The organism is Streptomyces sp. NPDC055025 (assembly GCF_053608565.1).
The window spans coordinates 57,672-98,589 of record NZ_JBSGVS010000032.1 but is presented as its reverse complement, the minus strand read 5'-3'; the positions used below and the strand labels follow the sequence as shown (position 1 = coordinate 98,589).

The window sequence follows — 40,918 nt, the reverse complement described above, 5'->3', positions numbered from 1 at the left end:
GGCGCGCCCACCCCGCCCGCCGAACCCCCCGCCCGGCGCCCCGCCCCCGGCGGCGCGGAGCCTCCGCGCCCACGGCGTTCCGCTTCCGAGTACGCGCCCGCGTCACCGAATCGGCCGCGTCGGCCGCGACCGATCCGCGGAGACCGGGCGGACGAATGGGTTCCACTCACGCTTTGCTCCCGCTACGACACGGATTGCCACCTTTGTACTCCGACGCCATGGCTGCGCCCGGAGCCGGTCGCCCGGTAGGCTTTCCGTGTGATCTTCAAGCGCATCGGTAACGGGCGGCCGTATCCCGACCACGGCCGGGAAAGCACCCGGCAGTGGGCGGATGTCGCGCCGCGCCCGGTCCGCCTCGATCAGCTCGTGACCACCAAGGGCCAACTGGACCTGGAGACGCTGCTCGCCGAGGACTCCACCTTCTACGGAGACCTGTTCGCGCATGTCGTGAAGTGGCAGGGCGATCTCTATCTGGAGGACGGGCTGCACCGCGCCGTCCGCGCCGCGCTCCAGCAGCGCCAGGTGCTGCACGCGCGTGTGCTGGAGCTGGATCTGGGCTGACGGCAGGGCCGTACGGGTGATGACTGCGCCTTTCAGGGCCTTTCCCACCCCGGACAGCTCAACCCGTTGATCATTTAGTAGGACCTGGTCATTGGTGCGCACTACGCTGCGCACATGAGCATGCTCACTCCCCCCGGCCTGGGCGGTAAGTACCGCATCACGGGTGACAAGTACCCACGGATGAGCCGCCCCCGGCACCGCCGCAGGCTGGTACTCGCGGGCACCTCCGCAATCGTCGCCCTCGGCCTGGCCGGCTGGGGGACCATGCAGCTCATCGATGTCTTCTCCGGCGAAGCGGGCAAGAAACTCACCGCCGCCGGCCGGAAGCAGAGCTGCAACGCCGCCACGGCATCGGCCCTGGCCCTGCCCAAACCGGGCCAGATCAAGGTCAACGTCTACAACGCGACGCCGCGCGCCGGTCTGGCCAAGACCACGGCCGACGAGCTGAAGAAGCGCGGCTTCCTCATCGGCAAGGTGGGCAACGCCCCCGCCAAGTACGACAAGAAGATCCCGGGCGCCGGGATACTGCTGGGCTCGAAGTCCTCCTGGAACAAAGAGCTCACCGTGCTCGGCACCCAGCTGAAGGGCGCCACGACGAAGACCGACGCGCGCAAGAGGACGGACGTCGATCTGCTCCTCGGAGCGACCTTCACCAGCCTGAACGTACAGAAGGACGCGGACGAGGCGCTGGCCACACTGGTCAGCACGACGGCCAAGGACTCCGGCTGCGCCGCGGACCCGGCCCAACAGCCCCGCAACTCGGTACCACAACCCCAGAAACACTGAGCCCGCCCCCCCTTCTTGGGGGGCTCGGTTCGCCTCCGGGGCGCCTTCTGTCGATGCCGACGGTCGACCGTGCTCGCCCCCTCGTTCCTCGGGGCCTGCGCGCGCTCTCCCTTTCGGCACCGACGCGCCCCTTCGGCTCACTCGCCGGCGGCCGGGCGTAGCCGGTACGTCTTCGCGCCCGGGGCGGACGGGGTGACCGAAGCGGGCGGGGTGAGCGGGGCGGACGGAGTGCGCGCGCCCCGGAGGCGAACCGTGTCCTAGAAAGAGGCGGTCCCGTAGAGGCGGTCGCCCGCGTCGCCGAGGCCCGGGACGATGTAGCCGTTCTCGTTCAGCCGCTCGTCGACCGCCGCGGTCACGACCGTCACCGGCGTGCCCGTCAGTTCCCGTTCCATCACCTCGACGCCCTCGGGCGCCGCGAGCAGCACCACGGCCGTCACATCGTCCGCGCCGCGCTTGATCAGCTCCCGTATCGCCGCCACCAGCGTGCCGCCCGTCGCCAGCATCGGGTCCAGGACATAGACCTGGCGGCCCGAGAGGTCCTCGGGCATCCGGCTCGCGTAGGTGGACGCCTGGAGCGTCTCCTCGTTGCGGATCATCCCGAGGAAGCCCACCTCGGCGGACGGCAGCAGCCGCACCATCCCGTCGAGCATGCCGAGGCCCGCCCGGAGGATCGGCACCACCAGGGGGCGCGGGTAGGAGAGCTTCACACCCGTCGTGGCCGTCACCGGGGTCTCGATGCCGACCTGCTCGGTCCGTACCTCCCGCGTGGCCTCGTACGCCAGCAGGGTGACCAGTTCGTCGGCGAGCCGCCGGAAGGTCGCTGAGTCGGTGCGCCGATCGCGCAGCGTGGTGAGTTTGTGCGCCACCAGCGGGTGGTCGACGACATGAATCCGCATGGCGACACAGTAACCGGGGGCCAAGGCCGTACGCGCTGCCACCAAGGCCGGGGCATCAACCCCCGCTCACGAGGGAAGGAGCTGAGGACCAAGCCTGGGGCGGGGAGGCGTCGATGCCGGACCGGAATCAGCGGGAGCAGGGTCAAGAACAGGAAAAAGACCAGGAACGGGGGGTCCCGCGGGATGAGGACGAGGACGAGGCGGCGGAGCGCCGTCGGCGGCGCGCGCAGTTCCTGCGGGAGCTGAATGAGGCCAAGGCCCTGCGCGAGCGCGTGAAGCCCCGCAGGGCCCGCGCCGCGCGGATGCGCCAGCAGATGCGGATGCGCACCTTCCGCTGGTAGCCACGCCGGTCCGCAGGGTGATGTGCGGGCGGCGCGCGGGCGCGATGTGCGGGCCGAGTGCAGGGGGCCGAACAGGGTCCTAATAAAATGGCCTGACGACGCAACGGTGGAAGACCTCTCGCGAAGCGCTCGTTTCTGCCACGATTCCGATAGGCGGGGCAGAGCAGCGCACCGCCGGATCGTCACACCTCTGACCAGTGGGAGAGTCACGGTGTACTTCGCCGCACTGCTCGCGCGCACCGAAGACGGGTGGGAAGCGAGCGATACAGAGCTCGACGATGTGGAGACCCTGTCGGATCTCACCGACCTGGCCCGTGAGGCCTCGGTTGACGAGGACACGGTGCTCGTCTTCATCGAACAGGAGGATGCGTGGTTCGGCATCGTCCGTGTGGAGGGCGAGGAAGACCCTCGTATCTATGTCTCCGACGCGGCCGCGGCCGCACGCTCCTCGTACGGGGAGATCCTCATTGATGAACTGCTCGGCAGGGATGAAGACGACCCCGCCGACGACCTGGACGCGCTGGACCTCGACGGCACGGAGGACGGCGAGCCGGACGAGAACGACGAGGAGGACGACGACAACGACAGCCCCGTGACCGACGGGGAGACCGTGCCGGCGGGAGCCGTCGGCGACCGTGAGATTCTCAGCGACCTCGGGCTGTCCGAGGCGGATCTGCTGGCGCTCGACACCGATGCGATGGCCGAGATCGCGGAGGCTCTGGGAGCCGCCGAGGTACTGGAGACCGTCCGCTAGTGATCGGGTACGACCCGGTGCCGGAACCCGGCCCGGTACGCGATCCCGTGCGCGATCCGTGGCGGGCGTCCATGCGCCTCGCCCTGGACGAGGCGGCACGGGCGGCCCGCTCCGGCGATGTGCCGGTGGGCGCTGTCGTGCTGTCACCCAACGGCACGGTGCTCGCCACGGGCCACAACGAACGCGAGGCGACCGGCGACCCGACCGGCCATGCGGAGATCCTGGCGATCCGCAGGGCGGCCGGGAAGGTCGGTGCCTGGCGGCTGACCGGCTGCACGCTGGTGGTGACCCTGGAGCCGTGCACGATGTGCGCGGGAGCGCTCGTACTGTCCCGGGTGGACCGGGTGGTGTTCGGCGCGCTCGACGAGAAGGCCGGCGCGGTCGGCTCGCTCTGGGACGTCGTACGGGACAGACGGCTCAACCACCGGCCCGAGGTGATCCAGGGAGTGCTCGCGGACGAGTGCTCCGCACTGCTGACGGCGTTCTTCCGCGAGCGCTGACCCGACGGTCCGTCCGGACTTCTGCGGACCCGGATTCCACCGGCCGGCCCCCCGCCGGCCGTCCCCGACTCCCCTCCCCCGCCTCATCGATCGCCGTGGCGCGATACCGATTTCGGTCCACGGCCCACTGTGGGCTAAGCTCTCTCCCGGTAGCGTGTCCGAGCGGCCGAAGGAGCTCGCCTCGAAAGCGAGTGTGGGGAAACTCACCGAGGGTTCAAATCCCTCCGCTACCGCTTTCACACCCTCCCGACCTGCGGAAACGCGATCGGGAGGGTGTTTTGCGTACGGCACGACAGCCACCGGAAGCACAACTGCCCCGCGCACGAGGCGCGTTGCACCTCCCGAAGACGATCCCCAGGCCCCGCCACGTCGCCGACGATCAAGTCCGCCACCATGACGAGCCACGTCAGATACAGCCGCCAGACCGGATCCACCACCAAGAGGACGGGCGAATGTCGCCCGGACGGAGCCCCTTCTTGCCGTGCGGCAGTGCCGCGTGGGAAGCGGCAGAGGTCGGATGCGCAGGACGCAGCTGGTCGCGGCAGAGACAGAAACAGGGCGGTATGTCCCGCCCTCGGGGAAAAACGCAGGTGAAACGGGTCGCGCAGGCGGGGTGAATCCCTGCGTTGCCGCTCTTGGGAGGGGCCCGGTGCGGCGCGTCGGGGGCCTTTCGGTATAGGTACGGGTACGGCCTCCGAGCATTGGCGTTCATACGGTTAGACTCTCGCGCGATTGCACTGGGGACGGCAGGGGAGGAAGCGACCCATGGGGCAAGTGAGAAAATTCGTGCTCTACGCGCTCGCCGTGTTCGTGCTGTACACGATCATCACGTCCCCGGCTCGGGCCGCCGATCTCGTCCAGGTAGGGTTCGAGGGCATTTCGAGCGCCGCCCAGGGCGTCGGTGAGTTCATGTCCGAACTCATCAAGTAGCCGAAGAACGGCCGGAAGACGGCTGTACGAACCTGCGAACCCCCGCGCCGCACGAAAGCGGCCGTACGGGAGCACCCTGCGGCCAGGCCGTCCCCCAAGGAGTGCCCCCTTGATCCGCCACCTGGTCCTCTTCAAGCTCAACGACGGCGTCTCACGTGACGAGCCCCGGGTGATCGCCGGCGCGCAGGCCTTCGAGAAGCTCGGTGAGCAGATTCCCGAGCTGGAGTTCTGGGAGTGCGCCTGGAACATCAGCGACCGGCCGATCGCCTATGACTTCGCCATCAACTCGGCGGTCTCCGACCAGGATGCGCTCCAGCGCTATCTGGGCCACCCGGCCCATCAGGCGGGTGTCGGCCAGTGGCGGGAGTTCGCCACCTGGGTGATCGCCGACTACGAGTTCTGAGCCCTCCGCCTCCCCTGCCCCACACCTTTTCGGTGTGGGGTTTTTGGCTATTTTGCCGCAACTTCCCGCCAACACGGTTTTAACGGGTGCTTGCGCACAGCGGACATGTCTTGTGATGCTATGACCGCTTTTGACGGATGAGTTGACGTAGTCGACCGCAAAGGGGTGGCGTGACCGTGCCGGCCAGTACAGCGCCTCAAGTGCCCCCCCAGATCGAGACCGAGCCACGCCCCGCCACGCAGAGCCGGGGCGCGGACACCAGGGCGCTGACCCAGGTGCTCTTCGCCCAGCTCAAGGACCTGGAACCGGGCAGCGAGGAACACACCCGGGTGCGGGGGGCGCTCATCGAGGCCAATCTGCCGCTGGTCCGCTACGCCGCCGCCCGGTTCCGCAGCCGCAACGAGCCCATGGAGGATGTCGTCCAGGTCGGCACGATCGGTCTGATCAACGCGATCGACCGGTTCGATCCGGACCGCGGCGTGCAGTTCCCGACCTTCGCGATGCCGACGGTCGTCGGCGAGATCAAACGGTACTTCCGCGACAACGTACGGACTGTCCATGTGCCGCGCCGCCTCCATGAGCTGTGGGTCCAGGTCACCGGCGCCACGGAGGACCTGACGACGGCCCATGGCCGCTCCCCCACGACCGCCGAGATCGCCGAGCGGCTGAAGATCTCCGAGGACGAGGTACTGGCCTGTATCGAGGCGGGACGCTCGTACCACGCGACCTCGCTGGAGGCAGCCCAGGAGGGTGACGGACTGCCCGGCCTGCTGGACCGCCTCGGCTACGAGGACCCCGCGCTCGCGGGCGTCGAGCACCGCGATCTGGTCCGCCATCTCCTCGTACAACTGCCCGAGCGGGAACAGCGCATTCTGATGCTGCGTTACTACAACAATCTGACGCAGTCGCAGATCAGCCAGGAGTTGGGCGTCTCCCAGATGCATGTGTCAAGACTGCTGGCCAGAAGCTTCGCCCGGCTCCGATCCGCAAATCGGATCGAGGCGTAACCCGGGCGGCTGGACCGCCCGACGCCCCCTCCCCGGCCCAAAAGCTGTAAACCCCCCCTTTCCCGGGCAGACCCGGTCCCTACTTGTCGACAAGTCACTACAGCGTGTTGCCGACATGTGACATTCTGCTGGAACCGCGTTTGCCGCAGTCCCGCCGCCGGTATTCAGGTGGAGGCTGCGTTCCACCGACGGGAGCGGCCGACGCGACCGTCCGCGACCTCAAGGGGGTGGCATGTCCGTAGAACAGGGCAGCTCGAAGGTGCTCACGCTCACGAAGAGCGCTCCCGCGCCCGATGCTCTCGACCATGTGGCGCAGCCGCGTGTGTCCCAGCCGGAAGCCATCGACACCCGCACTCTGTCCCGCTCCCTGTTCCTGCGGCTCGCCGTGCTCGACCAGGACAGCCCGGAGCGTACCTACGTACGTGACACCCTCATCGAGCTGAATCTGCCGCTGGTGCGGTACGCGGCGGCGCGGTTCCGCAGCCGCAACGAGCCGATGGAGGACATCGTCCAGGTCGGCACGATCGGTCTGATCAAGGCGATCGACCGGTTCGACTGCGAACGCGGTGTGGAATTCCCGACGTTCGCGATGCCCACGGTCGTCGGTGAGATCAAGCGCTTCTTCCGGGACACCTCGTGGTCGGTGCGGGTGCCGCGCCGACTCCAGGAGCTGCGTCTCGCGCTGACCAAGGCCAGCGACGACCTGGCGCAGAAGCTCGACCGCTCGCCGACCGTTCCCGAACTCGCCTCCGTACTGGGCGTGTCGGAGGAGGACGTCGTCGACGGCCTCGCCGTCGGCAACGCGTACACGGCGTCCTCGCTGGACTCGCCCTCGCCCGAGGACGACGGCGGGGAGGGCTCGCTCGCGGACCGGCTCGGCTACGAGGACATGGCGCTGGAAGGCGTCGAGTACCGCGAGTCGCTCAAGCCGCTGCTCGCCAAACTCCCGCCCCGCGAGCGGCAGATCATCATGCTCCGGTTCTTCGCGAACATGACGCAGTCACAGATCGGCGAAGAGGTCGGCATCTCGCAGATGCATGTCTCGCGTCTGCTGACCCGTACGCTCTCGCAGTTGCGTGAAGGGCTCATCTCCGACTGAGGCCCGGGGACCCCGCCCTTCGTCCGGTGGGCCGGACGAAGCTCCGGAGAGATTTCCGGACAACGCTCCGGGCGGGGTTCCGAATCGACGGTCCGTCCGTCGAACCGCCGTCGAACCGCCGGCGGACCATCGGCCGACGCGAACCGCCGGCAGATCTCGGCCGACGCGAACGAACGACATGAACGGTCGGCGGGAACGAGCGGCGCCAACGGTCGGCGGGAACGACCGGCCGCCGGGCCGAACGGCCGTAACGGCTCAGCCGAGGGCCAGCCAGCCCACGACGGCCAGGACCACGACCACCGCGACGATGCCGACGATCAGTCCGACCTTCGGCCCGCCCTGCTGCTGAGGCGGCTGCCTGCGCTGCGGCTCGCCGTCGTCGACGAACGCACGGAACATCTGGGTGCTGCCCGCGGGGTCGGGAGTGCCCTCGGGGCCCTGTGGGGCATGGGGGTTGTGTGCCATACGGCAGGACCCTAGCGAACACCGGGACCCGGCCCAACCCCGGGCCCGCCGCCAACTGCCCCGTATTCCGCGCCGGACGCGTCACTCGGACACCGTACGTCCGTTAAGTCCTCGAACGCCCGTTCATGGATTTCCGGACGCCGCCGCCTTGACCTCGGACGCCCCGGCCTCAACCCCGGACGCCCGGACGCCGCCGCTCCGACCCCTGGCGCCTCTCCTCCCCCGTCGAGGGTCGCTTTTCCCAGGCCGGGAGCCGCCGCGCCGGGTATTGACCCGCGCCATGCGAAGCCTTTTGGGTTCCTTTACTCCACTCGGCCCGATTTCATTTGCCTGTAGCAACCAATGGCTTCTATGGTTTCATGGTTGCCCCAAGCAACAAGATGTCGGGAGGGTCCCATGGCCGCACAGAGTCAGTACGCGGAGCTGGCCCGTCAGCTCAGTGCCGTCAGCGCTGTCAAACGGAGTCTGGCGCGCATCCTGCCCGCCGACTGCCCGGGAGGCTCGGCCGCCGTACTGACCCTGCTGGAGCGGCACGGCGAGATGCGGATGAGCCGCCTCTCCGAGCTGCTGGCCGTCGACATGTCGGTGACCAGCAGGCATGTCGCCCATGCCGCGCAGCGCGGCTGGCTCGAACGGTCCCCCGACCCCGCCGACAAGCGCTCGCGCATCCTGCGGCTGACACCCGCGGGACAGGACCTGCTCGACGAGCTGGCCCGGCGGACGACCGAGATGTTCGCGCGCACGCTCGACGACTGGACCGACGACGAGGTGGGGCAGCTCAGCGCGCTGCTGGACCGGCTGTGCCGCGACTTCGGCGACGGCCGGGACCGGCGCCTCGACGTTCCGTACGCCCGTACACCCACCCGGCGGGAAACCCCCGTACAGCACCACACCTGAGACCCCGTACAGCACCACACCCAAGACGACGTAAGACGACGCAGGACTAAGGAAACCAATGGCTACGACCACACCAGCGGGTGTGCGGGGCGGCCACGCCAAGCATGGAGGCGGCCCCGCCGTCACCCCCGGCACGCCGATGACACACCGCCAGATCATGGAGGCCCTCTCGGGGCTGCTCCTGGGCATGTTCGTCGCGATCCTCTCGTCGACGATCGTCTCCAACGCGCTGCCCGAGATCATCTCCGACCTCGGCGGCGGGCAGAGCGCCTACACCTGGGTGGTGACCGCGTCGCTGCTGGCGATGACGGCGACCACTCCCCTGTGGGGCAAGCTCTCCGACCTCTTCAGCAAGAAGCTGCTGGTCCAGATAGCTCTGGTCATCTATGTCGGGGGATCGGTCGTGGCCGGCCTCTCCCACAACACCGGGATGCTGATCGCCTGCCGGGTGGTCCAGGGCGTCGGTGTCGGCGGTCTCTCCGCCCTCGCCCAGATCGTCATGGCCGCGATGATCGCCCCGCGCGAACGGGGTCGCTACAGCGGCTACCTCGGCGCGACCTTCGCCGTCGCCACCGTCGGCGGCCCGCTGCTCGGCGGTGTCATCACCGACACCTCGTGGCTGGGCTGGCGCTGGTGCTTCTACGTCGGCGTCCCGTTCGCCATGATCGCGCTGGTCGTGCTCCAGAAGACGCTGAAGCTCCCCGTCGTCAAGCGCCAGGTCAAGGTCGACTGGTCGGGTGCCTTCCTCATCAGCGCGGCCGTCTCGCTGCTGCTGGTCTGGGTCACCTTCGCGGGCAACAAGTACGACTGGATCTCGTGGCAGACCTACGCCATGCTCGGCGGTTCGGTCGCGCTCGTCGGGCTCTTCGTCCTCGTCGAGTCCAAGGCCCGCGAGCCGATCATCCCGCTGCGCCTCTTCCGCAACCGTACGATCACGCTGGCCTCGCTGGCCTCGCTCTTCGTCGGTATCGCGATGTTCGCCGGCACGGTCTTCTTCAGCCAGTACTTCCAGCTCGCGCGCGACAAGTCGCCGACGATGTCCGGTGTGATGACCATCCCGATGATCGGTGGTCTGTTCCTCTCGTCCACCGTCTCCGGCCAGGTCATCACCAAGACGGGCCGCTGGAAGATCTGGCTGGTCAGCGGTGGTGTGCTGGTGACGGCGGGGCTCGGGATGCTCGGTACGCTCCGGGTGGACACCCCGTACTGGCACATGGCCGTCTATATGGCTCTGATGGGCCTCGGCGTCGGCATGATGATGCAGAACCTGGTCCTGTGCACCCAGAACCAGGTCTCCCCGAAGGACCTCGGCGCCGCCAGCTCCACCGTCACCTTCTTCCGCTCCCTGGGCGGTGCGATCGGTGTCTCGGCGCTGGGCGCGGTGCTCGGCAACCGGGTCACCCACTACGTCAAGGACGGACTGGCCGACCTCGGCCCGCAGGGTGCGGCGCTGGGCCACGCCGGCACGGGCGGCGGCGCCATCCCCGACCTGGACACGCTGCCCGTCCCGCTGCGTGGGGTCATGGAGGCGGCGTACGGCCACGGTGTCGGCGATGTCTTCCTCTACTCGGCTCCGGCGGCTCTGATCGCCCTGCTGCTGACCCTGTTCATCAAGGAGGTCGCGCTGCGGACGCGCTCCGGCGGTGAGGCGTCGGAGGCGGGTGCCGCGGCCCCGGTCTCCGAGGCGGCGGGCGGCGCTGTCTCCGAGGCGGCGGGCGCGGTCTCCGAGGCGGCGGGCGACGGCGCGGTCGAGGCGCCCGTGCCTGTCGGGGCCGTCGCGGCACCCGTGGCCGCCGCCGTCGAGGCGCCCGCCACGGTCGCCGGGATACCCGGGATCCACGGGATACCCGCCCAGAGCACCGGTCCGGCCGAAGCCATGACCGCGTCGCTGTACGGCACCGCCGTACGGGGTGTGGTGCGCACCGCCGAGGGCGCCTCGGTGCCCGGCGCGGCCGTCACCCTGATCTCCCTGGCCGGCCGCCAGCTCGCCCGCTCGGTCGCCCAGCCGGACGGCGGCTATGTCCTGGACGCCCCGGGATCCGGCTCGTACGTCCTGATCGCCTCCGCCGACGGCTTCCAGCCGCAGGCGTCCACGGTGGTCGTCGGTGACGAACCGGTCGGGTACGACATCCTGCTCTCCGGTACGAGCGGTCTCGCCGGGACCGTGCGCGCGGCGGACGGCGGGCTGCCGATCGAGGGCGCGATGGTGATCGTGACCGATGTGCGCGGCGATGTGCTGGCCACCGGGAAGTCCGTCGAGCAGGGCGAGTTCTCCTTCGCGGAGCTGGTCCCCGGATCGGTGACCGTCGCGGTGAACGCGACCGGCTTCCGGCCGCTGGCGCTGCCGGTGGAGATCGGCGGCCAGGGAGTGACCCGGATCGAGGCGCTCCTCCGGTCGGGCGCCATGGTCCAGGGCATCGTCAGGGCGGGCGCCGCCCGACGGCCCGCGCCGGACGCCCGTGTGACGCTGGTCGACGCGGCCGGGAACGTGGTCGCCACCGCGACGACCGGGGACGACGGGGCGTATGCCTTCGCCGACCTGGACGCGGGCGAGTACACGGTCATCGCGACCGGATACCCGCCGGTGGCCAGCTCGCTGACGGTGACCGGGCGCGGTGCCGACGGACACGACATCGAACTGGCCCACCCCGGCGAGTAGCTCCGGCTACCGGCCCCGGCGAGTAGCTCCGGCGAGATCCGACGCACGGGCCCGGTGTTCGTTACCAGTGAGCGAGTGAACGAGCCAATGAGCCAGTGAGCCAGTGAGCCAGTGAGCGAGCCAGTGAGCCTTTGAGCCAGTGAAAAAGAGCAGGGAGGGAAGCGGGATGGGGCTTCGCGGACAGGTGAGGACACGGGACGGCTGGGCCGTCCAGCACGCGGTCGTGACCATGACCGATATGACCGGCACGCAGGTGCTGCGGGCCGGGGCCCGGGAGGACGGCTCGGTACGGGCCGATGTGGCGCTGGCGCCGGGCCCGTACACCGTCGTCGTGACGGCCGTCGGATATACGCCCGTCGCCTCCACCGCACTGGTGACGGCGGGCGGCCGGGCCGAGGTCGGCACGGTGGTGCTGGCCAGGCAGGGCGGGGCCGAGCTGCCGCCGCCCGGCATCTGGAGCATCGACCCCGCGCACTCGTCGGTGAGCGCGGTGGCGCAGCATCTCGGGATCTCCAGCGTGCGCGGACGGTTCAAGGAGTTCGGCGGACGGATCAAGATCGGCGACCCGGGCGGCGGCGGCGCGGGCGGGGCAGGCGCAGCCGGAGCAGACGGGGCAGGCGGGGGCGGAGAAGGCGGGGGCGGGGCAGGCAGCGGGCATGAGCACGCGCGGGTCGACGCGGTCATCGCCGCGGCGAGCATCGACACCGGCAACGCGCTGCGCGACAAGCACCTCAAGTCGCCCGACTTCCTGGACGTCGAGCGCTTCCCCGAGATCACGTACAGCAGTACGGGACTGACCCCGGCGGGCCCCGACCGCTGGACGGTCCACGGCCAACTGTCGCTGCACGGAGTCGTACGCGAGGTGGACCTGGATCTGAGCTATCTGGGCACCGGGCCCGACCCGTGGGGAGGCGTACGGGCGGCCTTCCGCGCGACCACGGAGCTGAGCCGTGAGGACTTCGCCATGAACTACAACCAGGTGGTGCGGGCGGGTATCTCGGCGATCGGGGCGACGCTGCGCGTGGAGCTGGACATCCAGGCCGTACAGGGCGAGAGCCCGCCGGTAGCGTAGGTACAGGGCGAGAGCCCGCCGGTGGCGTAGGTACAGGGCGAGAGCCCGCCGGTGGCGTAGGTACAGGGCGAGAGCCCGCCGGTGGCGTAGGCCGGGCCCCGGCGGCCGGACATCGTAGGCTGCGGACCATGGCACCCAACATCGCAACCAACACCGCCGTGGACCGCGACGAACTGCTGGAGTTCGTACGCCCCCGGCACCGGGCGATCCTGCTGACCACCCGCTCCGACGGCCGCCCCCAGGGCTCCCCGCTCACCTGTGGCGTCGACGACTCGGGCCGTATCGTCGTCTCCACGTACCCCGAGCGCGCCAAGACGCGCAACGCCAAGCGGGACGAGCGGGTGAGCCTGATCGTCCTGTCGGACGAGTGGGACGGTCCGTGGGTACAGATCGACGGCACCGCCGAGGTGATCGACTCCCCGGAGTCCGTCGAGCCGCTGGTCGAGTACTACCGGAACATCGCGGGCGAGCACCCCGACTGGGACGAGTACCGAGGGGCGATGGTGAGGCAGGGGAAGTCCATCATCCGTGTCACGCCCGAACGCTGGGGCCCGCTCGCGACCGGCGGCTTCCCGGCCAGGCTGGCCCCGCAGTAGCGGCAAGGGTTTCCTCACGGCAAGGGATCCCTCCCGGGTCGAGGTCCCTGCCGGGGGGATTCTCCGCCGCGGGCGCGCATCGCCTCGATGCCCGCGACGAGGAGTTCGAGCGCGAACGTGAAGTCCCGTTCGCGCATCTCCGCCACCGTGTCGCCGCCCCGCGCCGTCATGATCTCGTCCGCGTCCTCGAACGACGTCCTGAACCGCGGCTGTTCGCTGATGGCCCCCATCGCCTGCCGGAAGTACTCGTCCTGGCTCAGGCCCGCGTCGGCGGAGCGCTGTACGAAGTGGCCCTCGATCGTGCCGAATCCGTACACGAACTGGAAGACCGCGGACAGGGCGCCCGTCTGACCGTGCAGGGCCAGGCCCGTACGGCGCATGACCGACTGGACGGCGGCGGAGAAGGCCGTCGAATGCGGGCCGATGTTCAGATACCTGCCGATGAGCGGGGAGACCCAGGCGTGACGGACCAGCACCGTCCGGTAGCTGACGGCCAGTTCGCGCAACTGGTCGCGCCAGTCCGCGCTCTCGTCCGTGAGATCCGGCACCTGGACCTCGCCGAAGACGGAGTCCAGGGCGAGTTCGAGCAGATCGTCCTTGGTGTCCACGTACCAGTAGAGGGACATGGCGGTCACACCCAGCTCCGCGGCCAGCCGCCGCATGGAGAACTTCGCCGGCCCCTCCGCGTCGAGCAGCCGTACGGAGACGGCGGTGATGCGGTCACGGTCGAGTCCGGCGGGCTGACCCGTCGACGGGCCGGGTGACGGGTCGGCCGACGGATCCGCGGAGGACCGGGCCGACGCGTCCGTGGAGGGCCGGGTGGATGGATCCTTGGGCCTGTCGGTCGACGGATCCGTGGAGGGCCGGGCGGTCGGCGGATCCGTGGGCCGGGCGGCCGGGCGTTCGCTCCTGCGACCGCGGCCGACGGGCTTACCCTCCAGCCACACGCTGATACGGGCCGGCCGCTTGGCTCGATCGGCTTCCGACACCATGGGTGAGCCTCCTCGGTTCCCTCCGGCCGGACATGACCGGACTCCTGCTGCTGCCCGGCCCCGGCCGACACCGGCTCCGGCGGCCCGGTGACGGGTCGGCCCGCCACCGGGAACCGGGAGCCGGAATCCGGAAGTCCGGCCGGAGTCGATGCTATGCCGCCCCTGAGGGAGAGTCTGCCCGCGCTGCCCCGTTTGTCCACCCGGCCTGCTCCGCCTTGCACGGCAGCTGCGCGTACGGCGGGTGCGGGGCCGTGCGGCGCGGCGGGCAGTCCAACTGGCCGCCGGACTCGGCGAGTCCGGTGGCCGGTGAGCGGTGGACTTGAGGTCAGGTCGTCTTCTGTGTGAGGTCGTAGAGAGTCGTGCCGTCCACGGTGACCTCCTTGAAGGTGGCCTCGACCCAGGCGGTGACGGCGGAGTTGCCGCCGCCAGGACCGCCGCCCCCGGAGAGGAAGTAGTGGATCTTCCCGTCGGTGACGTACTGCTTGAACTGGGCGAGGGTCGGGGACGGATCGCTGCCATTGAAGCCGCCGATCGCCATGACCGGCTTCTCGGTGGCGAGTTGGTAGCTCGCGGCGTTCTGGGAGCCGATGGTGGCGGCTACCCAGGTGTAGGCGGAGGCGTTCCGGGTGAGGGCGGCCTCGACCTCGGAGCTGACGTTCTGGCCGTTGAGCAGACCGGCCATACCGCCACCGCGGCCTCCCGCGCCACCGCCGAATCCTTCGGGCATGGCGCTCCGTTGGCCGTTCTGAAGCTGGCCGTTCTGGGACCGTCCGTTCTGGGACTGGCCGTTCTGAGACTGGCCGTTCTGAGACTGGCCGTTCTGCTGGGGCGGTTGGGCCTGCTGGCCACCGGCCGCCGGGGGCTGACCCTGGCCCCGGCCCTGCGCGCCGGGTGCTTGCCCCTGGCCTGGGCCCTGGCCTGTTGCCTGGCCTGGCCCCTGCTGTCCGGGAGCACGCGTACCGCCGCCGGGACCACCTCCCCAGGCGCCTCCCCCTCCGCCACCGCCACCACGACCGCTGGCACCGCCGAATCCGCCGCGCGCCGAGGCGGGACCCGCGGTGACGATCGAGCCCGCGTGCGGGGTGTTCACCGTGGTCAGCGTGTACGCCAGTGGCCCGGCCAGCGAGGCCGCGGCCCCGAGTCCGGCCGCCGCGAGCGCGAGCCGCCGTCCGAGCCGTACCGCGCGGAGCAGTCCCACCGCGGCCGCCAGACCGCCGATGAGCACCGCCCAGCGCAGCCAGGGCAGATAGTCCGGGGTCCGGCCGAGCAGGACGTACGCCCAGACCGCCGTTCCCGCCGCCGTCACCGCCAGCGTCACCGCCGCCTGCGGCCTGGCCCGTTCCTCCCACAGCACCGTCACGCCCATGCCGACGAGCGCCGCGACATACGGTGCCAGCGCCACGGTGTAGTACTCGTGGAAGATCCCGGCCATGAAGCTGAAGACCCCGACGGTCATCAGCAGCGAGCCGCCCCAGACGAGGAACGCCGAGCGTGCCGTGTCCGTACGGGCGGTCCGCCGGGTGATGACGAGTCCGGCGACGAGCAGCAGCAGCGCGGCGGGCAGCAGCCAGGAGATCTGGCCGCCGACGCTCTCGTTGAACATCCGGCCGATACCGGTCTCCCCCCAGCCCCGGCCGCCTCCTCCGCCACCCGCGCCGCCGGGCGCCCCGCCACCGCCGACGCTCCCGGTCTCATTGCCGTTGATCCGGCCGAGGCCGTTGTAGCCGAAGGTCAGCTCAAGGAACGAATTCGTCTGCGAGCCGCCGATGTACGGGCGTGCGGACGCGGGCCACAGCTCCACGATCGCGACCCACCAGCCGCCGGAGACGATCACCGCGAGCCCGGCGAGCGCGAGCTGTCCCAGCCTGCGGCGCGGGGACGCGGGCGCGCACACCGCGTACACCAGCGCGAGCGGCGGCAGGATCAGAAACGCCTGGAGCGTCTTCGTCAGAAACGCGAAGCCGACCGCGACCCCCGCCCACACCAGCCACGTGGTCCGCCCGGCCTCCAGGGCGCGCAGTACGCAGTAGAGGGTGACGGTCATCAGCAGGGCGAGCAGCGCGTCCGGGTTGTTGAAGCGGAACATCAGCGCGGCGACGGGGGTGAGCGCCAGCGCCACGGCGGCGATCAGTCCGGCGGTGGCGCTGAAGCGACGGCGTACGGCCGCGTACAGCACCGCCACCGTGCCGACGCCCATCAGCACCTCGGGTACGAGGATCTGCCAGGACCCGAGTCCGAAGAGCCGTACGGAGAGGGCCATCGGCCAGAGCGCGGCCGGGGGCTTGTCCACGGTGATCGAGTTCGCGGCGTCGGAGGAGCCGAAGAAGAAGGCTTTCCAGCTCTCGCCGCCGGCCTGGACGGCGGCGGAGTAGAAGGAGTTGGCGTAGCCGGAGGCGCTCAGATCCCAGAGCTGGAGGAGCGCGGTGGCCAGGAGGACGGCGAGGAGGACCGGGCGTACCCAGCGGGCGTCCTCGGGCCTGCCCCGCCAGAAGCGGGCCGGGTGGCCGGAGCGGCGGTGATGGCGACCGTCCGCTGCCGCTGCCGCCGTCGCCGCCGACGACGACGGGGGGCCGTCGGGCTGAAGAGTCATGGTCATCGTGCGTCCCTCGGGTCGAGAGCGGCGGGCCGGTCGGCGGAGGTGGCGGTGACTGCGGCGGAGGTGGAGGTGGAGGTGGCGGAGGCGGCGGAGGCGGAGGCGGAGGCGGACTGGTCGTAGCGGGTGGGCCGGAGGTTCGCCATGGGCCGGACATTCGCCGTGGGCCGGTCCGCTGCGGGCGGCTGGTCGGTGCGGCGGTCGGGGAAGACCCAGGCGCGCAGCAGCAGGAAGCGCAGCACCGTCGCCGCGAGGTTGGCGGCGATCAGCACGGCTAGCTCGGTGGAGTGCGAGGGGGCGCCGGAGGCGGAGGCCGCGTCGAGGGCCGCCAGCGAGCCGCTGGTCAGCGTGAGTCCGATCGCGAAGACGACCAGGCCCTGGGCCTGATGACGGACGGCGCGCTCCCGGCCCCGTACCCCGAAGGTGAGCCTCCGGTTGGCGGCGGTGTTGGCGACCGCGGAGACCAGCAGAGCGGTGGCGTTGGCGAGTTGTGGACTCGCCATGGTGCGGAAGAGGGAGTAGAGCAGAAGATAGAAGAGCGTGGAGAGGGCGCCCACGACACAGAAGCCGACCAGTTGCCTGGCGAGTCCGCCAGGAACCCCCCTGATCCGGCGATCCCTCGGGTCATCCCCGAAGGGCCTTGCCAGCCGGTCCAAAGGCAGCGCGCCCACCGCCAGTGCCCGCCCCACCCGCCAGACCCCCTTGAGATCCTCGACCGCCGTGCTGACGATGTGCACGCGGCTGTCGGGGTCGTCCACCCAATCCACGGGCACCTCGTGGATCCGCAGTCCTGCGCGCTCGGCGAGCACAAGCATCTCGGTGTCGAAGAACCATCCGGTGTCCTCGACCATCGGCAGCAGCCGTTCGGCGACCTCACGCCGTATGGCCTTGAAACCACACTGCGCGTCACTGAAGCGCGCGGAGAGGGAGGACTTGAGAACGAGGTTGTACGCCCGCGAGATGAACTCGCGCTTGGGTCCGCGCACCACGCGCGACGAGCGGGCCAGCCGGGACCCGATCGCCAGATCGGAGTGCCCGGAGATCAGCGGGGCGACGAGCGGGAGCAGCGCGTTCAGATCGGTGGACAGGTCCACGTCCATATAGGCGAGGACGGGTGCGTCGGAGTGCGACCAGACCGTACGGAGCGCCCGGCCACGGCCCTTCTCCTCCAGGCGGTACGCCCGCACTTCGGGAATCGCCGCGTCGAGCCGGGCCGCCACCTCGGGCGTGCGGTCGGTGCTCGCGTTGTCGGCGACGGTGATGCGGAAGCTGTAGGGAAAAGTGCGGGCGAGATGGGCGTGCAGACGTCGCACACAGGGTTCGAGGTCCTGCTCCTCGTTATGGACGGGAATGGTCACATCGAGCACGGGAGGAGCATCGGTCACCTCGACCGGGAGATGCTCCCGGGCCGGCAGCGTGCTCCGTGGGGGGTCGGTTCGCATGGCGTCGACACTCGACGCGGGCGCTGTCACGTCTGTGTGGTGAGGCTGTGCCCTGTCTGTGAGTCGTGAGGGGACTGCCGGAATCCATACGGAGAGGGCCCCAACCACGCCTGCGAGCAAGGCACTTGGGGGTCCTGATGCCGGGCGGGGGAGGCCGGAAGGCAGACGGCGAAGACGGTCCGGCCGGGCACGCTCCGTACGTCCACGGTCCCGCCGTGCGCGGTGACGACCGCCTGGACGATCGCGAGCCCGAGACCGGTGGAGCCGGCCGCGCGGGAGCGTGAGGCGTCGCCGCGCGCGAAGCGTTCGAAGACATGGGGGAGCAGCGCGGGCGGAATGCCGGGACCGTCGTCCTGTACTTCGAGGACGACGGAGGAGCGCCCTACCAGGCAGCGCCCCGCCGGGAAGCGCCCCGCCAGAGCCGGACGGTCCAGGGCCGGTCCGGCGTCGCTTCTGCGGACGCGCGCGGTGACAGTCGTACCGGGAGGCGTGTGCGTACGGGCGTTGGCGAGCAGATTGACCAGCACCTGATGAAGCCGGGAGGCATCGCCCTGCACGGTGGCGGCGAGCGCGTCCGGTTCCGGCAGTTCAAGGCGCCAGTGGTGGTCCTGTCCGGCGGCCCGTGCGTCGCTGACCGCGTCCACGACAAGGAGGGAGAGATCGGTGTTCTCGTACGAGAGGGGGCGTCCGGCGTCGAGCCGCGCCAGCAGCAGCAGATCCTCGACCAGTCCGGTCATCCGTTCCGCCTCGGACTCGATACGTCCGAGCGCGTGCCGGGTGTCGGGGCCCGTCCGCTCGCGTCCGCGCCGGGTCAGTTCGGCGTAGCCCCGGATCGAGGCCAGTGGTGTCCGCAGTTCATGACCGGCGTCCGCGACGAACCGCCGTACGCGCATCTCGCTCTCCTGCCGGGCGGCGAGCGCGGATCCGACATGGCCCAGCATCCGATTGAGCGCGGCGCCGACCTGCCCGACCTCGGTGCGGGGGTCGGCCTCGGCGGCCGGGACCCGTTCGAGAGGCGCCACCTCGCCGCTGTGCAGGGGGAGTTCGGAGACCCGGGTGGCGGTGGTGGCGACCCGTCGCAGCGGTCGCAGCGCGACCCCGACCAGGACGCCGCCCGCGATCCCGGCGGCGAACAGCCCGGCCACGGTGACACAGATCTCCACGACCACCAGGGTGTTGAGGGTGTTCTGCACTTCGGTGAGCGGTATGCCGACGAGGAAGTCGCCGTTCTCTCCGGTGACGTACTCGACCCGGTAGTCGCCCCGGCCGGGCAGCATGACGGTGTGCGGGTTCTCGTCGCGCGGGACGGTGGCGAGGGCGGCGGTCTCCGCCCGGGTGAGCGGTCGGTCCGCGATCGGCGGCCAGGACTCGTCGGATTCCTGGAGAAAGCTGACCACGGCCCGGCTGATGGTTCCGTCGGCCCCCACCACCGCGCCGACGGTCCCGACGGGCGCGCCGCCGCCGGTGACGATCCTCAGCGGGTCCTTGCCGCCGAGGACGGCTCCGGCCGGCACACCCCCGCTGACCTGGCCTTTACCGTTCACCGGACCATCACCAACCGGTCCGTCGCCGACCGGACCATCACCGACCGGTCCGTCGCCACCCGTGCCCGCCTTCGGCGGTCCTGAGGCCCGTCTCGCGATGGAGGTCACCTGCGAGTCCAACTGGTCGTACAGATACGAGCGGAACGCGATGGTCGTCACCGCCCCGATGACCGCCGCCACCACCGCGATCAGCGCGACGGCCGAGACCACCAGCCGGGTCCGCAGGGACCAGCGCCGTCGCGGCCCACCTCTCCTGGCCCACGCGCCCACGCCTCTCCCGGCCCACGCGCCCACGCGTTTCCGGACGCCCGCACCTCTCCCGGCCCGCGCGCCCACGCGTTTCCAGAGGCCCACGCACCTCCCGACCCGCGCGCCCACGCGTTTCCAGAGGCCCACGCACCTCCCGACCCGCGCGCCCGTGCCCTTCCCCTCCCGCGTCCTCGTACTCATCGGGCTCATCGGGCTCATCGGGCTCATCGGGGTGCGTCGGCGGGCTCACCTGGCTTGATCAGATATCCCGCCCCACGCCGGGTATGGATCATCGGCGGGCGTCCGGCGTCGATCTTCCGCCGCAGATAGGAGATATACAGCTCGACGACATTGGCCTGGCCGCCGAAGTCGTACGACCAGACGCGGTCGAGGATCTGCGCCTTGCTCAGCACCCGGCGCGGATTGCGCATCAGATAGCGCAGCAGCTCGAACTCGGTCGCCGTGAGATGGATGGACTCGCCGGCGCGGCTCACGTCATGACTGTCCTCGTCCAGCGCCAGATCGCCGACGACCAGCAGCGACTCACTGCGGACGGCCGCCGCGCCGGACCGCCGGATCAGTCCCCGCAGCCGGGCCACGACCTCCTCCAGGCTGAACGGCTTGGTGACATAGTCGTCGCCGCCCGCGGTCAGTCCGGCGATCCGGTCCTCCACGGCGTCCTTGGCGGTGAGGAAGAGGACGGGGACCTGGGGCAGTTCACGCCGCAGGCGTCCCAGTACGGCCAGCCCGTCCATGTCGGGCAGCATCACATCCAGCACCACCGCGTCGGGCCGGAAGTCCCGCGCGGAACGCACCGCGCCCGCGCCGTCGGCTGCGCTGCGCACCTCCCAGCCCTCGTACCGCAGGGCCATGGAGAGCAGTTCGGTGAGCGAGGTCTCGTCGTCGACGACAAGGACACGGACGGGGCTGCCGTCCGACCTGAGCATTTCGGTGCGCCCGCGGGGCGAGGTGATGGTCATGCTGGTCAACCCTGCGGAATGCCTCTGAGAGCCCTCTTTCCGAACCCTGTGAATTCCCTGAGAAAGGTGGGTACGGGCGGTCAGGGCGAGGCGCACGGGCGGAACGCACCAGCGGTCAGGACAAGGCGCACGGTCGACGCGTACGAGCGGGGCGACGCGTACGAGCGGAGGGACGCGTACGGGCGGGGCGGGCGTCAGAGAGAGTGGCCGGCACCATCCAGCCCGGAATCATCCAGCCCGAAGAGCCTGACCCCGTTCCCGTGACAGACCGCGCGCAGCCACTCCTCCCCCAGCTCCAGCCGCTCCAGGGCCTCCAGTTGGTGGAGGTACGGATACGGGATGTTCGGGAAGTCGCTCCCCAGCAGGATCCGGTCCCCCAGATCCGCCAGCCGTCCCCGCGCCTCGCCGGGAAAGGGCGCGAAGCGCTCGCTGAAGTCCGTGAACGCCATGGTCGTGTCCAGCCTGACCTGTTCGTACCGCTCGGCGAGGGCCAGGAAGTCCGCGTACTCCGGCATCCCGAGATGCGCGACGATCAGCGGCAGCGCGGGGTGGCGTGCCAGCAGCCGCGCCACCGGTTCCGGCCCGGTGTGCTTGCCGGGCGCGGGTCCCGAGCCGCAGTGCACGACCACCGGGACCGCGGCCTCGGCGAGCAGTCCCCAGACCGGGTCGAGCCGCTCGTCGTTCGGGTCGTACGCCCCCACCTGGAGGTGCGCCTTGAAGATCCGCGTGCCGCCTTCGACAGCCTCGCGTACGTACGACTCGACGCCCTCCTCCGGAAAGAACGTGGCCGTGCGCAGACAGTCGGGCGTACGGGCGGCGAACTCGGCGGCCCAGCCGTTCAGCCACCGCGCCATGCCCGGCTTGTGGGGGTAGAGCATCGAGGTGTACGCCCGGACGCCGAACGCCCGCAGCAGCGCGACGCGTTCGTCCTCCTCGTGCCGGTAGGTGATGGGCCACTCCATACCGGTGAGCGGCCCGGCGGCGTCGAAGTAGGCCCACACCTTTCTGAGCACGCGCTCCGGCATGAAGTGCGTATGGACGTCGACGAGGCCCGGCAGTCCGGCCCGCGCCAGAAACGCCCGTACGCCCGCGCTCTCATGATCATCCATCCCGGCACTCTCCCTCCCGCCACCCGACGAGCTCGGACCACCCGACGAGCTCAGAACAGCCCATCCTGCACATCCCCGCCGGACAGCGCGCGCACGGGTACGGTGATCGCGCCCCCGCCGCCCTCCGTACCGCCGCCCTCCCCCGGACCGACGAGTTCCCAGCCGGTCATCAGCCGGGTGTCGAGGACCACGAGCCCGCCGTCCGCCGTGGCGAGATGCAGATCGGGCCCGGCGGCGGCGACCAGCCGCCCCACGACCTGCCCGCCCTCCACCAGTTCACTCACCACACCGGTCGCCGGGGCCAGCCCGTCCAGCCCGAACACCCCGGCGTGGTCCACCGCCGTGAACGCCACCCGCTCCAGCGACTGCGGCCACCCCTCCAGCGCGACGGCCCGCCCGTACAACTCCTCGATCCCGGCGGCCCGTTCCGCCCGCGGCGGCAGCGCGGACCGTACGGCGCGCTTCCGCGCGTACGGGATACGGTCCGGCACCCCCAGCGCCGTACGCAGCAACTCCTCGGTCCGCCGCGCCGCCATCAGCGGCCCCCGCCCGAGCCAGCCGAACACCACGGCCCCCTGCTCCAGCAGCCGCGCCGGCCCCCGCTCCTCGGCGGTGATCCCGACCTTGACCATCCCCGGCCCGAACCACGCGAGATAGACGCGATAGGTCCGCGGATCATCGGCGACGGTATCGGCGGCCACGGAATGAGCCCGGTCCAGCCGCGCGCACTCGGCACACAACCCGCCGGTGCTCCGTCCCCCGATCACCGCTCCCAACGGACACACATTCCCCCGGGCCCCCGGACATCCGCGCACGCCGACGACCCGGAACCCCAGCTCAAGCCCCCGCTCCAGCCCCCTCACCCGCCGCTCGCTCCCGCGCCCCCACACCAGCCCGGCCCCGTCCCCGCCCCACCGGATCCCCCGGCAGACCCAGCCCCCACGACGTCGCTCACTCATCACCACAACGCTCCACACACAAGACGCACGCCCGGCCGGCCCCGATCAGTCGCCGGAAGCACCCCAGAAGTAGATCTCCCGCGGCTCCCCCCGCTCATCGTGCAGCACCGCGCACCGCCCCCGCCAACGCGCGTACGCGAAGGCACTGAACTCCGGCACATGGGCACGGGTGGGCTTCGACGTACCCAGAACCCGGAGCGCCTCGTCCTCGGTCACCGGTTCCAGCGTGTTGTAGTCCGCGTACTCGCCGGGACCGAGGATCCGGAAGATGTCCAGGATCGAATGCGTCCCGGCCTCCTGAACGATCTCGTCCGCCCACAACTCCTCGAAGCTCCCCGGCCACGGATCACTGTCATGCACCCAGTAGTAGTCCCGCTCCTCGAACACCTTGCGCCGCAGATCCTCGAACGCCGTCTCCAGATCCTCCCGATACGGCACGGTGTAGTCCCACCCCGACGCACCCAAAACAAGCCCCTCCCCCATCCCCACGAACCGAACAAGAAGGACGCTAACAACCCCCACTGACAACGCCCCCGCCCTTGGTCGACGTACGGGGCAACCCGTCGGTGTACGGGACAACGCAAAAGGTCGAACTGGCATGCGAATCCCTTCCTGTTACGCCAGTTGGGAGGCGCCCGACAGGTGCAGTTAGCCAGCACACCCCGACACCGCAGGCGGCTGCTCACCGGCCGGCACACCGTGGCTGCGACCCGTGAAACCCTGGAGAGACGGATGGCGTCCTGGGCCCATCAAGCCCCTGATCCACGCGGAGCCGGCCTACGGGATCACCGAGTCCACGATGAGCTTCGGTTCGCCGGGTGCATGGTCCACGCAGGACCTCGCTGATTCCGTTGCCGGGCACTGGCTGACCTGTGGCACTCCACACGAGAGCACTCCACACGAGTCGCCCGGCCTCGGTACCGTCAACGGTAGAAGCCCCGTCGGATGGAGCACCGATGCCTCGCCGCCCGCTGGAACACCAGCGCCTCGCCCACAGGGGGGCGCGCTGATGCTGGACGAAGCCGAAGAGATCGGCCGTCGCGCGCGTCGCGCGCGGCTCCGCCTCGGCATGACGCAGGCCGACCTCGCCGCCGCCCTGGGCAAGACGCAGGGGTGGGTCTCCAAGATGGAGCGCGGGCACATCGAACTCGACCGCGTCGGCCTGCTCAGCCTTCTCGCCTCGGAGCTGCACGTACACCCCAACGACCTCATCGGGCGTCCGTACAACAGCTCCCCGGCGGAGAATCAGTGGCAGATCGCCGCCGCGTCCATCATGCGCGAACTGCGCCGGTACGATCTGGCCCCCGTCTTCGACGGGACGCCCAGGCCGGCCCGTCAGCTCTGGCAGGAAACCACCCGTCTTCACCGCCTCCGCGATGCCGCCGCCAACGTGGCGATCCTGGAGATGCTGCCTGATCTGTTCCGCGAGACACGCGCCCTGGCCGAGGTCACCACGGGGCACGAGCGGGAGGAGGCGTACGCGATCTACGCGGTGTGCTGCAAGTTCGCCCACACGTCCGCGCATGCCCTCGGGCACCCGGAGCTGATCGCCATGGCCTGTGAGCGGGCAGCCTGGTCGGCGCGGCAGTCCAGCGATCCCGTCATGCCGGCTGTCGCCGGGTGGATGCGCGTCTGGGACATGTGGGCCACCGCAGACTGGGACGACGCCATTGCCCTGTCGGACAAGGCCATCCGCAGCGTGCAGGACGGATACGACCTGGGTGAGCCGCTCGCCGTGCGGGCGTGGGGTTCCCTGCAACTGCGCGCGGCCGTCTCCGCCGCCAGGGCCGGCCGCCGTGCCGAAGCCCGTGAGCGAGTCGCCCACGCACGGGCCGCGGCGGATCGCATGACGGAGTACGCGGGCCCCCCGGTGTACGACCGCCACAGCACGACCTTCTCGCCCGGCAACGTGCAGATCCACGCCATCAGCGTCGCGCTGGAGATGCACGAGCAGGGCCAGGCGCTGTCGATAAACCGGCGTACGAGTCCGGACGTGATCGAGTCGCTTCCCAACTCCCGCCGCGGTCATCACCACATGGACCTGGCGCGTGCCTGGCTGTGGGACGGGAACCGCGACTCCGCGCTGAAGGAACTGGAGAAGGCCGAGCGCATCGCGCCCCAGCTCGTCCGTAACCACCCCATCGCCCGGTCCACCCTGCGCAGCATCGTGTACGCCGAGCGAGCGAGCACCCGGGAGAAGCTGCGCCGCATGTCGGACCGCTTCCACCTCGACGGGTAACGGTCGTATTCCCGCGGTTCATATTGGGCCCCGAGCACCCACCTAGCTTCGGGGCATGGCCGATCGAACCTCGAAGCAACTCCCCACGCCCAGCGCCGCGTTAAGCGCAGGCAGCCCCTTCCACCCCCGCCTTGGCGACCTCGCCGTCGATCTCGCCGAGCAGGGAACGATCGGGGTGGTCCTCGCCCTGCCCAGCGACAGTTCGGCGTCGTACCAACTGCGTCCGCCTGGCGGTGGCGTGGACTGGCGCGCGAGGTCCGATGGAAGCACCCTCCGCCCCGTGCCGGTACCGGTCACGCACGTCACGCCCATGCGGCGCGATGCCGTGTACGACTCCCGTGCGCAGCAGGTCGGCCTGGCGGTAACCGTCCACTTCGAGGACGGGGGCGCATGCGAATCACTGCTCGTTCTCACCCCCGCGCAGGTGGAGCTGTTCCACACCCAGCTCGGACGCGTGATCAAGGCGAGGGAATCAGCCCGGGACCGTACGCGGTGAGCGGGGACGTGCTGATACTCGCCCCACCGGCCTCAGCACGTTCCCTCGTGCGACCTGCGACCTCCCGTCGCGTGCCGGTGCGAGGCCACCGCCCACAACCACCGCCCACAACCACGGACGTCGCCCGACGCGATGCCCCCCGGAGCGTGGGTGCGTCCACCAGGCACTCGGAGCTCAACCGCCGAACCCGCACTCGTCGCTCTGCGACACAGTCCTGCCCGTCCACCGAGGGGAAGACACAGTGACCACCTATCCCGTATCACCGAACACCGTGCTCGCCAACGCGCTCACAAGCGCTGAGGACCTGCTGCGTCCGCACATCGCCGGCACGGCTCCGGAGCGGATCGTGTTCGTGGTGGGAACGCAGATCAACGGAGCGCCGCACATCGGAACGTCGCTGGTGCAGTCGCTCACGTTCGCCACGGCGGCCCGCGTCCGGGACAGGTTCGGCGTACCCGCCGAAGTTCGGTTCAGCGCCCTCGACAACGCTCCGTACGCCATCGTCACCGACAAGGAGACCGGTCACCGCTACCAGCGGACCTACGCGCAAGCCCTCGGTGAGGACGGAATCGCGGAGCGGGTCGACAAGCTGTACCGCCCGCTCTTCGCCGCTCTGTCCGAACGCCTGCACGTGCCGTACTCCATCGAGACCTACAGCCAGCAGCAAGCGGGCGAGCACTTCCGCCGTACCTGGCTGCGGGTGTTGCCCCGCATGGACGCCGCCCGCTGGTACCTGTCACCGTCGTCCGGCCGGCCACACGTTCGCGTTCCCCGCCCCCGTCCCGGCTGTGGATGGGCCGAGAAGCACGCCGAACGCACCCGTGTCCATGATGACGGCTTCGAGCGGGCGGCCATCTCGGCCGTGTGCCGGCACCACGGCGAATACGAGGTCGTCATCGAACCGACCGCCGGTGGATACCTCGACCTCGCCACGCTGTACCGGAATCTCGTCAAGGAACTGGCCATCACCGGAGCGGACGGCACGCTGCACGTCATGGTCAAGGGCGGCGACTGGATGCCCGGCTGCCTCCTCGTCGACGGCGCATTGCAGGCTGTCGGCCTCACCCACGGACAGCTGCCCGCCCGCCTATTCTGCCCCCAGGTGGTCACCGACACGGGCGCGAAGCTTTCCAAGTCCCTTATCAGGGAAGGGCGAGCGCCCTTGCCGGACGGTGCGGCTCCGTGGATGCTCGACACCCGGGAGTGGCCAGGGTCGTTGGCCGAGTACGTCGACCGCCTGCTCGGTCTGACCGACGTGTTACTCGCCGATCCACGCCACTTCTTCCGCTCGTACTCGGCCGGTGAACTCGGCCGGCTGATGACCACCGCAACAGCTAGGAGCGTTCCCGCCCCATGACGGAAACCGCCGCCGCTCGCGTCCGCGAACTGAACCTCTACCGCCGGTACTTCGATCTCGTCGCCGCAGGTGAGAAGACCATCGAGGTGAGGGTGAAATACCCCCACCTCGAAGACCTGACTGCCGGAGACGTCATCCGCTTCCGGATCAAGGGCACGGACGAGACGTGCGACGTCCGCGTGAATCGGGTGTCGGAATACAAGACGTTCGAGGAACTCCTCAACGGGGAGGGCCCGGCGAACGTCAACCCGGCGTCCTCCCGCGAGCAGCAGCTCGCCAACATCCGCGAGATCTACCCGGCGGAGAAGGAGGGTCTCGGTGCACTCGCGATCGAGATCGAATTGCTGCCCGGGTAAGTCTCCCCGGTAAGTCCGCCGTAAAGTGCCCGCTCCCTCGAGGGACAGCACCACAGCCCTCGCCTCCGTCCAGGCTGGGCGGAAGGCGGCGGAACCAGCCGGAAGGGGACGGGCACGGGACCCAACGCAAAGCCAGAGGCCCTCCGAATTTCTCCAGGGGGCCTCTGAGCTGCTGTGCACTCGGCAGGATTCGAACCTGCAACCTTCTGATCCGTAGTCAGATGCTCTATCCGTTAAGCTACGAGTGCTCGGCGTTCCGGGCTTTTCTTCCCGGTCGGCGTTGCGGGAACAACATTACATGACCCGTGGCGCCAGGTGAAATCCATTGCCCATACCCACCCTGACCTGCGGAAATGACCCGAATCGACATCGGTGGCGGGTGCGGGGCGATGCGGGGCGGGGCGACGCGGTGCGGGGGCTGGAACGGCCGAAGCCCCGTCCTGGTGGACGGGGCTTCGGTGATCTTGCGCGGAGGCGGAGGGATTTGAACCCTCGATGGGCTTTAAGGCCCAAACCGCATTAGCAGTGCGGCGCCATAGACCGGACTAGGCGACGCCTCCAGCACACTCGCCACACCCGCGCGGGCGCGAGTGGCGAGTGGTGCGTGCAGATGATGACACAGCCGGGTGGGCTGCCACCAATCGCTCCTCACGGTACTAGGCGGGTGGGGCGCAGAGCAAAGCCCTTACGGGCGCGCAACGCCCGAGCCTGACGCGCGTTAGAGATGCCGGGACGCCGTCCCCGGATCCGTAACCCGTTCAGGAGCTGAGCTTCCATGCCGCGTCGCCTCGTCCTCACCGCCGCCGCCTCCGTGGCCGCGACCGCCGCCGCGCTGGGCGCCCTCGCGCCCGCCGCCTTCGCCGGCCCTTCCGACCGCGCCTCCGCCGCCGTACCCGCCTCCTCCTCCCCGCAGCTCACGCCGGCTCCGCTGCCGCCGCTGCCGCCGCTGAAGGCTCCCTCGGACCGGTTCACGATCACCGTGGCGGACACCGGGACCGCGGCGGGCGACGGGACGTTCAAGCTGACGTGCGGGCCGGCGGGCGGGACACATCCCCGGGCGCGTGCCGCCTGCGACCGGCTGGCCGAACTCTCCGGCGAAGGGCGGGACCCGTTCGCGCCGGTGGCCCCCGGCGCCATGTGCACCATGCAGCACGGCGGCGACGCCACCGCCCGTATCGCCGGGACCTGGCACGGCCACCGCGTCAACGCCGTCTTCAACCGGAAGAACGGCTGCGAGATCGCCCGCTGGCGCACGCTGGAGCCGGTCCTCCCGAGCGCCAAGTTCTAGACCTCCGCTGTTGGCCGGTGCCCTGTGTCGGCCGGTGCCCCGCCCCGGCCGGTGCCCCGTCCCGGCCGACGTCCTGTGCCGTCCCCCGCCGCGGAGCCGCCCCGGAGCAGGCCCCGGTTCCGGCCCGGAAGCACCCGGTCCCGTGAGTGGCCGATGACACTCAGCTAGGGCCTGCTCCGGCCAAGCCCGTTCCAAGCCCGTTCCGAGGCCATTCCGGGATCATTCCGGGGTCATTCGCACACAACCCACATCAAGCTCCGACTCATCCGCCGCCGCGGTCACCTCCCCAGCCCTTAGACTCCCTCCAGTGACATGCCGGGACCCGAGAGGCAAGATGGGTGCGGCCGTCAGCAAGGTGCAGTGGGTCAGGGAGGAAGCGTCGTCGTGAGCAGCAGGCCATCCCGAGGCGCTGCTCGCCTCGCGGCGATACTCGACGCACTCCCCGACGGCTTGGTGCTCGTCAACGCCAACGGCACGGTCGTCAACGCCAACTCCATCGCGCTCGAAATGTTCGAGACCCCCGGCACGGCGCTCGTCGGCCGCGGGCTGCTCGATCTGCTGCCCGAGTTCGACTCCAAGCTGATCCCCGGTTCGATGCGCCGCCCCGACGCCGCGGACGCGCGCGGCCGTACGAAGCCGACGCGCATGGTCGCGCGACGTACGGACGGCAGCGAGTTCCCGGCCGAGGTCACCAGCGCGAACCTGGAGGACGGCAGGGACGCGTACAACGACTCGCACAACTACACCGGCGACGAGCTGCTGATGCTGGTCGTACGGGATCTCTCCGGCACCATGGACACCGAGGCCGAGCTGGCCCGCTCCCAGCGCCAGACGGAGATGATCCTGCGGGCCGCCTCGGAGGGCGTCGTCGGTACGGACACCGAGGGCCGGGTCGTTCTCGTCAACCCCGCCGCCGCGCAGATCCTCGGCTTCCGCGCCAGTGATCTCGGCGGCCATCAGCTCCATCCGCTGATCCTGCACTCGCGCGCGGACGGCGAGCCGTTCCCGTACGAGGACTCACCGCTCGCCGACACGCTCAGGTCGGGACGGAAGCACCGGGTGCGCGGCCAGGTCCTGTGGGCGAAGAACGGCAAGCAGGTCCCGGTCGATCTGACGACCGCGCCGGTACGGGACGGCGACCAGCTCGTCGGCGCCGTGATGACCTTCACCGACCGCCGTCCCTTCGACGACCTCACCAAGCAGCACGCCACCGAACTGGCGGAGGCGACGGAACGGCACACGGCCGAGCTGACCGCCACGACCGACCGCCTCACCGCCGAGGTGACCGGTACGACGGACCGTCTCACCGCCGAGCTGGCGGAGGCGAAGGAGCGGCACGCGGCCGAGCTGGCGGACCGCAGCGACCGGTACGCCGCCGAGATCGAGGAGCTGGCGGAGCGGTACGGCGAGCTGGCCGGCCGGCACTCCCAGCTCACCGCCGTACTCGGCGAATCGCTGCGCGGCCCGCTGGAGGAGCTGCGCGGCGAACTGGGCACGCTCGCCGCCGACCCCGCCGGTCAGCTCTGGCCCGAGGCGAACCAGATCCTGCACCACCTGGCCGCCGGATACGCCCGGATGACGACGCTCGTGGACAACGTCCTCGGCTATCAGCGGCTCGACGCCGGCACGGAACAGCTCGTCAAGACGAACGTCCTGCTCGACGGGGTCGTCGCGGCCGGTGTGGAGGGCGCGATCGAGCTGATCGGGCCGGGCCGGGCGCAGTTCGCGGTGCACGCGCCGCCGATCGAGGCCGAGGTGGACGCGCCGCGGCTGGCGACGGCGCTGGCGCATCTCGTCGCCGATGTGGCCGGGGTCGACTCGACGGGCCGGGCCCGGCTGGTGCCGGGCGGTGGCTATGTCGACTCGACGATCGTGGTGGCCGCCGCGCAGCGCGGTGATGTCGTACGGATCGAGGTACGCGGACCGTTCGCCGGCGGCGATCCGGTACATGAGCCGATTGTCCGCGGGATCGTACGAGCACACGGTGGCGTGTTGCAGACGCACGAGATGCCGGGCCTGGGCGGCAGCGCGTACGTACTGGAGCTGCCGCTGGGTGAGGGCGCCGGTACGGTTCCGCCGCCCGCGCCGGTGTCGGCGGGCGCCCAGCCCGCGCTGCCCGCGCAGCAGGGTCCCGGGACACAGCGGCAGGATCCTGGGACGCAGCAGGCTCCCGGGACCTCGGGCGGCGGCAGGCGGCGCGCGCGGCGGGCGTCCACGGACGCGTTCCTGGAAGGTCCGGGCGAGGACGCCGGGGAGCCCACGGGACGACGGCGGGCGCGTGCGGCCGAGAACGGCCCCGGTGATTCCGGCGGCCCTGGTGGCCCTGGTGGCCCCGCCGTGGAAGCACACTCCACCGTGGAAGCACAGCAGGGATCGCAAGGGCAGCAGGGACAGCTCGGGCAGCTCGGGCAGCAGGGTCCGGGGCTGATCCCGGCACAGGATGCCGGCGGGACCGGAGCCGAGGCCGGAACCGGTGGCGGGGGCGGTGGTACGGGGCGTCGGCGCGGGCGGCCCAGCCCGGCCGAGGACACCTCGGCCGGTGGCGCCGCGGGCGCGGTGCCCGCCGTCGGACCGGATACGGCGCCGGGCGCCGGGTCGGCCATCGGGTCGGCCGTGGCGCTGCCCGCCGCCTCGCCCTCCGAAGGGTCGGTCGTCACCGCCGCCGAAGGTGCCCGTCCGACGGGTCGGCCGGCGCTCGGCCAGGCCGTACCCCCGCAGGGTGTGCCGGTGGACGCCGCTGCCGCGGGTACGGGACGCCGGGCGCGGCACGGCGGGCAGAGGGCGCTTCCCGCGCTCCCCGCCGGCCCGTCCGCTGCCGGCCCGTCCGCTGCCGGCCCCTCCGCCTCCGGCCCGTCCGCTGCCGACGGCTCCGGGCAGGGGGCACTCTCGCCCGCGCCCGCGGTCGGCCCGGGGCAGTCCATGGCGTATCCGACGGCGCCTTCCGCCCCGTTCGCGCCGCCCGCACCACCCGCGCAGATCGCACCCCCCGTACCGCCCGCACAGCCCGTACCGCCCGCGCCGTCCCTGCCGGTCGCACCGACGGCGCCGGGCGCGCCTGCGGCCCAGGTCCCCGGCCCGGTACCGGTACCGCCTCCGGCGCCCGCCGCGATGCCCGCGCCGCTGCCCCCTGTCCAGCAGATCCCCGGACAGTCGGTTCCCGGACACCAGGTCCCAGGACACCAGATTCCCGGACACCAGCTCCCCGCCGGCGCCTCCGGCGCGCAGCAGCCCGCCGGACGCCGTGCCCGCCGGGCGCTGGCCCCCGCGCAGGAACGGCATACCGAACGGCCCGCGCCCGCGGAGTCCGAGGGCGCCCGCAGCGCGTTCGCCCTGCCGCCCGCCGCCGCCGACCGCGCTCCGGCGCACGCCCCGGCCCCGGCCGTACCGGGCAGGCCAGGCACCCGTGCTCAGGACGCCTCGCTTCCGGGCCGCCACGATGCCGTACGTACCGAACCGGATGCCGACCACACCCCGCCGCAGGCGCACCCGCTGCCCTCGGGGCGGCGCCGCGGCGCCATGGACACCCAGCACCCCGCGCCGCCCACCTGGCCCGAGAGCGCCGGAGGCGCCGGGAACGGTGGAGGCGCCGGAAGCGCCGGAGGCACCGAGGGCGCGGACCTTCGTACGAGCAGCGGCACCGGTGCCATGCCCGTCGACCCGAACGGCTGGGGGAACCCCGGCCTCGGCGTTCCCGGACAGAACGTGCCCGTGCAGAGCGCGCCCGGACAAGCGGTGCCCGGCCAGGCGGTCCCGGGGCACGCGGTCCCGGGCCATGAGGTCCCGGGGCAGGCGGTGCCCGGCCAGGCGGTTCCTGGTCAGACAGCCCCCGGTCAGGCAGCCCCCGGTCAGGGCGCGGACCCCGTCTCCAACGGGCCGGGAATGCCCACCACTTCGGGCTTCGGCATGATGACCGGACCGCCGGGCTGGCCCGACGAGCCCCGTACCTCCGCGAGCGCGGACGGCCGTACCGGCGGTGACACGCGCAGCATGCCGTCCGCTCAGGCGCCCCCGGCAGCCCCGGCCCCGGGCGTTCCGACCACCCCGGGCGCTCCCGTTCCGGGCACCCCGGGCACTCCGGGCGACTCCGCCGTCACGGATCCTCGGCGTGGCGCTCATCAACCGCTGCCGCCCGCGCTTCCTCTCCCCGAGGAGACCCCGTTCTCCCCGGACTCCACCCAGGGCCGTGCCTTCAGCGTGCGTACCCTCGGCCAGGGCGTGCCCTTCGCACACCAGCCGCCACAGCCGTCACAACCTCACCAGGCTCCGCAGCCCCACCAGCCTCAGGGCCAAAACCCTCAGGGCCAGAACCCTCAGAGCCAGCATCCGAACCAGGGCCACGTTCAGGGCCAGGGCCAGGGCCAGTCCCTCGGTTCGGGCCAGTCCCTGGGCTCGGGACGACGTCGCAAGCTCGGTACGCCGCCCGCCGACAGTGACGACCGCGCCGAGGCGAACGCCCTGCCTCACTCCCACTCGCCGTCCCACCCTCAGGCCCATCCGCAGCACCAACCGCAGCCGCAGTCACCGGGCCGGCCCCACCACTCCGGCGCGCAGAACCCGCCGCACTCGCCGAACGCCCCCCAGGGCGGCTCCCCCCAGCCCGGATCCCCTCAGGGCGGTTCCCGGCTGCCCTCCGCCCACGCCGAGGGCCGGTCGTACGCGATCGGCGCCCCCGACGAGGGCGCCGAGGGTCCCGAGCCGCTGGACGGCCCCGGCGGCGCGGTCGAGGTCGCCAACCGCCCCCAGCCCCGGCCCGTCGACGACGAACTCCCCCCGGAGCCGCTCGACAACCCCCGCCGGCTGCTGGTCTGGCCCGCACCGGACGTCTCCACCCAGCAGGCGCTCAGCGACCGCGGCTACCGACCGGTGGTCGTGCACTCCCGCGAGGAGGTCGACGCCCAGATCGCCGCCTTCCCCGCGGCGCTGTTCGTCGACCCGCTGACCGGACCGATCACCCGTACCGCCCTCCAGTCGCTGCGCCAGGCCGCCGTCGCCGCCGAGGTCCCCGTACTGGTGACGGCGGGTCTGGGCCAGGCGACCCGGGAAGCGGCGTACGGCGCCGACCCGGCCGTACTCCTCAAGGCCCTGGCCCCGCGCGACAGCGAACAGCATCCGCCGCGCGTGCTGCTGATCGAGGAGCACGTGGAGATCGCGCTCGCGCTGACGGCCACGCTGGAGCGGCGCGGTATGCAGGTCGCGCGCGCGGGCACCGACGACGAGGCGGTCTCCCTCGCTTCCCAGATGCGGCCGAACCTCGTGGTCATGGACCTGATGCAGGTACGGCGGCAACGCGCGGGGATCATCGACTGGCTGCGCGCGAACGGCCAGTTGAACCGGACCCCCCTGGTCATATACACCTCGGCGGGAATCGACCGCGCGGAGCTGCCCCGGCTCGCCTCGGGGGAGACCGTACTGTTCCTCGCGGAGCGCTCGACCAGCACCGAGGTGCAGTCCCGGATCGTCGACCTCCTCGCGAAGATCGGTACGAACTAGGGCCTGCCACCCACCCCGCTCGGGCTCGCAGCGCTCAACGCTCAGCTCTCAGTACTCAGCGCTCAGACCAGGCGATGGGTGGTCACCTTCCCGGTGTCCGTCCCGGTGTCCGTCCCGGTCGAGTCGAGCCGCTCCACACCCCCGGATCACCCCGCGTCAACAATCCCGGATCAACAATCGCGGGGTGATCCAACCGCCTCGAAGATCAGTCCGTCAGGAGTTCTCGACCCGGGTGACGTCCAGTTCCCCGTCGGCGTACTGCCTGCGGATCACCTTCTTGTCGAACTTCCCGACGCTCGTCTTCGGCACCGCCGCCACCACCGCCCACCGCTCCGGAAGCTGCCACTTCGCGATCTTCCCGGCGAGGAACTCCCTCAGCACCGCGTAGTCCGCCGTCGCGCCGTCCCTGAGAACGATCGTCGCGAGGGGCCGCTCGCCCCACCTCGCGTCCGGTACGGCCACGACCGCCGCCTCCGCCACCTCCGGGTGAGCCATCAGCGCGTTCTCCAGCTCCACGCTGGAGATCCATTCGCCGCCGGACTTGATGACGTCCTTGGCGCGGTCGGTGAGCGTGAGGTAGCCGTCGGGGCTGATGACCCCGACATCGCCCGTGCGCAGCCAGCCGTCGGGGCTGAACTTGTCCTCGGGCCTGACCGGTTCGCTGCCCGCGCCGCCGTAGTAGGCGCCCGCGATCCATGGGCCGCGTACCTCCAGCTCACCGGCCGACTCCCCGTCCCAGGGCAGGAAGTCGCCACTGGGCCCGGCGAGACGGGCCTCGACTCCGGCCGGGAAACGGCCCTGGGTGATGCGGTACGGCCACTCCTCGTCGGCGGTGAGACCGGCGGGCGGGTCGGACATCGTGCCGAGCGGCGACGTCTCCGTCATGCCCCAGGCGTGGCAGAGCCGTACACCGAGCTTGTCGTACGCCTCCATCAGCGACGGCGGACAGGCCGAACCGCCGATGGTGACCCGGGCCATGGAGGTGAGGTCGCGGGGGCGCGCGGTGACCTCGGCGAGCAGTCCCTGCCAGATGGTGGGGACGGCGGCGGCGTGCGTGGGCCGCTCGCGTTCGATCATCTCGGCGAGCGGGCCGGGCTGGAGGAAACGGTCGGGCATCAGCATGTTCACGCCGGTCATAAAGGTGGCGTGGGGCAGGCCCCAGGCGTTCACATGGAACTGCGGTACGACGATCAGGGTGGTGTCCCTGTCCGACAGCCCCATCGACTCCGCCATATTGACCTGCATGGAGTGCAGATAGATCGAGCGGTGCGAGTAGACGACACCCTTGGGGTCCCCGGTGGTGCCGGAGGTGTAGCACATGGCCGCGGCGGACCGCTCGTCCAGTTCGGGCCAGTCGAACGTGGTGGGACGGCCGGCGATCAGCTCCTCGTACTCGTGCACCCGCGCGGACGCGCCGTCGAGCGCCGCACGGTCGCCGGGACCGGAGACGACGACATGCTCGACGGTCGGCAGATGGGGGAGGAGTGGGGCGAGGAGCGGCAGCAGCGAACCGTTCACGAACACCACACGGTCGGCGGCGTGATTGACGATCCAGACGAGCTGCTCGGGCGGGAGCCGGAGATTGAGGGTGTGGAGGATGGCGCCCATGGAGGGGATCGCGAGATACGCCTCGACGTGTTCGGCGTTGTTCCACATCAGTGTGGCGAGACGCTCGTCGGGGCCGACGCCGAGTTCATCGCGCAGGGCGTTGGCGAGCCGTGTCGCGCGCTCCCCGACCTCGGCGAAGCTGCGGCGCTCCGGCTCGGGCCCGCCGGTCCAGGTCGTGACCTGTGACGCTCCATGGATGGTCATCCCGTGGTGCAAGATGCGGCTCACAGTCAGCGGTACGTCCTGCATGGTGCTCAGCACGGCGTCCTCCCGGTAGGCGCTAGCGCTCCGTCGCGCTATGGGTTGCGGTGATTCTGCGCACGTACCGCGCGGTATGTCACTACCCGGGAGTAGAAACGGCGAGGTCTGGGCGACGTCTATGGGCATCCAGGGCTGCGGGTCTCCGGGGCTGTTGTCGGTGAACGGACAGGAGGAGTCGGCGTTCGCCGACGGAGAGGCACAGGCGGACAGGCCGTCAGCGGACCGGGGAGAGATCCGGGTCCTCGCGGAGTTTGCCGAGCGCACGGGACACCGCGCTCTTGACCGTACCGATCGAGACCCCGAGCACCTCGGCGGTCTGTGCCTCGCTGAGATCCTCGTAGTAACGGAGGACGACCATCGCGCGCTGCCGGTCCGGCAGCTTCATCACCGCGCGCCACATCGCGTCGTGCAGCACCTGCTGGTCGGCGGGGTCCGGCTCCGGCAGGCCCTCGGTCTCGGGCAGTTCCTCGCAGGCGAACTCGTCGATCTTGCGCTTGCGCCACTGCGAGGTACGGGTGTTCAGCAGGGCGCGGCGGACATAACCGTCCAGGGCGCGGTGGTCCTCGATCCGGTCCCACGCGACATACGTCTTGGTGAGGGCCGTCTGCAACAGGTCCTCGGCGTCGCACGGGTTGGAGGTGAGCGAACGGGCGGCCCTCAGCAGCACGGGCCCCCGCGCCCGTACGTACGAGGAGAACGAGGCGTAGGCCGGGCGGGCCGGGTGAGCCTGGTAGGTCGGGTGAACCTGATGGGGCAAGTGAGCCTGGTGGGCCGGATGAGCCTGATGGATCGGATGGGTCGGATGGACGGGACGCGGCGCGGCCGACGCGTACGGTGCGGGCGGCGCGTGCTGTACGTAGGGCTCGTACGGCGCGTACGGCGCGGGCGGAACCGGCTTGGCGGCCGTAGAGGCGCTCGTGCAGACAGGCGTGGTCATGGCTCCACGCTAGAAGCGAGCCCCACCTCGGGGGATCGGCCCCAGGTCCCGAAGAGATGTCCGCCTCAGGGTGTAGGGGTGGTGCTGGCTCCACCTCCTGAAGGTGGAGAAGGGATGAGGGAGGCCATCAGGGTCGACCCGGGCCACGAGCCGTACGGACCCGGCGCGGGCACCCACCCGGGCACCGCGCAGACAGCCGCACCGACAGCACCGACAGCCGCGCAGACACCCGTCAAGGCGCCCGCACAGACAGCCGCCCATGCACCCGCACAAACAGCCAGCCACCCGTACAGCCGGGTGCTCCCGCCCCCCTCACAACGAACTGCGCGACGGCACCGAAGTGCCGCCGCGCAGAACACCGTTCACCCCTCAGTCACGCCCCCCGTCGGGCCGTATGTCACCAGTGGCTGGCGAAGTTCACCGCGATGTTCTCGTTGGACTGGTCGATGGTCGTGAAGCCCGCACCGATCACGTTGGCCGTGTTGTTCTGGTTGGACGCGCCGGCACCGGTCGCCACCTGCTGCGTGGTCGTCGAGTTGCCGAAGTTGTGGCCACCCACGCCACCGCCGGCCAGCGTCGCGACGCTCGCGTTCCACTCGTTGTCGGAGAAGGCGTCGTCGTCGGCCTGCGCCACACCGGTGAAGAGCGCGGCGGCAAGGGGCAGCGCGGCGACAGCGGCGAAGGCACGAGCGGTACGGAAGCTTGCCATGTCAGTTCCTCCAGGAACGAAGTACGGGTGTTTCCAAGGCAGTTGGCCGACCACCTCGGCGTTGTGACGACGTCGCGACCTCAGAATTGCCCACCGCATCCCTCGCGAACCACCCCGGAGTCGCTGATTCCCTCGCAAGCGTGAGGACAAGTCGATAAACCCCTATGCGCCCCCAAAACCGCAGTTCACCCCTCAAGGTATCGACAAGTCCCCACCGCGAGGAGAAGGAGAGCGGCCCCGCAAGCTGGTCCCGGAAGAGGTGAATCGTTTCACCGTCCCCCTCACCGACGGCGCGGACACCCATTCCCCCTTCCCTTCTTCGAACGCTTGTACGAACATAGAAGCATGGCCACTACCGCCCGGCACCCCGCCACCCTGGCCCTCGCTCATGCGCTGTCCGCCGCCGAACGTGGGCTTCCCGTCATCCCCCTGTCCCCCACCAAGCTCCCGGCCCTGCGCTCCCCCCACCGGGACGAGCCCGAACGGATCCGCTGCCGTGGCGAGTGCGGACTGCTGGGCCACGGCGTCCACGACGCCACCACCGACCCCACCGGCGTACGCGCTCTCTTCGCCGCCGCGCCCTGGGCGACCGGTTACGGCATCGCCTGCGGGCGTCCACCGCACCAGCTCATCGGCATCGATCTCGACGTCAGCCCGCAGAGGGGAACGGGATCGGCACCGGGACAGACACCAGGACCGGCGTTCGACTCGACGCCGGGCAGGCCCGCGGACCTGACACCGGCCACGGACCTGACGCCGGCCCCGGGCCTGACGCCGGGCAGGCCCGCGGACCTGCCCCCAGGCACCATCCCGAGCCCCATCCCGGACACGCCCCCGGGACGCGACCCGGGCCCCATCCCAGGCCCGACCCCGGACTCGATGGCCGCGCTCCAGCAGTTGGCCCTCCAGCATCTGTTCACGCTGCCGGAGACCGTGGTCGTTCTGACACCCAGCGGTGGCCGGCACATCTGGCTGACGGGCCCGCCGAACGTCGTCGTGCCCAACTCCGCGGGCCGGCTCGCCCCCGGCATCGACGTACGCGGCGCGGGCGGCTATCTGGTGGGACCCGGCTCGGTCACGGCCCGCGGCGCCTATCGGCCGGCCCCGGGTACGGAGGGCCTCGCACCCGCGCCCTGCCCGCGCGCGCTGCTGCGCCTGCTCACGCCTCCGCTCCGCCCGCATCACCGCCGGGACCAGCCCGCGCGGGGCGACGGCCTGGTGCGGTTCGTACGAGCGGCACACGAGGGCCAGCGCAACACCCGGCTCTTCTGGGCCGCCTGCCGCGCGTACGAACACGGCTTCGGCGACGCACTGGTGGAACCGCTCGTCGACGCCGCCGTACGAACGGGTCTGGCCGAACACGAAGCGCGCGCCACCATCGCCTCAGCGGCCCGCCTCACGACCCGCCCATGACGCTGCCGGCGCCCCGACGCGCGTACGCACGCGCCTACGTCACCACGTAAAAAGAAGTACGACGGTTACGACGGCCCCACGCCGAGCCGCACCCGGAAGACGACCCCTTCGTCCGTTCCCGATTTCCCGGAGACACGAGGAGGGTCGCGGTCCCCTCCACCCATCTCACTCCACGACGAGATCGGCGACGAGATCGGCGAGGAGACCGGCAACCTCGCAGGCGGTCCACGAGCCGGCCGCGCCGGGGCACGCGGCGAGATAGCGCGCGACGGCCGGCATGTCCCAGGCGCCCGCCTCCAGCAGTCCGCGCGACAGGACCCTGAGGTAGGAGGCGGAGGGCCTGTTCCAGCTCACATCGTGGACACCCCATGGAGCGGTGAACGTGAGCATCGGCAACCCGTCCATCGTTCCCGGGCATACGAGGGTTTCGTACCGCCCGGCCCCGAGTTCCGCCCGGCCCCGCCTCAGCACCTCCGACAGATCCAGCTCGGCCCCCGGCCGCCGGTACATCTCCTGTGCGGCGATGTCCGAGAACTGCTCGACGGACACCAGGTGCGCCCTGGCGAAGACCCGCCCCGAGGCCCCGGGGTCGTAGAACGCCCTTCCCCCCGTCCACACGGACGACTCGGTCGCGAAGTACACGACCCCCTTGAGTTCCACCGGCACCGAGGCCACGGGCAAACTCCGGTCCCGACACCCCGGATACTCCCGAGCCGCCCCCGCCGGCCGGCCGCCGGCGATATAGCAGGAGAGCCGTTCAAGATCCATATTGGATCCGTACGCCACGTACCAGACCCGCCCCGCCAAACCCTCACCCCTTTCAAGCCCCTGAACACCGGCATGGGGGCTGACCACAGCCCCACCCATCAACCCACAACCCCGCCCATCGACGACCTCCGCCCCCTCCACACGCCCCAAACCCGGAGGGCGCGCCTCCATCCCGGAGACGCGCCCTCTGACCAGCTACTTCTACTTCCTGAGGATCTGATCGCCCCGCGGACAAAGCGGAACCGGCGGCCAGAATACGGGTCACATCAGCCGGCTGAATCAGCCCGCGCGACGAGTCTTGACGCCGTCGACCTCGAAGTCGTAGATGTTGTGATTGATCCGGAGCCCGTCGACAGCGCCGATCCACATGAAGTCGCGGCCCTTGCCGACCGAGGCGGTGTAGATGGTCGGTCTGGCGCCGCCGTCGTTGAGCGAGGCCTTCACCTGCGCGAAGGTGCACTGGGCCGCCTGAGTACAGGCGGTCTCGTTGCCCGTGAGGTACCAGTAGCCGGTCGAGGTGGCATCGAGGAACGGGCTCCAACGGTCCGTCACCGGCGACGCGTCCGGCACCCACACCAGCGTGGAGTAGTTGTCGGTCGGACGCGTGCTCACATTCGGATCGATCTCGAACCGGATGTTCGGCATGTTCTCCGCGCCGCCGTAGCTGACGTTCTCGCCGGTCTGGAAGACGCGGAACCCGACCTTCTTCAGGCCCAGCACCGGATCGCCGAAGAAGTCGACCTCGTTGCCGAAATCGGCCTTCTCACTCGGAGGAGTCAGCGAGGTGGAGTCGTCCGCCACCTCGATTCCCAGGCTGCCCCGTCCGTAGGGCGGCCTGGCGGAGGGTCCCTGCACGCCGAACGAGCCGAACGGACCGTTCCTCAGAGCGGCGACGGGAGAGCCGATCGTGTTACGGGTGATCACGCCCCAGTGTTCTGAGCGCGACCGATTTCCGTCTGCGGCAGCAGACGCCGATCCTGGGACGGTCGAGGCGACGATCGCGGCCAGCGCTGCAACCACAAGCGCCTTTGTCCGACTCACGCCAAAGCGAGCGTTCACACTCACTCCTTCCGAGCAGTTGAAGGTCCAAACACACGCCGACACCCGGCCGACGCGACGCACGCCACCGTATCTGACCCTCAGTAGCCACAGCAGCCGCGAC

General features: G+C 70.7%; 35 protein-coding genes and 3 tRNA genes. 21 read left to right on the top strand and 17 right to left on the bottom strand.

What is annotated here, in order from left to right; genetic code table 11:
- Nucleotides 1-258 precede the first annotated feature (258 nt).
- Nucleotides 259-561: a type II toxin-antitoxin system VapB family antitoxin gene (locus tag ACWGDX_RS20785; protein WP_023540426.1), complete on the top strand. Its 303-nt coding sequence runs from the start codon at nucleotides 259-261 to the stop codon at nucleotides 559-561.
- A gap of 114 nt (nucleotides 562-675) precedes the next feature.
- Entirely contained in the window at nucleotides 676-1,347 is a 672-nt protein-coding gene (locus ACWGDX_RS20780; protein ID WP_453627536.1) for a LytR C-terminal domain-containing protein, read from the top strand.
- A gap of 257 nt (nucleotides 1,348-1,604) precedes the next feature.
- On the opposite strand, the gene upp is transcribed toward ACWGDX_RS20780, so the two are convergent.
- Complete coding sequence (upp, locus tag ACWGDX_RS20775; protein WP_453627534.1) at nucleotides 1,605-2,243, bottom strand: uracil phosphoribosyltransferase; 639 nt, start codon at nucleotides 2,241-2,243, stop codon at nucleotides 1,605-1,607.
- Nucleotides 2,244-2,356: 113 nt separating this feature from the next.
- On the opposite strand from upp, the gene ACWGDX_RS20770 reads away from it, so the two are divergent.
- The 8 genes from ACWGDX_RS20770 (at nucleotide 2,357) to ACWGDX_RS20735 (ending at nucleotide 7,277) form a co-directional block, all read left to right on the top strand.
- Entirely contained in the window at nucleotides 2,357-2,584 is a 228-nt protein-coding gene (locus ACWGDX_RS20770) for a hypothetical protein (RefSeq protein ID WP_363081587.1), read from the top strand.
- 211 nt (nucleotides 2,585-2,795) lie between these two features.
- The gene (locus ACWGDX_RS20765; RefSeq protein ID WP_453627532.1) at nucleotides 2,796-3,338 is read left to right on the top strand and encodes a tRNA adenosine deaminase-associated protein; all 543 of its coding nucleotides are present in this window, start codon (nucleotides 2,796-2,798) and stop codon (nucleotides 3,336-3,338) included.
- 71 nt (nucleotides 3,339-3,409) lie between these two features.
- Nucleotides 3,410-3,838, top strand: coding sequence for a tRNA adenosine(34) deaminase TadA (gene tadA, locus ACWGDX_RS20760; protein ID WP_363081613.1), 429 nt, complete (start codon nucleotides 3,410-3,412; stop codon nucleotides 3,836-3,838).
- Between the two features lie 148 nt (nucleotides 3,839-3,986).
- Nucleotides 3,987-4,071, top strand: a tRNA-Ser gene (locus tag ACWGDX_RS20755).
- Between the two features lie 532 nt (nucleotides 4,072-4,603).
- Entirely contained in the window at nucleotides 4,604-4,768 is a 165-nt protein-coding gene (locus ACWGDX_RS20750) for a hypothetical protein (protein ID WP_453627530.1), read from the top strand.
- Nucleotides 4,769-4,877: 109 nt separating this feature from the next.
- Nucleotides 4,878-5,171, top strand: a complete 294-nt coding sequence (locus ACWGDX_RS20745) for a Dabb family protein (protein ID WP_453627528.1) — start codon at nucleotides 4,878-4,880, stop codon at nucleotides 5,169-5,171.
- 176 nt (nucleotides 5,172-5,347) lie between these two features.
- On the top strand, nucleotides 5,348-6,178 hold the full coding sequence (locus ACWGDX_RS20740; RefSeq protein ID WP_382850933.1) for an RNA polymerase sigma factor SigF: 831 nt from the start codon (nucleotides 5,348-5,350) through the stop codon (nucleotides 6,176-6,178).
- A 232-nt stretch (nucleotides 6,179-6,410) separates the two neighbouring features.
- Nucleotides 6,411-7,277, top strand: a complete 867-nt coding sequence (locus tag ACWGDX_RS20735; RefSeq protein ID WP_365905186.1) for an RNA polymerase sigma factor SigF — start codon at nucleotides 6,411-6,413, stop codon at nucleotides 7,275-7,277.
- Between the two features lie 255 nt (nucleotides 7,278-7,532).
- Here the strand turns inward: ACWGDX_RS20735 and ACWGDX_RS20730 are convergent, their stop codons facing one another.
- Nucleotides 7,533-7,742, bottom strand: coding sequence for a hypothetical protein (locus tag ACWGDX_RS20730; protein WP_363081600.1), 210 nt, complete (start codon nucleotides 7,740-7,742; stop codon nucleotides 7,533-7,535).
- A gap of 396 nt (nucleotides 7,743-8,138) precedes the next feature.
- Between ACWGDX_RS20730 and ACWGDX_RS20725 the strand changes: the two genes are divergently transcribed.
- From ACWGDX_RS20725 to ACWGDX_RS20710, 4 genes are all read left to right on the top strand, one after another.
- The gene (locus tag ACWGDX_RS20725; protein WP_453627525.1) at nucleotides 8,139-8,639 is read left to right on the top strand and encodes a MarR family winged helix-turn-helix transcriptional regulator; all 501 of its coding nucleotides are present in this window, start codon (nucleotides 8,139-8,141) and stop codon (nucleotides 8,637-8,639) included.
- Nucleotides 8,640-8,697: 58 nt separating this feature from the next.
- The gene (locus tag ACWGDX_RS20720) at nucleotides 8,698-11,298 is read left to right on the top strand and encodes an MFS transporter (RefSeq protein WP_453627523.1); all 2,601 of its coding nucleotides are present in this window, start codon (nucleotides 8,698-8,700) and stop codon (nucleotides 11,296-11,298) included.
- A gap of 166 nt (nucleotides 11,299-11,464) precedes the next feature.
- Entirely contained in the window at nucleotides 11,465-12,370 is a 906-nt protein-coding gene (locus ACWGDX_RS20715; protein ID WP_453627521.1) for a YceI family protein, read from the top strand.
- Nucleotides 12,371-12,498: 128 nt separating this feature from the next.
- Entirely contained in the window at nucleotides 12,499-12,966 is a 468-nt protein-coding gene (locus ACWGDX_RS20710) for a PPOX class F420-dependent oxidoreductase (RefSeq protein WP_453627519.1), read from the top strand.
- 14 nt (nucleotides 12,967-12,980) lie between these two features.
- Here the strand turns inward: ACWGDX_RS20710 and ACWGDX_RS20705 are convergent, their stop codons facing one another.
- The 8 genes from ACWGDX_RS20705 to ACWGDX_RS20670 all read right to left on the bottom strand — a co-directional run bounded on the left by ACWGDX_RS20705 (nucleotide 12,981) and on the right by ACWGDX_RS20670 (nucleotide 23,272).
- Nucleotides 12,981-13,958 carry a TetR/AcrR family transcriptional regulator C-terminal domain-containing protein gene (locus ACWGDX_RS20705; protein WP_453627517.1) on the bottom strand — a complete coding sequence of 326 codons (978 nt, stop codon included), beginning with the start codon at nucleotides 13,956-13,958 and terminating at the stop codon, nucleotides 12,981-12,983.
- A 325-nt stretch (nucleotides 13,959-14,283) separates the two neighbouring features.
- On the bottom strand, nucleotides 14,284-16,554 hold the full coding sequence (locus tag ACWGDX_RS20700) for an ArnT family glycosyltransferase (RefSeq protein ID WP_453627515.1): 2,271 nt from the start codon (nucleotides 16,552-16,554) through the stop codon (nucleotides 14,284-14,286).
- Nucleotides 16,551-17,993 (bottom strand): glycosyltransferase, encoded by a 1,443-nt coding sequence (locus tag ACWGDX_RS20695; RefSeq protein ID WP_453627513.1) that lies wholly within the window; start codon nucleotides 17,991-17,993, stop codon nucleotides 16,551-16,553. Before ACWGDX_RS20695 ends, ACWGDX_RS20700 begins: the two co-directional genes overlap by 4 nt.
- A gap of 26 nt (nucleotides 17,994-18,019) precedes the next feature.
- Complete coding sequence (locus ACWGDX_RS20690; RefSeq protein WP_453627511.1) at nucleotides 18,020-19,747, bottom strand: HAMP domain-containing sensor histidine kinase; 1,728 nt, start codon at nucleotides 19,745-19,747, stop codon at nucleotides 18,020-18,022.
- A 263-nt stretch (nucleotides 19,748-20,010) separates the two neighbouring features.
- Complete coding sequence (locus ACWGDX_RS20685; protein ID WP_453627509.1) at nucleotides 20,011-20,766, bottom strand: response regulator transcription factor; 756 nt, start codon at nucleotides 20,764-20,766, stop codon at nucleotides 20,011-20,013.
- A 194-nt stretch (nucleotides 20,767-20,960) separates the two neighbouring features.
- On the bottom strand, nucleotides 20,961-21,875 hold the full coding sequence (locus ACWGDX_RS20680; protein ID WP_453627507.1) for an amidohydrolase family protein: 915 nt from the start codon (nucleotides 21,873-21,875) through the stop codon (nucleotides 20,961-20,963).
- Nucleotides 21,876-21,925: 50 nt separating this feature from the next.
- Nucleotides 21,926-22,834, bottom strand: a complete 909-nt coding sequence (locus ACWGDX_RS20675) for a DUF2797 domain-containing protein (protein ID WP_453627505.1) — start codon at nucleotides 22,832-22,834, stop codon at nucleotides 21,926-21,928.
- Between the two features lie 45 nt (nucleotides 22,835-22,879).
- Nucleotides 22,880-23,272, bottom strand: a complete 393-nt coding sequence (locus ACWGDX_RS20670) for a hypothetical protein (protein WP_453627503.1) — start codon at nucleotides 23,270-23,272, stop codon at nucleotides 22,880-22,882.
- A gap of 571 nt (nucleotides 23,273-23,843) precedes the next feature.
- Here ACWGDX_RS20670 and ACWGDX_RS20665 point away from each other — a divergent pair.
- The 4 genes from ACWGDX_RS20665 (at nucleotide 23,844) to ACWGDX_RS20650 (ending at nucleotide 27,282) form a co-directional block, all read left to right on the top strand.
- Nucleotides 23,844-25,073: a helix-turn-helix domain-containing protein gene (locus tag ACWGDX_RS20665; RefSeq protein WP_453627501.1), complete on the top strand. Its 1,230-nt coding sequence runs from the start codon at nucleotides 23,844-23,846 to the stop codon at nucleotides 25,071-25,073.
- 55 nt (nucleotides 25,074-25,128) lie between these two features.
- Nucleotides 25,129-25,569 (top strand): hypothetical protein, encoded by a 441-nt coding sequence (locus ACWGDX_RS20660; RefSeq protein WP_453627499.1) that lies wholly within the window; start codon nucleotides 25,129-25,131, stop codon nucleotides 25,567-25,569.
- A gap of 241 nt (nucleotides 25,570-25,810) precedes the next feature.
- Nucleotides 25,811-26,926: a hypothetical protein gene (locus ACWGDX_RS20655; RefSeq protein WP_453627497.1), complete on the top strand. Its 1,116-nt coding sequence runs from the start codon at nucleotides 25,811-25,813 to the stop codon at nucleotides 26,924-26,926.
- Nucleotides 26,923-27,282 (top strand): ASCH domain-containing protein, encoded by a 360-nt coding sequence (locus ACWGDX_RS20650; RefSeq protein WP_453627496.1) that lies wholly within the window; start codon nucleotides 26,923-26,925, stop codon nucleotides 27,280-27,282. Before ACWGDX_RS20655 ends, ACWGDX_RS20650 begins: the two co-directional genes overlap by 4 nt.
- Before the next feature lie 175 nt (nucleotides 27,283-27,457).
- Here the strand turns inward: ACWGDX_RS20650 and ACWGDX_RS20645 are convergent.
- Together ACWGDX_RS20645 and ACWGDX_RS20640 are read right to left on the bottom strand one after the other, a co-directional pair.
- A tRNA-Arg gene (locus tag ACWGDX_RS20645) sits at nucleotides 27,458-27,530 on the bottom strand.
- Nucleotides 27,531-27,751: 221 nt separating this feature from the next.
- A tRNA-Ser gene (locus tag ACWGDX_RS20640) sits at nucleotides 27,752-27,842 on the bottom strand.
- A gap of 215 nt (nucleotides 27,843-28,057) precedes the next feature.
- Here ACWGDX_RS20640 and ACWGDX_RS20635 point away from each other — a divergent pair.
- On the top strand, nucleotides 28,058-28,570 hold the full coding sequence (locus tag ACWGDX_RS20635) for an SSI family serine proteinase inhibitor (protein ID WP_453627494.1): 513 nt from the start codon (nucleotides 28,058-28,060) through the stop codon (nucleotides 28,568-28,570).
- 384 nt (nucleotides 28,571-28,954) lie between these two features.
- Nucleotides 28,955-34,060: a PAS domain-containing protein gene (locus ACWGDX_RS20630; protein WP_453627493.1), complete on the top strand. Its 5,106-nt coding sequence runs from the start codon at nucleotides 28,955-28,957 to the stop codon at nucleotides 34,058-34,060.
- 213 nt (nucleotides 34,061-34,273) lie between these two features.
- Here ACWGDX_RS20630 and ACWGDX_RS20625 read toward each other — a convergent pair whose 3' ends face one another.
- The 3 genes from ACWGDX_RS20625 to ACWGDX_RS20615 form a co-directional block, all read right to left on the bottom strand.
- Nucleotides 34,274-35,929, bottom strand: a complete 1,656-nt coding sequence (locus tag ACWGDX_RS20625; RefSeq protein WP_453627491.1) for a long-chain fatty acid--CoA ligase — start codon at nucleotides 35,927-35,929, stop codon at nucleotides 34,274-34,276.
- Nucleotides 35,930-36,143: 214 nt separating this feature from the next.
- Nucleotides 36,144-36,686, bottom strand: a complete 543-nt coding sequence (locus ACWGDX_RS20620; protein WP_453627545.1) for a SigE family RNA polymerase sigma factor — start codon at nucleotides 36,684-36,686, stop codon at nucleotides 36,144-36,146.
- A 577-nt stretch (nucleotides 36,687-37,263) separates the two neighbouring features.
- Nucleotides 37,264-37,575: a hypothetical protein gene (locus ACWGDX_RS20615; protein ID WP_363084100.1), complete on the bottom strand. Its 312-nt coding sequence runs from the start codon at nucleotides 37,573-37,575 to the stop codon at nucleotides 37,264-37,266.
- A gap of 345 nt (nucleotides 37,576-37,920) precedes the next feature.
- Between ACWGDX_RS20615 and ACWGDX_RS20610 the strand changes: the two genes are divergently transcribed.
- Entirely contained in the window at nucleotides 37,921-38,988 is a 1,068-nt protein-coding gene (locus tag ACWGDX_RS20610) for a bifunctional DNA primase/polymerase (RefSeq protein WP_453627489.1), read from the top strand.
- A gap of 165 nt (nucleotides 38,989-39,153) precedes the next feature.
- Here the strand turns inward: ACWGDX_RS20610 and ACWGDX_RS20605 are convergent, their stop codons facing one another.
- Both ACWGDX_RS20605 and ACWGDX_RS20600 read right to left on the bottom strand, forming a co-directional pair.
- Nucleotides 39,154-39,756: a histone deacetylase gene (locus tag ACWGDX_RS20605; RefSeq protein WP_453627487.1), complete on the bottom strand. Its 603-nt coding sequence runs from the start codon at nucleotides 39,754-39,756 to the stop codon at nucleotides 39,154-39,156.
- A gap of 279 nt (nucleotides 39,757-40,035) precedes the next feature.
- A complete protein-coding gene (locus ACWGDX_RS20600; RefSeq protein ID WP_453627485.1) occupies nucleotides 40,036-40,680 on the bottom strand; it encodes a hypothetical protein in 645 nt (214 codons plus the stop codon).
- Nucleotides 40,681-40,918: the final 238 nt, after the last annotated feature.

What these genes read in the sequence shown, in the direction of transcription:
- ACWGDX_RS20635 (WP_453627494.1), top strand. Translation starts at nt 28,058, where the DNA reads ATGCCGCGTCGCCTCGTCCTCACCGCCGCCGCCTCCGTGGCCGCGACC.
- ACWGDX_RS20715 (WP_453627521.1), top strand. Translation starts at nt 11,465, where the DNA reads ATGGGGCTTCGCGGACAGGTGAGGACACGGGACGGCTGGGCCGTCCAG.
- ACWGDX_RS20770 (WP_363081587.1), top strand. Translation starts at nt 2,357, where the DNA reads ATGCCGGACCGGAATCAGCGGGAGCAGGGTCAAGAACAGGAAAAAGAC.
- ACWGDX_RS20720 (WP_453627523.1), top strand. Translation starts at nt 8,698, where the DNA reads ATGGCTACGACCACACCAGCGGGTGTGCGGGGCGGCCACGCCAAGCAT.
- ACWGDX_RS20610 (WP_453627489.1), top strand. Translation starts at nt 37,921, where the DNA reads ATGGCCACTACCGCCCGGCACCCCGCCACCCTGGCCCTCGCTCATGCG.
- upp (WP_453627534.1), bottom strand. Translation starts at nt 2,243, where the DNA reads ATGCGGATTCATGTCGTCGACCACCCGCTGGTGGCGCACAAACTCACC.
- tadA (WP_363081613.1), top strand. Translation starts at nt 3,410, where the DNA reads ATGCGCCTCGCCCTGGACGAGGCGGCACGGGCGGCCCGCTCCGGCGAT.
- ACWGDX_RS20650 (WP_453627496.1), top strand. Translation starts at nt 26,923, where the DNA reads ATGACGGAAACCGCCGCCGCTCGCGTCCGCGAACTGAACCTCTACCGC.
- ACWGDX_RS20710 (WP_453627519.1), top strand. Translation starts at nt 12,499, where the DNA reads ATGGCACCCAACATCGCAACCAACACCGCCGTGGACCGCGACGAACTG.
- ACWGDX_RS20780 (WP_453627536.1), top strand. Translation starts at nt 676, where the DNA reads ATGAGCATGCTCACTCCCCCCGGCCTGGGCGGTAAGTACCGCATCACG.
- ACWGDX_RS20750 (WP_453627530.1), top strand. Translation starts at nt 4,604, where the DNA reads ATGGGGCAAGTGAGAAAATTCGTGCTCTACGCGCTCGCCGTGTTCGTG.
- ACWGDX_RS20665 (WP_453627501.1), top strand. Translation starts at nt 23,844, where the DNA reads ATGCTGGACGAAGCCGAAGAGATCGGCCGTCGCGCGCGTCGCGCGCGG.
- ACWGDX_RS20685 (WP_453627509.1), bottom strand. Translation starts at nt 20,766, where the DNA reads ATGACCATCACCTCGCCCCGCGGGCGCACCGAAATGCTCAGGTCGGAC.
- ACWGDX_RS20675 (WP_453627505.1), bottom strand. Translation starts at nt 22,834, where the DNA reads ATGAGTGAGCGACGTCGTGGGGGCTGGGTCTGCCGGGGGATCCGGTGG.
- ACWGDX_RS20660 (WP_453627499.1), top strand. Translation starts at nt 25,129, where the DNA reads ATGGCCGATCGAACCTCGAAGCAACTCCCCACGCCCAGCGCCGCGTTA.
- ACWGDX_RS20615 (WP_363084100.1), bottom strand. Translation starts at nt 37,575, where the DNA reads ATGGCAAGCTTCCGTACCGCTCGTGCCTTCGCCGCTGTCGCCGCGCTG.
- ACWGDX_RS20680 (WP_453627507.1), bottom strand. Translation starts at nt 21,875, where the DNA reads ATGGATGATCATGAGAGCGCGGGCGTACGGGCGTTTCTGGCGCGGGCC.
- ACWGDX_RS20705 (WP_453627517.1), bottom strand. Translation starts at nt 13,958, where the DNA reads ATGGTGTCGGAAGCCGATCGAGCCAAGCGGCCGGCCCGTATCAGCGTG.
- ACWGDX_RS20735 (WP_365905186.1), top strand. Translation starts at nt 6,411, where the DNA reads ATGTCCGTAGAACAGGGCAGCTCGAAGGTGCTCACGCTCACGAAGAGC.
- ACWGDX_RS20725 (WP_453627525.1), top strand. Translation starts at nt 8,139, where the DNA reads ATGGCCGCACAGAGTCAGTACGCGGAGCTGGCCCGTCAGCTCAGTGCC.
- ACWGDX_RS20695 (WP_453627513.1), bottom strand. Translation starts at nt 17,993, where the DNA reads ATGCGAACCGACCCCCCACGGAGCACGCTGCCGGCCCGGGAGCATCTC.
- ACWGDX_RS20605 (WP_453627487.1), bottom strand. Translation starts at nt 39,756, where the DNA reads ATGGATCTTGAACGGCTCTCCTGCTATATCGCCGGCGGCCGGCCGGCG.
- ACWGDX_RS20700 (WP_453627515.1), bottom strand. Translation starts at nt 16,554, where the DNA reads ATGACCATGACTCTTCAGCCCGACGGCCCCCCGTCGTCGTCGGCGGCG.
- ACWGDX_RS20730 (WP_363081600.1), bottom strand. Translation starts at nt 7,742, where the DNA reads ATGGCACACAACCCCCATGCCCCACAGGGCCCCGAGGGCACTCCCGAC.